The 57671-nt window shown below is 28.2% G+C and carries 57 protein-coding genes, 4 tRNA genes, 2 riboswitches and 1 other annotated feature (2 of these 64 only partly in view); of the genes, 48 read left to right on the forward strand and 13 right to left on the reverse strand.

Annotated features, from left to right (window positions below):
• From BEN51_RS01585 to BEN51_RS01625, 11 genes are all read left to right on the forward strand, one after another.
• Positions 1 to 193: the 3' portion of a hypothetical protein gene (locus BEN51_RS01585; protein ID WP_119864356.1), read on the forward strand. The gene continues 137 nt to the left of window position 1, outside the view; the window shows 193 of its 330 coding nt (coding positions 138-330); the start codon falls outside the window, past its left edge; it ends in the stop codon at positions 191 to 193.
• Positions 194 to 233: 40 nt separating this feature from the next.
• Positions 234 to 440 carry a hypothetical protein gene (locus tag BEN51_RS01590; protein ID WP_119864357.1) on the forward strand — a complete coding sequence of 69 codons (207 nt, stop codon included), beginning with the start codon at positions 234 to 236 and terminating at the stop codon, positions 438 to 440.
• 405 nt (positions 441 to 845) lie between these two features.
• A complete protein-coding gene (locus BEN51_RS13720; RefSeq protein WP_164704060.1) occupies positions 846 to 1007 on the forward strand; it encodes a hypothetical protein in 162 nt (53 codons plus the stop codon).
• A gap of 38 nt (positions 1008 to 1045) precedes the next feature.
• Positions 1046 to 1204 (forward strand): hypothetical protein, encoded by a 159-nt coding sequence (locus BEN51_RS13725; protein WP_164704061.1) that lies wholly within the window; start codon positions 1046 to 1048, stop codon positions 1202 to 1204.
• A 412-nt stretch (positions 1205 to 1616) separates the two neighbouring features.
• Positions 1617 to 2012 carry a hypothetical protein gene (locus tag BEN51_RS01595; RefSeq protein WP_119864358.1) on the forward strand — a complete coding sequence of 132 codons (396 nt, stop codon included), beginning with the start codon at positions 1617 to 1619 and terminating at the stop codon, positions 2010 to 2012.
• 89 nt (positions 2013 to 2101) lie between these two features.
• Complete coding sequence (locus tag BEN51_RS01600; protein ID WP_119864359.1) at positions 2102 to 2881, forward strand: hypothetical protein; 780 nt, start codon at positions 2102 to 2104, stop codon at positions 2879 to 2881.
• Positions 2882 to 3115: 234 nt separating this feature from the next.
• Entirely contained in the window at positions 3116 to 3766 is a 651-nt protein-coding gene (locus tag BEN51_RS01605; RefSeq protein ID WP_119864360.1) for a hypothetical protein, read from the forward strand.
• A 106-nt stretch (positions 3767 to 3872) separates the two neighbouring features.
• Positions 3873 to 4754, forward strand: coding sequence for a hypothetical protein (locus tag BEN51_RS01610; protein ID WP_119864361.1), 882 nt, complete (start codon positions 3873 to 3875; stop codon positions 4752 to 4754).
• Between the two features lie 97 nt (positions 4755 to 4851).
• Positions 4852 to 5274, forward strand: a complete 423-nt coding sequence (locus BEN51_RS01615) for a MarR family winged helix-turn-helix transcriptional regulator (protein WP_119864362.1) — start codon at positions 4852 to 4854, stop codon at positions 5272 to 5274.
• Between the two features lie 44 nt (positions 5275 to 5318).
• Positions 5319 to 5918, forward strand: coding sequence for a nitroreductase family protein (locus BEN51_RS01620; protein WP_119864363.1), 600 nt, complete (start codon positions 5319 to 5321; stop codon positions 5916 to 5918).
• A 124-nt stretch (positions 5919 to 6042) separates the two neighbouring features.
• Positions 6043 to 6588 (forward strand): GNAT family N-acetyltransferase, encoded by a 546-nt coding sequence (locus tag BEN51_RS01625; protein ID WP_119864364.1) that lies wholly within the window; start codon positions 6043 to 6045, stop codon positions 6586 to 6588.
• A gap of 20 nt (positions 6589 to 6608) precedes the next feature.
• Here the strand turns inward: BEN51_RS01625 and BEN51_RS01630 are convergent, their stop codons facing one another.
• On the reverse strand, positions 6609 to 7007 hold the full coding sequence (locus BEN51_RS01630) for a hypothetical protein (RefSeq protein WP_119864365.1): 399 nt from the start codon (positions 7005 to 7007) through the stop codon (positions 6609 to 6611).
• Between the two features lie 188 nt (positions 7008 to 7195).
• Between BEN51_RS01630 and BEN51_RS01635 the strand changes: the two genes are divergently transcribed.
• From BEN51_RS01635 to BEN51_RS13730, 6 genes are all read left to right on the forward strand, one after another.
• On the forward strand, positions 7196 to 8350 hold the full coding sequence (locus BEN51_RS01635) for an amidase domain-containing protein (protein ID WP_119864366.1): 1155 nt from the start codon (positions 7196 to 7198) through the stop codon (positions 8348 to 8350).
• A gap of 75 nt (positions 8351 to 8425) precedes the next feature.
• On the forward strand, positions 8426 to 8716 hold the full coding sequence (locus tag BEN51_RS01640) for a hypothetical protein (protein WP_119864367.1): 291 nt from the start codon (positions 8426 to 8428) through the stop codon (positions 8714 to 8716).
• A gap of 185 nt (positions 8717 to 8901) precedes the next feature.
• Complete coding sequence (locus tag BEN51_RS01645; protein WP_119864368.1) at positions 8902 to 9387, forward strand: hypothetical protein; 486 nt, start codon at positions 8902 to 8904, stop codon at positions 9385 to 9387.
• A gap of 549 nt (positions 9388 to 9936) precedes the next feature.
• Positions 9937 to 13467, forward strand: a complete 3531-nt coding sequence (gene nifJ, locus BEN51_RS01650) for a pyruvate:ferredoxin (flavodoxin) oxidoreductase (RefSeq protein WP_119864369.1) — start codon at positions 9937 to 9939, stop codon at positions 13465 to 13467.
• Positions 13468 to 13538: 71 nt separating this feature from the next.
• Positions 13539 to 14351 (forward strand): alpha/beta fold hydrolase, encoded by an 813-nt coding sequence (locus BEN51_RS01655; protein WP_119864370.1) that lies wholly within the window; start codon positions 13539 to 13541, stop codon positions 14349 to 14351.
• Between the two features lie 145 nt (positions 14352 to 14496).
• Positions 14497 to 14670 (forward strand): sporulation protein Cse60, encoded by a 174-nt coding sequence (locus tag BEN51_RS13730; protein ID WP_164704062.1) that lies wholly within the window; start codon positions 14497 to 14499, stop codon positions 14668 to 14670.
• 26 nt (positions 14671 to 14696) lie between these two features.
• Here the strand turns inward: BEN51_RS13730 and BEN51_RS01660 are convergent, their stop codons facing one another.
• A complete protein-coding gene (locus BEN51_RS01660; RefSeq protein WP_119864371.1) occupies positions 14697 to 16181 on the reverse strand; it encodes a PH domain-containing protein in 1485 nt (494 codons plus the stop codon).
• A gap of 2 nt (positions 16182 to 16183) precedes the next feature.
• Positions 16184 to 16720, reverse strand: a complete 537-nt coding sequence (locus BEN51_RS01665) for a PH domain-containing protein (RefSeq protein WP_119864372.1) — start codon at positions 16718 to 16720, stop codon at positions 16184 to 16186.
• A gap of 176 nt (positions 16721 to 16896) precedes the next feature.
• Between BEN51_RS01665 and BEN51_RS01670 the strand changes: the two genes are divergently transcribed.
• The 6 genes from BEN51_RS01670 to BEN51_RS01695 all read left to right on the forward strand — a co-directional run bounded on the left by BEN51_RS01670 (position 16897) and on the right by BEN51_RS01695 (position 22947).
• The gene (locus tag BEN51_RS01670) at positions 16897 to 17181 is read left to right on the forward strand and encodes an Asp-tRNA(Asn)/Glu-tRNA(Gln) amidotransferase subunit GatC (RefSeq protein WP_164704063.1); all 285 of its coding nucleotides are present in this window, start codon (positions 16897 to 16899) and stop codon (positions 17179 to 17181) included.
• Positions 17182 to 17194: 13 nt separating this feature from the next.
• Positions 17195 to 18637: an Asp-tRNA(Asn)/Glu-tRNA(Gln) amidotransferase subunit GatA gene (gene gatA, locus BEN51_RS01675; RefSeq protein ID WP_119864373.1), complete on the forward strand. Its 1443-nt coding sequence runs from the start codon at positions 17195 to 17197 to the stop codon at positions 18635 to 18637.
• Positions 18634 to 20073, forward strand: a complete 1440-nt coding sequence (gene gatB / locus BEN51_RS01680; RefSeq protein WP_119864374.1) for an Asp-tRNA(Asn)/Glu-tRNA(Gln) amidotransferase subunit GatB — start codon at positions 18634 to 18636, stop codon at positions 20071 to 20073. The genes gatA and gatB overlap by 4 nt, the downstream gene beginning before the upstream one ends.
• A 159-nt stretch (positions 20074 to 20232) precedes the next feature.
• Entirely contained in the window at positions 20233 to 20601 is a 369-nt protein-coding gene (locus BEN51_RS01685; RefSeq protein ID WP_119864375.1) for an ArsR/SmtB family transcription factor, read from the forward strand.
• 76 nt (positions 20602 to 20677) lie between these two features.
• The gene (locus BEN51_RS01690; protein WP_119864376.1) at positions 20678 to 20899 is read left to right on the forward strand and encodes a cation transporter; all 222 of its coding nucleotides are present in this window, start codon (positions 20678 to 20680) and stop codon (positions 20897 to 20899) included.
• A gap of 203 nt (positions 20900 to 21102) precedes the next feature.
• A complete protein-coding gene (locus BEN51_RS01695) occupies positions 21103 to 22947 on the forward strand; it encodes a heavy metal translocating P-type ATPase (protein WP_119864377.1) in 1845 nt (614 codons plus the stop codon).
• Positions 22948 to 23053: 106 nt separating this feature from the next.
• Here BEN51_RS01695 and BEN51_RS01700 read toward each other — a convergent pair whose 3' ends face one another.
• Positions 23054 to 23800, reverse strand: a complete 747-nt coding sequence (locus BEN51_RS01700) for an NAD-dependent protein deacylase (protein ID WP_119864378.1) — start codon at positions 23798 to 23800, stop codon at positions 23054 to 23056.
• Positions 23801 to 24014: 214 nt separating this feature from the next.
• On the opposite strand from BEN51_RS01700, the gene BEN51_RS01705 reads away from it, so the two are divergent.
• The 9 genes from BEN51_RS01705 (at position 24015) to BEN51_RS01745 (ending at position 32592) form a co-directional block, all read left to right on the forward strand.
• Positions 24015 to 24356: a PadR family transcriptional regulator gene (locus BEN51_RS01705; protein ID WP_119864379.1), complete on the forward strand. Its 342-nt coding sequence runs from the start codon at positions 24015 to 24017 to the stop codon at positions 24354 to 24356.
• 11 nt (positions 24357 to 24367) lie between these two features.
• Complete coding sequence (locus tag BEN51_RS01710; RefSeq protein ID WP_119864380.1) at positions 24368 to 25354, forward strand: HAAS signaling domain-containing protein; 987 nt, start codon at positions 24368 to 24370, stop codon at positions 25352 to 25354.
• Between the two features lie 295 nt (positions 25355 to 25649).
• Positions 25650 to 27305: a PTS transporter subunit EIIC gene (locus BEN51_RS01715; RefSeq protein WP_119864381.1), complete on the forward strand. Its 1656-nt coding sequence runs from the start codon at positions 25650 to 25652 to the stop codon at positions 27303 to 27305.
• Positions 27306 to 27406: 101 nt separating this feature from the next.
• Entirely contained in the window at positions 27407 to 28417 is a 1011-nt protein-coding gene (locus BEN51_RS01720; RefSeq protein WP_119864382.1) for a homoserine dehydrogenase, read from the forward strand.
• A gap of 42 nt (positions 28418 to 28459) precedes the next feature.
• Positions 28460 to 29449 (forward strand): DUF4003 family protein, encoded by a 990-nt coding sequence (locus BEN51_RS01725; RefSeq protein WP_119864383.1) that lies wholly within the window; start codon positions 28460 to 28462, stop codon positions 29447 to 29449.
• A gap of 95 nt (positions 29450 to 29544) precedes the next feature.
• Positions 29545 to 29724 carry a helix-turn-helix transcriptional regulator gene (locus BEN51_RS01730; RefSeq protein ID WP_119864384.1) on the forward strand — a complete coding sequence of 60 codons (180 nt, stop codon included), beginning with the start codon at positions 29545 to 29547 and terminating at the stop codon, positions 29722 to 29724.
• A 432-nt stretch (positions 29725 to 30156) separates the two neighbouring features.
• Positions 30157 to 30735 (forward strand): 5-formyltetrahydrofolate cyclo-ligase, encoded by a 579-nt coding sequence (locus BEN51_RS01735; RefSeq protein ID WP_119864385.1) that lies wholly within the window; start codon positions 30157 to 30159, stop codon positions 30733 to 30735.
• A gap of 75 nt (positions 30736 to 30810) precedes the next feature.
• A riboswitch (SAM riboswitch) is annotated at positions 30811 to 30917 on the forward strand.
• A gap of 108 nt (positions 30918 to 31025) precedes the next feature.
• Complete coding sequence (locus BEN51_RS01740) at positions 31026 to 32303, forward strand: O-acetylhomoserine aminocarboxypropyltransferase/cysteine synthase family protein (RefSeq protein WP_119864386.1); 1278 nt, start codon at positions 31026 to 31028, stop codon at positions 32301 to 32303.
• A gap of 109 nt (positions 32304 to 32412) precedes the next feature.
• On the forward strand, positions 32413 to 32592 hold the full coding sequence (locus tag BEN51_RS01745) for a hypothetical protein (RefSeq protein WP_119864387.1): 180 nt from the start codon (positions 32413 to 32415) through the stop codon (positions 32590 to 32592).
• A gap of 78 nt (positions 32593 to 32670) precedes the next feature.
• Here BEN51_RS01745 and thrS read toward each other — a convergent pair whose 3' ends face one another.
• Complete coding sequence (gene thrS / locus BEN51_RS01750; protein ID WP_119864388.1) at positions 32671 to 34608, reverse strand: threonine--tRNA ligase; 1938 nt, start codon at positions 34606 to 34608, stop codon at positions 32671 to 32673.
• Between the two features lie 124 nt (positions 34609 to 34732).
• Positions 34733 to 34944, reverse strand: a binding site (T-box leader).
• 152 nt (positions 34945 to 35096) lie between these two features.
• On the opposite strand from thrS, the gene BEN51_RS01755 reads away from it, so the two are divergent.
• A tRNA-Leu gene (locus BEN51_RS01755) sits at positions 35097 to 35180 on the forward strand.
• Positions 35181 to 35196: 16 nt separating this feature from the next.
• Positions 35197 to 35271 (forward strand) — tRNA-Gly (locus BEN51_RS01760).
• A gap of 188 nt (positions 35272 to 35459) precedes the next feature.
• Here BEN51_RS01760 and BEN51_RS01765 read toward each other — a convergent pair.
• Positions 35460 to 35870, reverse strand: a complete 411-nt coding sequence (locus BEN51_RS01765; protein WP_119864389.1) for an HNH endonuclease signature motif containing protein — start codon at positions 35868 to 35870, stop codon at positions 35460 to 35462.
• A gap of 215 nt (positions 35871 to 36085) precedes the next feature.
• On the opposite strand from BEN51_RS01765, the gene BEN51_RS01770 reads away from it, so the two are divergent.
• From BEN51_RS01770 to BEN51_RS01785, 4 genes are all read left to right on the forward strand, one after another.
• Positions 36086 to 36757, forward strand: a complete 672-nt coding sequence (locus BEN51_RS01770) for a hypothetical protein (protein WP_119864390.1) — start codon at positions 36086 to 36088, stop codon at positions 36755 to 36757.
• Between the two features lie 68 nt (positions 36758 to 36825).
• Positions 36826 to 36899: transfer RNA gene (locus BEN51_RS01775), tRNA-Gly, on the forward strand.
• 4 nt (positions 36900 to 36903) lie between these two features.
• Positions 36904 to 36979, forward strand: a tRNA-Lys gene (locus BEN51_RS01780).
• A gap of 207 nt (positions 36980 to 37186) precedes the next feature.
• A riboswitch (SAM riboswitch) is annotated at positions 37187 to 37292 on the forward strand.
• Between the two features lie 117 nt (positions 37293 to 37409).
• Complete coding sequence (locus BEN51_RS01785) at positions 37410 to 38690, forward strand: Na+/H+ antiporter NhaC family protein (protein ID WP_119864391.1); 1281 nt, start codon at positions 37410 to 37412, stop codon at positions 38688 to 38690.
• A 151-nt stretch (positions 38691 to 38841) separates the two neighbouring features.
• Here the strand turns inward: BEN51_RS01785 and ispF are convergent, their stop codons facing one another.
• Positions 38842 to 39321: a 2-C-methyl-D-erythritol 2,4-cyclodiphosphate synthase gene (gene ispF / locus BEN51_RS01790; protein WP_119864392.1), complete on the reverse strand. Its 480-nt coding sequence runs from the start codon at positions 39319 to 39321 to the stop codon at positions 38842 to 38844.
• Positions 39322 to 39681: 360 nt separating this feature from the next.
• Between ispF and BEN51_RS01795 the strand changes: the two genes are divergently transcribed.
• The 4 genes from BEN51_RS01795 to BEN51_RS01810 all read left to right on the forward strand — a co-directional run bounded on the left by BEN51_RS01795 (position 39682) and on the right by BEN51_RS01810 (position 43283).
• On the forward strand, positions 39682 to 40293 hold the full coding sequence (locus BEN51_RS01795; protein ID WP_119864393.1) for a class D sortase: 612 nt from the start codon (positions 39682 to 39684) through the stop codon (positions 40291 to 40293).
• Positions 40290 to 41282, forward strand: a complete 993-nt coding sequence (locus BEN51_RS01800; RefSeq protein WP_119864394.1) for an anti-sigma factor domain-containing protein — start codon at positions 40290 to 40292, stop codon at positions 41280 to 41282. The genes BEN51_RS01795 and BEN51_RS01800 overlap by 4 nt, the downstream gene beginning before the upstream one ends.
• 16 nt (positions 41283 to 41298) lie before the next feature.
• Positions 41299 to 42057: a 23S rRNA pseudouridine(2604) synthase RluF gene (rluF, locus tag BEN51_RS01805; protein WP_236906235.1), complete on the forward strand. Its 759-nt coding sequence runs from the start codon at positions 41299 to 41301 to the stop codon at positions 42055 to 42057.
• Positions 42058 to 42581: 524 nt separating this feature from the next.
• Positions 42582 to 43283 carry a DUF3298 and DUF4163 domain-containing protein gene (locus BEN51_RS01810; RefSeq protein WP_119864395.1) on the forward strand — a complete coding sequence of 234 codons (702 nt, stop codon included), beginning with the start codon at positions 42582 to 42584 and terminating at the stop codon, positions 43281 to 43283.
• Positions 43284 to 43504: 221 nt separating this feature from the next.
• Here the strand turns inward: BEN51_RS01810 and BEN51_RS01815 are convergent, their stop codons facing one another.
• Both BEN51_RS01815 and BEN51_RS01820 read right to left on the reverse strand, forming a co-directional pair.
• On the reverse strand, positions 43505 to 44323 hold the full coding sequence (locus tag BEN51_RS01815) for a CAP domain-containing protein (RefSeq protein ID WP_119864396.1): 819 nt from the start codon (positions 44321 to 44323) through the stop codon (positions 43505 to 43507).
• A gap of 418 nt (positions 44324 to 44741) precedes the next feature.
• Positions 44742 to 47405 (reverse strand): cation-translocating P-type ATPase, encoded by a 2664-nt coding sequence (locus BEN51_RS01820; protein ID WP_119864397.1) that lies wholly within the window; start codon positions 47403 to 47405, stop codon positions 44742 to 44744.
• A gap of 352 nt (positions 47406 to 47757) precedes the next feature.
• Between BEN51_RS01820 and BEN51_RS01825 the strand changes: the two genes are divergently transcribed.
• The 3 genes from BEN51_RS01825 (at position 47758) to BEN51_RS01835 (ending at position 51018) form a co-directional block, all read left to right on the forward strand.
• Complete coding sequence (locus BEN51_RS01825; RefSeq protein ID WP_119864398.1) at positions 47758 to 48828, forward strand: mannose-1-phosphate guanylyltransferase; 1071 nt, start codon at positions 47758 to 47760, stop codon at positions 48826 to 48828.
• Between the two features lie 121 nt (positions 48829 to 48949).
• Positions 48950 to 50023 (forward strand): sporulation integral membrane protein YtvI, encoded by a 1074-nt coding sequence (gene ytvI / locus BEN51_RS01830; protein WP_119864399.1) that lies wholly within the window; start codon positions 48950 to 48952, stop codon positions 50021 to 50023.
• A gap of 362 nt (positions 50024 to 50385) precedes the next feature.
• Positions 50386 to 51018 carry a redox-sensing transcriptional repressor Rex gene (locus BEN51_RS01835; RefSeq protein WP_119864400.1) on the forward strand — a complete coding sequence of 211 codons (633 nt, stop codon included), beginning with the start codon at positions 50386 to 50388 and terminating at the stop codon, positions 51016 to 51018.
• Positions 51019 to 51159: 141 nt separating this feature from the next.
• Here the strand turns inward: BEN51_RS01835 and BEN51_RS01840 are convergent, their stop codons facing one another.
• Entirely contained in the window at positions 51160 to 51957 is a 798-nt protein-coding gene (locus BEN51_RS01840) for a DUF92 domain-containing protein (protein WP_119864401.1), read from the reverse strand.
• Positions 51958 to 52319: 362 nt separating this feature from the next.
• Between BEN51_RS01840 and BEN51_RS01845 the strand changes: the two genes are divergently transcribed.
• Together BEN51_RS01845 and BEN51_RS01850 are read left to right on the forward strand one after the other, a co-directional pair.
• Positions 52320 to 53261: a DNA-3-methyladenine glycosylase family protein gene (locus BEN51_RS01845; protein WP_119864402.1), complete on the forward strand. Its 942-nt coding sequence runs from the start codon at positions 52320 to 52322 to the stop codon at positions 53259 to 53261.
• Between the two features lie 226 nt (positions 53262 to 53487).
• Positions 53488 to 54441 carry an N-acetylglucosamine kinase gene (locus tag BEN51_RS01850; protein WP_119864403.1) on the forward strand — a complete coding sequence of 318 codons (954 nt, stop codon included), beginning with the start codon at positions 53488 to 53490 and terminating at the stop codon, positions 54439 to 54441.
• A gap of 106 nt (positions 54442 to 54547) precedes the next feature.
• Here the strand turns inward: BEN51_RS01850 and BEN51_RS01855 are convergent, their stop codons facing one another.
• From BEN51_RS01855 to agaV, 3 genes are read right to left on the reverse strand one after another with little or no spacing between them, the layout of a single operon-like run.
• A complete protein-coding gene (locus tag BEN51_RS01855) occupies positions 54548 to 55372 on the reverse strand; it encodes a PTS system mannose/fructose/sorbose family transporter subunit IID (protein ID WP_119866549.1) in 825 nt (274 codons plus the stop codon).
• The gene (locus tag BEN51_RS01860; protein WP_119864404.1) at positions 55362 to 56174 is read right to left on the reverse strand and encodes a PTS mannose/fructose/sorbose/N-acetylgalactosamine transporter subunit IIC; all 813 of its coding nucleotides are present in this window, start codon (positions 56172 to 56174) and stop codon (positions 55362 to 55364) included. The genes BEN51_RS01855 and BEN51_RS01860 overlap by 11 nt, the downstream gene beginning before the upstream one ends.
• Before the next feature lie 26 nt (positions 56175 to 56200).
• Positions 56201 to 56677 carry a PTS N-acetylgalactosamine transporter subunit IIB gene (gene agaV, locus BEN51_RS01865; RefSeq protein WP_119864405.1) on the reverse strand — a complete coding sequence of 159 codons (477 nt, stop codon included), beginning with the start codon at positions 56675 to 56677 and terminating at the stop codon, positions 56201 to 56203.
• A gap of 440 nt (positions 56678 to 57117) precedes the next feature.
• On the opposite strand from agaV, the gene BEN51_RS01870 reads away from it, so the two are divergent.
• Positions 57118 to 57671, forward strand: partial view of a helix-turn-helix transcriptional regulator gene (locus BEN51_RS01870; protein ID WP_119864406.1) — the 5' end (the start) only. Its footprint extends 616 nt past the window's final position; only the first 554 of its 1170 coding nucleotides appear in the window; it begins with the start codon at positions 57118 to 57120; the stop codon falls past the right edge of the window.

The raw sequence follows: 57671 nt of genomic DNA on the forward strand, positions 1-57671 counted from the left end.
TGCAAGAGGATTAGTTGTGCAAGCAACTAGTACTTTACTAAGGAAAGTTGGCTTATCAGCAGCAGTTTTTTTAGCAAGTAGTATAGTATCTGGATTAGAATTGTTTTTAAATCTTTCGTTGGGGCAAGGAATTGCAATGGTTCTAGATAGAATAGATAAGGTAAGATATAGTGGTGCAATAGAGTTGTGGTAGTTTATATTTGAATAATAAGCATTTTGGAAGGATGAGAAGTATGTGGATAATTGCAAGCCTTTATATTTCTTGTATCATTATATCTATAATAGTATATTTTGTAGGTTGTAATAAAATATCTAGATATGAGATTAATAAAAAGGAATTAGAATATTCAAATGCTATAAAATTATTTAAAACTTCGTTAGGAATTCTAATTATAGGATTCAGTTTATTGACATTAGGATTGATAATAAGAATTATTTAGCGAATAAATATTATGAATTTAAAAAAGTCTAATTAAATTAATAAGCTTTAAAGGAATTATAGTAATAATGATTCTTTTAAAGCTTCTTATTATACAATAAAAGAAATGGCGAGACATAGTAGTTAAGAATATGAATTTCTTTGAAATAAATATTTAATTTTTTAATTTGTAAGGGAAGTATAGAAATTAATTAAAAATATAAAAACGGAGGAGTAAAGATTAAAAAAATAATGTGGACTTGTATATAGTAATCTATTATTTGCTTTTTCGATTATAAAAGAAAAAGAGAAATATTAAAAATAGTGTTATGTAATTTAAATTTAATGTATAACATCATAAATAATATATAGTTTAGGAGAATTATATTTAATATTTCTAGGAGGAGCCCTATCTATTGCTACTACTATGAATATGGAAGGAACTGAGGAAAGAGGTTTTATACCAGTAATATTATCAGTAGCAGTAGCCGTATGGTTTGTTAAAAAGAATTATGAAAACTATATGAGCTTTTACTTAGATAAAAAGTATGCAAAAAAATATTTTTTAAAAATTCAATGTTCGCCTTAACAGGATGTTTAATTTCTCTTATCTTATCTTTTGTTAATATGAGAAGAGAATTATATGATTATATCATTTTTGTGGGAATAGTATTTACAATACCAGCTATAGCTACTATGAGAAAAATGTTCTTAAGGTTAAAAGAGATAAAAGTAATTTCAATAATTATAGGAAATTTAAATCTAGTTTTTATGCCAAATAGCTAATAGTGCTATATTAAATACAACTCTTACAAATCAATTCTTTTCGAAATTAGGCTTGAAAAGCCTAACGCATCAATATATTAAAATTTATTAAACTTAAAGAACCGCCGTGTACCAGACCGGTACGCACGGTGGTGTGAGAGGACGGAAAATAAAATAATTATTTTCCTCCTACTCGATTTTAAGTACAATAAAGAGAAAGCGGTCTTACTAAAATATCTATTAAAATAATGATACAGAAAGTGAATTTTATAATAGATTATCAAAAGCTTATATAGATATAAATGAATTGTACTTAAAAGAAAATTAGAAAGATAAATTTTAGCATACATAGCGCGCGAATTAATTAAGTGTGTGTTAAATACTTACAAATTTCTAATATTCTTTTAAAATATATAAGTAATGGAGGAGAATTATGAGCGCTTTTGTATTAGGCAGAGAATACGAATTACAATTGCCAAATAGCTATGTAGATGTTGACAGGGATGAAATGGAGTATTTAGACGGGGGGCAGTTTTATTCTAAAAATGATTGTCGCCTAGCTTTAGCTGCATTAGCAATAAATCCTTCCACATACCTTAATATTGCAATGTCATATACTTTAGCAAAATTGCTTATTAATAAAGTATCAGCTATGTTTGGAGGCGTGGCTGGATGGGCAGTGGGAGTAGTTCTGACATATGCAGGATCTCAAATAATTACTTTTGGAGCAGCGTTATGCAGAGGGGCAATAAATAGAGGAGTAGATATTTCATGGAATTGGAATATCTTTAAGGACAGTTTAGGAGTTGTATATTCTGTAAGATATTAAACAATTATTTATTTAACTAATATTTATTATAATCATAAATACAATATTTTATTACGAGTATTTAAGAATATATAAAGTAGGTGGATTAAATGAAACAACAAAATATTAATGTGATATATTTCTTATCTAATATTAGTTTTTATTTTTGTATTAGTTATATGATAATAATGGACTACTTGAATTATAATGATTATTTATGGGGAGTAGCAACTTTGGGGTTAGTTCTATCTTTTCTATTTTCATTAATTCCAGATATGTTTATTAATTTAGGTTATAAAATTAATGAGAAAGCAGTTAAGGTTAGTATTTCTAGTAAGGCAATATGCTTAATACTTTTTTTGGGGTTTTGGTCTTATTTAGTTGATTTATATAAATACTTAGCATTAATTTTATTTGCTATTGCTTTTTTATGTGATTCTTACTTCTCTATTAGAATTAGTAGGGAAATAAGCAATTCGGATATTACGTTTAACTCTATAATTAAAAAATTAAAGGAAGTAGATATTGAAAATAAAAGCTCTATCTATAATTTGCTATATAAAAGTTCTGTGGGATTAGTAATTTATATATCATTTCCGAGGGTTGAATTAATATTGAATATAATAGCAAGTATATTAATATTAATTTTTGAATTAAATATTATAAGGAAAATGAAAGTAGAGATAAATAAAGCTTATCCTCAAAAAAATAAAGAGGTAAATAAGTTATTGTGCATTATTATGATTAATATTTTCATAATAATAGCATTAAATATGAGTGGAATAAAAATATTTTTTAACTGCATAATTATAGGTTTGAATTGGGTTATTGTATCAGATAATATTTTTCCCAAAACCACATCTTTTAAACTTTTTAAATTTTTTAACTAGTTAATATTGTGTAGATGTATGGATTTTTATAAATAGTTTCAAAAAGAAAGAGTTTTAAATGAAATTATAAATTCATTTAAAGCTTATTTTTTTATATTTAAATTTATTTTATAAAAATAAATAACATTTTGTGGTATAATTAGTAAAATTGGTAATGAATATATGAGTGAGATTTGTGATTATATAACAATATTATATTTTTTATATATAAATTACAAAGAGAGGTGAAATAGGTTGTCAAATAATTTTAAAATAACTATAGTAAATAAAACTAAAATACTTGAAGATTATGATGGAATAAAGATTTTTATTGATGGTTTTGAAATTAAGCCTGGAAAAAAGTCTTATAATTATACAACATATGAAGGAAAACATACTATAAGAATAGAGCAAAAAAAATTTTATAAAAATAGGTATTTTTATCTTATTGCTCCTTTGTTGATATTTGATATATCTGCTTTAGAGAAAACACCTCTTTATGCAGTATATGAAGCAGAATTCTTCCTAGATAAGGATATAAATATAGATGTAATACTTAAAAAAGGCTTTATAAAGCCTAGGAAGTTTATAAAGACAATAAATTATTATTTTAATGTTACTTTTGATAAAGATGTAAAAGTAAATCTAGTAAATAATGATTTTATTGCAACAGATAAAGAAAGAAAACGTTGGTTATGGTTAAGTGTTACTGCTATAACATTTCCTACAACTTTATTAATGCTCTTGTTTGGAATTCTAGCTATTAAATTATTTGAACAAAAAGCTTCTACAAGTATGCAAATATTTTTTACTTCTTTAAGTGTAATCTTTGGTATAACTTATATATTTTTATTAAGCAATTATTATGCAAATTATAAGAATAAAGGATATAAGATAATGAAATAAAATTTAGATATATAAATATTTATCCATTATAATTAGGAATTACTTTTAAGAGTAAATAGACAATTTTCCTAAGAGTAGTAATAAAAGGAAAGGCTAGTAGGGAATTATGAATAAGAATATAAAATTATTAAGCAGATTAAATGTTTTAAGTTATACAGTAATGTTATTTATGTATGCTTTAGTAAAAAGTAATAGTTTAGATAATTTAAATAATTTAACTAAATTTTTTATAGGAAGCAGTCCATTATTATTTATGATAATAACAAGTTTTATATTAGCAAGTGATGCGAATAAGGAATTTAAAGCAATAAAATATGCAGCTAGATTAGACTGGGGAGTTAGATTAGCAGCTTTTGTAATAATTTTATTTGAAATTTCCTATGGTTTTAACAATATGTACTTATCATTAGGAATAATTTTAATTTTATTTATAATAAATTGTATTCTTGAAAATATAATGAACAGAAAATTACAGGAATATGAAAAGTATTTAGTTAATAAGGAAGATAAGAAAAAAGAAAAAATATCATATTTAGAAAAATCTAATTTAAGAAATATGGTTAAAGCAGCTAATTCCTCTTTGTTTTCTTATTTTATATTTGTAGGAATATCACTATCTATTGCTAACACTAAGAATATGGAAGGAACTGAGGAAAGATATTTAATCCCAGTAATATTATCAATAGCAGTGGCAGTGTGGTTTGCTAAAAAGAATTATGAGAACTATATGAATTTTTATTTAGATAAAGAGTATGCGAAAAAAATATTTATAAGAAATTTCATATTTGCTTTAGCAGGATACTTAATTTCTCTTATCTTGTCTTTTATCAATATGAAAAGGGAATTATATGATTATATAATTTTTATTGGTATAATCTTTACAATACCAGTTATAGTTACTATGAGAAGGATGTTCCTAAGGTTAAAAGAAATAAAAGATGCTATAGGTAAAGAAGATTATAATTATTTTATTTTAAAGAAGGATTAGCTCCTTCTTTTTTATTTTATAAATATATCTTGAAATCAAGATATATTTATTGTATAATTATCTTGAAATCGAGATAATATAACTGTAAGGTGATTGCATGAAGGACATAAATTTAAACATAGTATTAGCTATGGTTAGGACTTATAATGGTCTTATTTCTAAAATTGAAAAAAATGTTCAGGAAAATGGACTAAATTTAAGTGAGTTTGGTGTTTTAGAATTTATTTATAATCAAGGTCCTCAGCCAGTTCAAAAAATAGCAGATAAGATATTGGTTACAAGCGGAACTATAACTTATGTAATAAATAAATTAGAAAGCAAAAATTTAGTTATAAGAAAAAAATGCGAAAAAGACAAGAGAATATTTTATGTTTCCTTAACTAAGGAAGGAGAAGAACTTATATCAAGGGTTTTTAAAAAGCATAAAGAATTTTTAAATGACCTTTTATCAGAGATGGATGAAGAGAGTAAAAGAAGTTTGCTTACTAATTTGATTAAAATGAGAAAAATATTGAAATAATAAGTTTGAAACTTTTTTAAGAACAATGAAAAGGAGAGATAATTATGAGTAAGGATTTTTTTACAGCGGTAGAGGAAAGAAGAAGTATATATTCAATAGGTAAGAATGTAGATTTAGCAGAGGATAATATAAGAGGTATTGTGGAACATGCAATAATACATGCACCAACAGCTTTTAATTCTCAGAGCGGAAGAGTATTACTTTTGTTAGGTAAGTCTCATGATAAGCTATGGGATATTACAATGGAAGCTTTAAGAAAAGTAGTTCCAGCAGAGAATTTTTCATCAACAGAAGCTAAGATAAATTCTTTTAAGGCAGGTTATGGTACAGTTGTATTTTTCGAAGATCAAAATGTAATAAAAACTTTACAAGGAAAATTTGAATTATATAAAAATAACTTCCCAATTTGGTCAGAGCAAGCAACAGGAATACTTCAATATTTAGTGTGGACAGGATTTTCAGTAGAAGGAATAGGAGCTTCTCTTCAACATTATACAGAACTTATAGAAGAAGAAGTTAAAAAGCAATTTGATATTCCAACTAATTGGAAGATGACAGCTCAAATGCCATTTGGAAGCATAGAAGCAGCAGCTGGGGAAAAAGATTATATGGATCTTTCAAACAGATTATTAATTAAGAAATAAAATATAAATACTAAGATGGCTATGATTTATTTAAATCATGGCTTTTCTTTTTATATTATCAATCTATTTACAAAAATTCCCTTATAAAATATAATTAAATAAATTAAAGCTTAGGAGGGATTAAATGAATTTTTTAAAAGAAGTAAAATTAAAAAATGGAAAAACATTAATACTTAGAAGACCAAATGAGGAAGATGCTCCTAATATGATAGAGTATTTAAATATTATAGGTGGAGAAAGTGATAATTTACTTTTTGGAGAAAATGAATTTAGACTTACAGTTGAAGAAGAGAAGGAATATATTAAAAGTATAAATAAAGATAATAATTCCCTTATGTTAGTTGGAATAATTGATGAAAAGATAATTAGTGTTTCACAAATAAGTTCCTTTAATAGAAAAAGAATAATTCATAATGCAGATATATCTATTTCAGTTAAGAAGGAGTACTGGGGACAAGGTATTGGCAGTGTAGTTATGGCAGAATTAATTGAATTTGCAAAAAATACTGGAGTTATAAAAAATATATTTCTTGGAGTTAGAGAGGGCAATATTAACGCAATTAGATTATATGAAAAACATGGTTTTAAAAAAGTAGGTTTTCATAAAAACTTCTTTAATATAAATGGTAAATATTATGATGAAATACTAATGGATTTATATTTAGAATAGATAATAGTAGAATTAAAAAACTATAAATAATTTTTTAATTCTATTATTAATTTACTCATTATTAATGCAGATTTGCTTTCGCTTTCATTATTGCAAATAAAGCAAATTTTATCTTTCTTAGTTGAAATATTAATTGATGTTTTATTATTATTTTTTTCTATTTCAAAGGAAAGTATATCCCTAATAGAAAAGGCTTTAATATTCTGTTTTTCAGAGAATTCATTTAATTTTGAGCAGTCAATTGCTTTTATATATAGGTGTTCATCAGTAAGGATTAATTTATAGTTATTTTTTATTTTATTACCAGTTACACCAGAAAATAATTTAGTAATAAAATTAGCCGCTATTTTTGAAGCTTTTATTTCTTTGTATGTTATTACACTACATAATGCGGGTTTAATTTCATAAATATTATTCATATTATGATGAACCTCCTATAAAAAAGTTATAGTTATATTATACCTTATTTTACAAATATTTCTATAAGGTATTTTCTTTTTATACAATAATTTTGAAATTATAAAGGAAAAAATGGAGATATATAATATGATTTTTTGCACATACTTTTAAATAGATATACAAGATTTATTTAAAAGAGGTATCAAAAATGAAGAAAAGAATTATTGTTAGTTTAGCATTAGTGTTATTAACAATTTTATTATCTGGCAGAATAATGATTAAGGTGAGTGCTTCTACAAATATGTTCATCTTATCTAATAACAGTTTACTATTTGAAAGAAAAAACATAAAAAATACAACAGAGGATTTTTTAAAGAAATGTGATGATGCAATTTTAAAAGGAGAGGAAGTTGATATATCAAATTATGTAGCAGATGAAAGCTTTAAGCAGTTTATATCTAAAAAGATATATATTATTAATAGACGATATGATAAGTTTGATTTATATGTAGATGATTATAAGCATAAATATGCTTATTTAAATATTGATATTAACGGAAATAAGGCCAATGTTGATTTAAGAGTTGAAAAGGAATATAAATATAAGTTTTTAGATGAGGAAACAAATGAAATTATAGATTATTCAGTAGAGTTAGAAAAGGTAAATAATGATTGGTTAATAAAGGATTGTATTTCCAATGATATTTGGGATTTTGCAATTAATAATGAAAATAATAGAAATGAAGCTATAAATATTGATGAATTTATAAAAAGAGAAGAAAAAGCAATAGATCAGGATAGCAGCAGTTTAAATGGAAATCCGGATAATATAATTTCAGTATATAATTCCAAAAAAGCTGAGCTTAGGGCTTATGATTTTAATAGGACTGCAATGAGGGAATATGCCTTTAAACATTATAATAATCCTAATAAGGCCTTCTATGATTTTACAAATCTAGGAGGAGATTGTACTAATTTTACATCACAAGTAATTCATGCTGGTGGTGCTCCTATGGATAGTGAAGGTAAGTATCAATGGTATTACTATAGTTTAAATAATCGTTCCCCTTCTTGGACTGGAGTTATGTTTTTATATGATTATTTAATTAATAATGATGGCTTAGGACCTCATGGGGTAGATAGTGATTTTTTTAATGTTACAATTGGAGATGTAATACAGATAGATTTTAATGATGATGGTATATTTACTCATTCGCCAGTAGTAGTACAGCCTTACATAAAAGGTTCAGGTGATTTATATACTCTTACAGTGGCAGCACGAAGTTATGATGTTTTTAATAGACCAATATTGACCTATCCAGGAGTTAAGAGATACATCCATTTAACTCAATATTTTAAATAGAAAAAGAGTGATATATGGCAATAGCTTATTTGATACATAAAATAATATTAAAACAATGATTATGGAGAGAGCATATTGGAAAGTAATTTTAATATAAAAGAAGAACTTATTTATTTAGTTCTTTCTATTTTGATATTTATATTGGGCATCTATTTACGTTTTACTAAACATCAATATGGTCCTAAAAATCTATCTAATTGGTATGTAATATTTAGTGTTATTATTATTAATATTATGAATTTTATAAGTAATATAAGAAAGAAAAGAAGATACGCTATTATTGCATCATCAATTTTACTTTTATTCTGCTTAATATTTTTGCTAATTCCACAGATAAAGCTTTTATTAATGCGAATATATATATAATAAGTAATTGATAAGGTTTTTTGAGTGAAAATTTACTAAAATAAATAATTTTATTTAAATTTAGTTTACCCCTTAATTTTAGATTATTAATTAATTTGTTATATAAAATAGAGCATTAATATGATAAAATATAGTAAATTAGTAATAATAGGCTGATTTAAAAAGGGGTTAAGGAGGAAATTTACATGAAAAGAATTAATAAACTTATGAATTCATTAAATTTAGGTATGATAGGAAAAAGAATTGCAAGTATACTTGTTATACTATTAGTTATAGGAATAAGTGTTTCATGTGGAAGTAAACAAAATGAGAATTCTAGTGAAACTAATCAAAATGGAGTAAAAAATGAAGTATCATCTAACGATAAAGATGAAAATGAAAAATTAGAGGAATTGGTAAGCATAAAGAAACAAATATTAGCTTTAGATAAAGAATTTGATACTCAATATACAGAAGGCAATATTGATAAAGATTTAGAATATTATAAAAATAAATTGAAAGAATTAGAGGAAAAAAATGAAAAAGAAGATGAAAATGCTAAGTTAGAAGAACTTATTAGCATAAAAAAACAAATTAAGGCATTAGATAAGGATTTTGATACTGAATATACAGAAGGTAGTGTAGATAAAGACTTAGAATATTACAAAAATAAATTAGAAGAAATTCAATAAAAAAAAGCAGTTTCACAATTTAATTGAGAAACTGCTTTTTCTATACTTTTATCTGTTACTTCATTTGCTACTTGTTACTTTTATCTATTACTTTTTCTTCTTATCTGCTTCCTATGCCTGATAAAATTATCTGTAAAATTTTTGTGTTGCATAGTAAGTGTTACCTAGCTTGTAAACTCCAACACCTATTTTAGTAAAGTTAGTTTATAATATGTTAGCTCTAGGGTTGATGAATTCATCTAGTTGTTCATAAACTGTTCAGTTAGAGAAGAATTTTTTTGTTTCATAGGGTGAACTTATAGTAACACAGATAGGGAGTGACCCAATATGGGATGACTAGTAATTAATAAATATTGTGTTATGGCTAGAAAATCTCGTTCTATAAAGGTATAAATGGTAAGTTCTTCGAAAACTTACTATAAAAGAATTTTGAAATTAATTATCATTTGATGTATATTTTAATGTATATAATATTTGCACAATAAAAGCTATTAAAGTTATAGACTTATGGATAAAATAAAAAATATCACTAAAGGAGTTAAGTTACTTATGAGAAGAATTAAAACTATAGATGGAAATACTGCAGCAGCATATATTTCTTATGCTTTTACAGAAGTAAGTACAATTTACCCAATTACTCCTTCATCACCAATGTCAGAGAAAATAGATGAATGGGTATCAAAGGGTAGGAAAAATATATTTAATGAAAGAGTTAAAATTGTAGAAATGCAGTCAGAAGCAGGGGCAGCAGCTGCCATGCATGGTTCTCTTCAAGCAGGAGCATTAACATCCACTTATACATCATCTCAAGGCTTATTATTAATGATACCTAATATGTATAAAATGGCAGGAGAAAGGCTTCCAGCAGTTATTCATGTAGCATCAAGATCAGTAGCGAGTTCTTCCTTAAGCATTTTTGGAGATCATCAGGATGTTATGGCTGCAAGACAAACAGGTTTTGCAATGCTATGTGAAGCTTCACCACAGGAAGTTATGGATTTAGCTCCAGTCGCTCATTTAACAGCGATTAAGACTAGAATGCCCTTTATTAATTTCTTTGATGGATTTAGAGTATCTCATGAAATTCAAAAGGTTGAACTTTTAGAATATGAGGAACTAAAAAATCTTATAGATGAAGAAGCTTTAAAAAACTTTAGGGAAAATGCTTTAAATCCAGATCATCCTGTAGTTAGAGGAACATCACAAAATCCTGATATCTACTTTCAAATGGCAGAAGCTTTAAATAAATACTATGAAGATATTCCTGCAATTGTTGAAGAATATATGGATAAAATAAAAGAACTAACAGGAAGGGAATATCACTGCTTTGATTATTATGGAGATAAAGAGGCAGATAGAATTATAGTTTCAATGGGATCCTCAGTAGAGGTTATTGAAGAAGCTATAGATTATTTAAGGGCTAAGGGAGAAAAGGTTGGATTAATTAAGGTTAGACTTTATAGACCTTTTTCTATAGAAAGAATGTTAAAGGTAATGCCAAAGACAGTGCGAAAAATTGCTGTTTTAGATAGGACAAAAGAGCATGGATCTATTGGAGAGCCTTTATATCTAGATGTGTTAAGAGCAGTTTCTGAACTTGATGATAGTCCAAAGGTCTATGGAGGAAGATATGGATTAAGCTCAAAGGATATCTATCCAAGAGATGTTATAGCTGTATTTGAAAATTTAAAGAAAGAAAATCCTCAAAATAATTTTACTATTGGAATAGAAGATGACGTAACAAATCTTTCTTTAAAAATAGATGAAGATATAGATATAGAGCAAGAAGGAACTATTGCATGTAAATTTTACGGATTAGGCTCTGATGGAACAGTGGGAGCTAATAAAAGTGCTATAAAAATAATAGGTAATTATACAGATAAATATGTACAGGGATATTTTGCTTATGATTCAAAAAAATCAGGAGGAATTACAGTATCCCACTTAAGATTTGGAGATAAGCCTATAAAGTCTCATTATGAAATAAAAAAGGCAGATTTTATAGCCTGCCATAATCAATCCTATGTAAATAAATATGATATATTAAAGGATTTAAAGCCAAATGGAATCTTTATTTTAAATACCCTTTGGAGTGAAGAAGAATTAGAAGAAAAATTAAATCCAAAGGTGAAAAGATATATAGCAGAAAATAATATTCAATTTTATATTATTGATGCCATAAATATCGCAAAGGAAATTGGCTTAGGTGGAAAAATTAATATGATAATGCAGGCTGCTTTCTTCAAATTAAGCAATATTATAAAGCTTGAAGATGCTGTTGAATATTTAAAGAAAGAAGTAATTGAAGCCTATGGAAGAAAAGGCGAAAAAGTAGTCAATATGAATTTTGAGGCTATAGATAGGGGAATAAGTTCAATTAAAAAAGTAGAAGTAAAGGAAGCTTGGAAAAAGTGTGAAGATATAGATGAAGAAGATAGATCTTATTTACCTTCCTTTATAAAGGAAATTAGTGATCCTATTAATAAATTAGAAGGAAATAGTATAAAAGTTTCAACTATTATTAAAGAAGGAATAGAGGATGGAAGCTTTATGTCTGGAACAACTCAATATGAAAAAAGAGGAATTGCAATTAATGTTCCAGAATGGCAGCCAGATAAATGTGTTCAATGTAATCAGTGTGCTTTTGTTTGCCCTCATGCAGTTATAAGACCATTTTTAGCTACTTCAAAGGAAGTGAAGAGTGCACCTAAGGGATACAAGAGTGTCAAGGCCAATGGTGTAGATAAAAATGGGCCTCAATATCATTATACAATTGGAATTACTCCATTAGACTGTACTGGCTGCGGAAGTTGTGTAGAAATTTGTCCAGCTCCAGGAAAAGCTTTAATTATGAAGGCCTTTGAAAGTCAGAAGGATCAAATTAAAGCTTGGGATTATGCTGTAAGAAGGTTAAAGCCTAAGAAAAATATTTCTGCTAAAACGACAGTTAAGGGAAGTCAGTTTGAAGAACCATTGCTAGAGTTTTCAGGAGCTTGTGCAGGTTGTGGAGAAACTCCATATGCAAAACTTGTTACTCAGTTATTTGGTGATAGACTGATGATTGCTAATGCAACAGGATGTTCTACAATATGGGCAGCTTCAGGAGGTTCAACTGCTTATAAGAAAAATAAGGATGGTCATGGTCCTGCCTGGGCAAATTCCTTATTTGAAGATAATGCAGAATATGGTTATGGGATGTATCTTGGAGTAAAAGCTATAAGGGAAAGAATTGCTAATAATATAAGCTTAGCATTGGAAGAGGAGATTCCTGAAGAATATAAGAAAGTTTTAAAGGACTGGTTAGATAATAGAGAAGTAGGAGAAGGTTCAAGAGAAAGAGCTAATAAGCTCATAGAAGTATTAGAGAAAATTGATTTAGATGTTGCAAAAGAAATATTAAAGGATAAGGAATTCTTTATAAAGAGATCCCAATGGATATTTGGTGGAGACGGCTGGGCTTATGATATTGGATTTGGTGGTTTAGATCATATTTTAGCTTCCAGGGAAAATGTTAATATCTTAATTTTTGATACTGAAATATATTCAAATACTGGAGGTCAATCATCAAAAGCAACTCCACAGGCAGCAGTAGCTAAGTTTGCTTCTAAAGGAAAGAATACAAAGAAGAAGGATTTAGCTTTAATGGCAATGACCTATGGAAATGTATATGTTGCTCAAATTGCTATGGGAGCAAATATGAATCAGACTATTAAGGCTATAGTAGAGGCAGAAAATTATGATGGACCATCTTTAATAATTGCATATGCAACCTGTATAGATCATGGAATAAAGCTTGGTATGGGAAATACTCCATATGAAGAGAAGAGAGCTGTGGATTCTGGATATTGGACACTTTATAGATATAATCCAGAACTTAAGAAGGAAGGAAAGAATCCATTTATCTTAGATTCAAAGTCACCAACTATAAAATTAAGAGATTTCCTAATGGGCGAGCTTAGATATTCTGTTTTAATGAAGACTAATCCAGAAGCAGCGGAAGAAATGTTTAATGAGTTAGAAAAAGAAGCCAAAGAAAGATATAACAGATATAAGCTGTTATCAGAAAATATAATATTCTAATCTTATTTCACAAAGATATAAGGAATTGAATAATATATTTCAGGATTTAATATATTATTGGAGGATAATAAGTGGGATATTATGTAATGGCAGAACCAAATGTAAAGATCTATGTAGAGGATATTAATCCTGATGGAGATAAAACCATTCTATTTTTACATGGCTGGCCTGGTGACCATACTTTATTTGAGTATCAATTTAATGAACTTCCTAAAAGGGGCTATAGGTGCATAGGAATAGATACAAGGGGGTTTGGTATGTCTGATAAGCCTTGGCATGGCTATGATTATAACAGATTAGCAGATGATGTTAAGGCTGTTGTTGATGTACTAAAGTTAAGAGATTTTACTCTAGCAGGTCATTCTACTGGCGGAGCAATGGCTATAAGGTATATGAGTCGTCATAATGGCTATGGAGTATCAAAACTTGTACTTATTGCAGCAGCAGCACCTAGCCTTGTTAAACGTCCTGACTTTGAGCATGGAGTAGATGAGGAAGTAGTACTAAATATCATTAGAGGTACCTATAGTGATAGGCCGCGAATGTTAAGAGATTTTGGTAATAGGTTTTTCTTCCAGCATACAAGTGAAGCCTTTTCTGATTGGTTTTTTCAAATAGGCTTAAAGGCAGCAAGTTGGGCTACAGCAGCAGTTGCTAATACATGGTTAAAAGAAGTTTTATTCTCTGATTTAGAAAAAATAGAAGTTCCTACATTAATTATTCAGGGTATTCATGACAAGATAGTTCCATACTGTTTAAGTGAAGCACAGAATAAAGCAATAAAAAATTCAAGACTTGTACAATTTAAATATAGTGGACATGGAACTTTCTATGATGAAAAGGATAATTTCAATAAAGTTTTAATGGAGTTTGTTGAAGAATAGAATTAAATAAAAATACTTTCTTAAATAAAAGATAAATTTATTTTAAGGAAGTATTTTTATTATACAAACAATTACTTACAATTATATGGATGTATAGTATAATTATGTTAAACTATATAATGATTTAAAGAAGGAGATGAGTAATTTGAAGCAAATAAAAATTTTTACAGATTCAAGTTATAATTTTTTAATGGATGAGGTTAATGAATTTTTAAAGGAGAATTCAGAAAAGGTCGTTGATATAAAATTTAGTTCATCTGGAAATGGAGATGCATATTCAACTTTATATTCAGTAATGATTATTATTGAGGAAGAGTAAAAGATTGCTAAAAGTGCAAAGCACTTTTAGCCTTTATAAATTACTGCATCAATTTTATCTGCAAAATCTTTTTTAATATTTTCAATAGCAATTAGGCTTCCTCTTGCTAAGCCTATACCTAAATCAAGGTAAAGGGAATAATGTTTGTATTTTTTCTTTATAGGTCCTTGTTTTAGATTTATATATTCAATAGATTTAGTTGGAATGATAAATATATTTTTATTTATTAAATCCTTACAATAAACAATAGTATTTTTATTAATAATAAGTTTATATCTCTTATATTGCATATAAGTAATAAAACAAACTATTAAAGATAATAATATTAAAGCTAAGAATATCATTAAGGAAATTTTAAATTCAATAAGTTTAAATATAGAGAAGACTAATAAAGATATTAAGGCAATTGCTAACATTATAATAAAACTATAGATTATTGAAATTTTATTAAATTCCTTTCCTTCTTTTAAATTTAATTCTTTTTCCTCAAACTTAAAGCTAGGAAGAAGTCTAAATAATGTTTCCTCTATAAAAGCTTTATCGCATATAGGAAATAAAATAGCTATTTCATTTTTTTCATCCCCATAGCCCATGTTTCTAATTTCAACCCTATAATAACCAAAAAGCTTTTGAAAAAAACTTTGTTTTAAAATAACAGCTTTAATCTTATTTATTGGTATTGTGTATTCTTTTAAGGTGATAAAGCCATAGGATATTTTTATATTTTCTTTGTTGGCACTAAGAGTAAAACTGCTATATCTTATTAAGGAAATTATAATATCTAGAATAAAATTAAAAATCAGTATAGCAATAGTACCCAATAAAATAGCAGTCCATAATTCTAATTGAGCCATGTATTTATTAAATATGCTTTCAAGCTGAATAAAGATATTAGAATTAAAGGTTTCTAATATTTCGCCTATATTAAAGAAGAAAGTGCTTACGATTATTAAGGTTCCTAGATTAGGTCTTAGAAGAGCACTTAATATAAGCTCCTTAGTTGTTATTTTTCTTATTTGATAATTAGTGTCCTTAGGCTTTTTATCATCTTTCAATGGTTCATTGATATTATCAATTATATTAGTATTATTTTTTCTGCTTTCAACTACTTCTACAAAATTATTTATCTTATCTTCGCCCAGTATAATAGATATTTCAGCCTTACCTAGTTCTGTACTTCCATTATCTATTTTGAGTTCGACAACATCAAAAAGCCTGCAAAAAAGATCTTTTTTGACATCCATAGTATGAATTTTATCATAAAAAATTTCTGTTTTTTTCTTATAAAAAGCTCCCTGGTCAATTATAAATCTATCTTCTAAAATAGAAATATAATAGTTTTTCCATACAATAAAGCTCTTAATTAGTATGACACTTAAAATAGCTAAAATAATTAATAGATCATAAAATTCCATATCAATCAGTGTTGCTAGGAAAATAAAGAAAGTATTTTTTAAAGTTTTTAAGGCATCTTTTATTATAAAGACTTTAGAATTTCTAATTCTATTCATGATTATTCACCTGTTTCATTTAAGTTAATGATATTTTCTTTGGAGTTTATCTCTTCTAAAATTTCCTTATTAACCTTTTCTTTTATTTTCTTTGATAAAAACTCTGATATTTTTAAAGCTTCACTTTCTTCTAAGTTAGGAATTTTATGAGATATATTAGAGGTACTTATAATAACATCATATAGATTTAACTTCTTATTTATAGGGCCTTGATTTAGCCTAATTTCCTGCAATCTTATAATAGGAATTATAAAATTTTTAGTAAAAAATATACCTTCAGAAAATCTAATATCATCTTCACTAATCATATACTTCCATTGCTTGTATTCATACCAAGGGTAGATAAGAGCATTAAGAAGTAATAAAATTAATAATACAGCAGATATAATTAAACTTATTTTTAAAAAAGAGGAAGATATTTTGTTTTTAAAGAAAAAATAAGAAGTTATTGTAATAATAAAAAGGCTTAAAGTGGAAATTATTCTGGCAATAAACCAAGAAGTTTTTGCTTTGGGACTAAGTTTTTTATATTCTTCCATCAGTTTCATCCTTTCAAATAAATAATAAATTTAGTGCAGAATATTGTAGAAATTAGTTGATGGTTTGGAAAAAATAGTAATTAAATTCTACTATAAATAAATATCATAAGCAATAGGATAAGTTAAAAATTAACATGAAAAGAATTATATTCTAAAAGATTTTAGGGGTGTGAGAAATGAAGATAACAATAGATGAAATTAAAAAAATATCAAGTTGTGCAAAATTAATCTTTAAGGAAGATGAACTTGAAAAAATGACTAGGGATTTTGAAAAGATATTAAATAATTTTGATACAAATGATAGTTTAAATTTAGAAGATATAAATTTAGATAATTTTGATAGAGTTAATAGTGAATTTAGAAAAGATGAAATAGAAGTCTTTAAGGATAAGAAGAAGCTCTTTAGAAATACAAAATCTATGAGAGAAGAAAATATTGAAGTTCCAAAGCTTATAGAGTAAGGAGGGAGATATAGTGGAAATAGAAAAATTAACTGCGCTTGAGATAAGAGAAGGAATAATAAGGGGAGACTTTAGTTGTGAAGAACTAGTTAAAAAATTATATAAGAGAATAAAGGTAGTAGATAAGGATATCAATGCCTATTTGACTTTATGTGAAGAAAGGGCCCTTGAAGATGCTAGAAAAGTAGATGAAAAAGTTAAAAATAAAAAAATTTTAGGAAAGCTGGCAGGAGTACCTATAGCTATAAAAGATAATATATGTACAGATGAAATTAAAACAACTTGTGCTTCAAAAATGTTGGAAGATTTTATTCCTCCTTATAATGCAAGTGTTATAAAAAAATTAAAAGAAGAAGATGCAATAATAATAGGAAAAACAAATATGGATGAATTTTCAATGGGGGGGTCTACAGAAAATTCCGCCTTTAAGATAACAAAGAATCCTCATGATTTAGAGAGAGTTCCAGGAGGTTCTTCAGGGGGATCAGCTGCAGCAGTTGCATCAGGAATTGCAGTATTAAGCTTAGGGTCAGATACTGGAGGTTCTATAAGACAGCCAGCAGCCTTTTGTGGGGTTATAGGCTTAAAACCGACTTATGGATTAGTTTCAAGGTTTGGCCTTGTATCTTTTGCTTCTTCCTTAGATCAAATAGGACCAATTACAAAAAGCGTAAAAGACTGTGCTTTATGTTTAGATGTTATTGCAGGTTATGATCCTAAAGATAATACCAGCTCTAAAAGTCAGGAAACAATTAGTTATTTAGAAGGAATAGATGCAGGAGTAAGGGGAATGAAATTAGCCCTTCCAGAAGAATTATTAAGTCAAGATATAAATGTTGAAATAAAAAATGCCATAGAAGAAAGTGCTAAAAAGTTTAAGGAATTAGGGGCAGAGGTAGAATACATACCATTATCAGTTTTTAATAGGGGACTTTCATCCTATTATATTATTTCTTCAGCAGAAGCAAGCTCTAATTTAGGAAGATATGATGGAATAAGATATGGTTATAGAACTAAAGAATTTAAAGATGTCTATGAACTTATGGTGAAGAGTAGAAGTGAAGCCTTTGGAGAGGAAGTAAAAAGAAGAATAATGTTTGGTACTCTTGTTCTTTCTTCAAGTTACTATGAAGATTATTATAAAAAGGCCTTAAAGTTTAGGGAAAATTTAAGCAGGGAATTTAAAAAGGTTTTTGAAGGATATGATTTAATATTAAGTCCAGTTACTTTAGATTTTCCTTCTAAAATAGGAGAGAAAAAATCAAATTCATTAGAGATGAATTTTGGAGATGTCTATACGAGTAATGTTAATTTAGCAGGTTTGCCAGCAATTTCAATACCTTGTGGTAAGAGTACTAATGGCTTGCCTATTGGAATTCAAATAATAGGAGATCATTTTAGTGAAAGAAAAATATTAAGAGCAGCAGAAGCATTTTTGGGAGGTGCTAAAGTATGAAATATGAAACTATAGTTGGTCTTGAAATTCATGCGGAGCTTAAAACAAAAACAAAAATTTTTTGTAGCTGCTCAACAAAATTTGGTTCAAGACCAAACGAAAATACTTGTCCAGTGTGTTTAGGCCTTCCAGGAACTTTACCTGTAGTAAATGAAGAAGTAATTAATTTAGCAGTAAAAGCAGGAATAGCTTTAAAATGTAAAATAAATCAAATAAGTAAAATGGATAGGAAAAATTATTTTTATCCAGATTTACCTAAGGCTTATCAAATTTCTCAGTTTAATCTGCCTATATGCAAAGATGGTTATATAGAAATAAACAGTAAGGAGAAAATAAAGAAAGTAAGATTAAATAGAATTCATATAGAAGAAGATGCTGGTAAGTTAATTCATTCAGAAAATGAAGCTTATAGTTTAATAGATTATAATAGGGCAGGAATTCCTTTAATTGAAATAGTTACTGAGCCGGACTTAAGATCTGCTGAAGAAGCTGTGGCCTTTTTAAAAGCCTTAAAGGAAATTTTAGAGTATTGTGATATATCAGATTGTAAAATGGAGGAAGGATCTTTAAGGTGTGATGTGAATATTTCTTTAAGGGAAAAAGGTAGTAGTAAATTAAATACTAAGGTAGAAATAAAAAACTTAAATTCCTTTAAGGAGCTTCAAAGAGCAATAGAGCAGGAAGAGGAAAGACAAAGAAAATTATATGCTTTAGGAGAAGGCCATAAGATAATTCAAGAAACTAGAAGATTTGATAGCTCTAAGGGAGAAACTGTATCTATGAGAACTAAGGAAGACATAAATGATTATAGATACTTTAAGGAACCAGACCTTCTGCCTATCCTTATAAGGAATGAAATTATAGAAAAAGCCAAAGAAAGTATTCCTGAATTACCTAATGAAAAGAGGGAAAGATTTAAAAATATCTATAAATTAAATGAAAAGGAAATAGAAATTATAGTTGGAGATAGGAGTCTTGCTAAGTATTATGAAGAGTTAGTTAATAAAGGAGTTAATGCTAAAATAGCATCAAATTGGCTGCTTTCAGATATCTCAAGATTAATAAATGAAAATAAGCTTACTATAGATAAATTTCCAGTAAGGCCAGATAGAATGTCTAAGCTTCTTAAATTTGTTGAAAGCGGAAAAATAAATAATAGTGCTGCAAAAGAAGTATTAGAAGAAATGGTAAATAATTTATCGGATGAAAATCCAGAAGAAATAATTAAGAAAAGGGGATTAATTCAAGAAAATTCTGTTGAAAAAATTAAACCTATTGTGGAAAAAGTCTTAAAGGAAAATGAAAAGGTAGTTGAAGAATATAAAAATGGAAAGAAACAGGTTAAAGGCTTTTTAGTAGGAATGATAATAAAGGCTACAGAAAAAAAGGCAAATCCAAGGGTAATAAATGAAATTTTAGATGAAATTCTAATGTAATGGGGTCTGACCCCGCTACATTTTTTTACAGAAGTTATCTAGATAAATGAACGATTGCTTATATAACTGTTGACATTTTAGGAGACTAGCATATAATGAAAGTATAACATATGAATGAATACTCAAATGTTCATGTAAGTATGAAAAAGAGGTGATAAAGTGAGTAAAAATTTGACACCTATTGAAAAGTGTAATTGTGATATAATTCATGAGGATGTTGTTAAAGATGTAAGAGGAAAAATGCCGGAGGAAGAAACTCTTTATGATTTAGCTGAATTATTTAAAGTATTTGGAGATTCAACTAGAATTAAAATATTATGTGCCTTATTTGAAGCTGAGATGTGTGTTTGTGATATTGCAGCCCTATTGGATATGACACAGTCAGCAATTTCGCATCAGCTAAGAGTTTTAAAGCAAGCTAAATTAGTAAAGAATAGAAGAGATGGTAAGGTAGTATATTATTCTTTAGATGACGACCATGTAAAGAGTATATTTGACCAAGGGTTAAATCATATAAATGAAAAGTAATAAATAAGTTAGAGGATTTAATTTAGAAACATAAAATAAATTATAATTTTAAAGAGATAATTTGGAGGCTGAGATTATGAAAAAGAAATTTAGATTGGAAGGTTTAGAATGTGCAAATTGTGCAGCAAAAATGGAAGCTGCTATTAATAAGCTTGATGGAGTAAAGGAAGCCACAGTTAATTTTATGACAACTAAGCTTGTAATTGAAGCTGAAGATGAAAAAATGCCTGAAATAATAAAAGCTGCAGAGAAAATAATCAGAGATCTTGAACCAGATACTGTTATGAAAAAGGCTTAATTAGCATTTATAAAAAAATAAAATAAAAAAATAAATCATATATATTTTTTAGCAAAATACATGAATGAATATTCAATTGTTCATATTAGTATAAATATAAAGTTTATAGAATAATTAAGAAAAATTATGACTTATATAAATTAAGATAATTATGGTTACTTTGTATTAAATGCTATTAGTGCATTATATAAGGAGGGATTATTTTGAAAAAGCGACTTAGGAAAATAATAATAGCTGCTATCTTATATATATTTGCAGCAGTTATAAATTTAAATAATGAATGGTTAAATTTTGCTTTGTATTTAATAACCTATATTATTGTAGGTGGAGATGTTCTTAAAAAAGCTTTTAAAAATATTGGAAAAGGAAAGGTTTTTGATGAAAGTTTCTTAATGGGGCTTGCTACTATAGGGGCCTTTCTAATTGGAGAATATCCTGAAGGTGTTGCAGTTATGCTTTTCTACCAAATTGGTGAATATTTTCAAAGCTATGCTGTTAATAAATCAAGAAAGTCAATTGCAGACCTTATGGATATAAGACCTGACTATGCAAATGTAAAAAGAGGAGAAGAACTTATAAAAGTAGATCCAGATGAAGTAGAAGTTGGAGATATTATTGTAATTAAGGCAGGAGAAAGAGTTCCTCTTGATGGAAAGGTCATTGATGGAAATTCAATGGTTGATACATCAGCCCTTACTGGAGAATCTGTTCCTCGTGAAATAGGAGTAGGAAGTGAAATATTAAGCGGATGCATTAATATAAATGGAGTTATTACAGTAGAAGTTACAAAGGAATATGATGAATCTACAGTTAGTAAGATTCTTGATTTAGTTGAAAATGCAAGCAGCAAAAAGTCTAATTCAGAAAAATTTATAACTAAATTCGCAAAATATTATACACCAATAGTTGTAATTGTTGCAGTTCTTTTAGCTTTTGTACCAGCTCTTCTTATTAAGGGTGCAAGTTTTTCAGATTGGTTATATAGGGCTTTATCCTTTTTAGTAGTATCCTGTCCTTGTGCTTTAGTAATATCTATTCCATTAACCTTCTTTGGTGGAATAGGAGGGGCTTCAAAAAGAGGTGTTTTAGTTAAGGGAAGTAACTATTTAGAGGCATTAGCAGAAACAGAAATAGTAGTCTTTGATAAAACAGGAACCTTAACTAAAGGGGTATTTAATGTTCAGGAAATACATTCAGAAGGAATATCGAAAGATGAGCTATTAGAATTGACTGTTCATGCAGAAAGTTATTCTAACCATCCTATATCACAATCATTAAAAAGAGCTTATGCTAAAGAAATAGATAATAGTATTATTTCTGATATTGAAGAAATACCAGGTCATGGTGTTACTGCTTTAGTTAATGGAAAAAGGGTTGCAGCTGGAAATATTAAGCTTATGAAAAAAATGAATATTCCTTATTATGAAGGAGAAGTAATTGGAACTGTTGTACATGTTGCAGTTGATGATAAATATGCTGGATACATTGTTATTTCGGATGAAATTAAGGAAGATTCAGTTAAAGCAATTAAAGAATTAAAGGCATCTAATATTAAAGAAACAATAATGTTAACTGGAGACAGTAAAAGTGTCGCAGTAAAGGTTGCTAAGGATCTTGGATTAGATAAGGTATATTCAGAATTATTACCAGGAGATAAGGTTGATAAGTTAGAAGAGTTATTCTCAAAAAAATCTGAAAAGGGTAAATTAGCTTTTGTTGGGGATGGAATTAATGATGCTCCAGTATTAGCCAGGGCAGATATTGGAATAGCAATGGGGGCTTTAGGTTCAGATGCAGCAATAGAAGCAGCAGATATAGTAATAATGACAGATGAACCATCTAAAATTGCTACTGCTATAAGGATTTCTAAGAAGACTAAAAATATAGCATATCAAAATATAGCTTTTGCAATTGGAATAAAGGTATTAGTTCTTATATTAAGTGCCTTTGGACTAGCTACAATGTGGGCAGCAATTTTTGCAGATGTAGGAGTAACAATTTTGGCAATATTAAATTCTTTTAGAGCATTAAATGTTAAGAAGTTATAATTTGAGAGATAAAAAACTAATAGCTAATAGACCATTAATAAAGAATTATGGTCTATTAGCATTTTATTATCCAAACTGAATTTAATCCGAAAACTGCACTTCCTATTTACTTGTTATTTGTTAAGTCTGCCATAACTTCTGAAAGAACTTTACCAATAGAATCATGTATTACTATATCAGCTTCGCTGTCAAATTGAGTTTTAGATTTGTTGATTAAAATTAAATTCTTACCTCTAAAGTATCTAACAAATCCAGCTGCTGGATATACAACAAGGGAAGTTCCTCCAATAATTAAAGTATCGCAGCTTGAGATTAATTTAATGCTTTCATTAATTATATTATCATCAAGGCCTTCTTCGTATAAAACAACATCTGGTTTAACTATAGCCCCACATTTCTTACATTTTGGAATAGGGCCTTCTAGGTCTAAAAATCCCTCTAAGTCATAGAATTCCCTGCATGATGTACAGTAATTTCTATGAATTGATCCATGAAGTTCTAATACTTTTTTGCTTCCAGCCATCTGATGAAGACCATCAATATTCTGGGTAATAACTCCTTTAAGCTTTCCCATTTCTTCTAGTTTTGCTAAAGCATAATGTGCATTATTTGGTTCTGCCTCTCTATAAATTAATTTTTCCTTGTAAAATTTAAAAAACTCTTCAGGATTTCTATAAAAGAAGCTATGGGAAACTATTTCTTCTGGAGAAAAATTTTTATTTAATTTTTCATTAAAAATACCTTTTGCACTTCTGAAGTCAGGAATACCAGATTCAGTACTAACTCCAGCCCCTCCAAAGAATACAATATTATTACTATTATCTATTATTTCATATAATTTTTTATAATTCATTATAAGCCCCTCCAAGCTATATTAACTAAACTGCGCCTATATAGGTTATTTTATATCTATTATTACATAATTTATCAGATATAAAAATATGTCTATAAAATATTATTCCTAAGGCAGCACAAAATATTAATATCTAAATATTATAGAATGTATAATGTTTTATTATTGACAATATTGTGCGGTATACAGTATATTTATTTTAGGAGGTGGAAAGATGGAAAAAAATAAGGAAGAACAGTTATTGGAAGGTTTAATTCAAGAACTTAGAAGAGGAACCATAGTACTAGCTGTTTTAAGTCAATTAAAATCTCCGCAGTACGGTTATTCACTAATAGTTTTAATGAAAGAAAAGGGATTAGATCTAGAAGCAAATACCTTATATCCACTATTAAGAAGACTTGAGAAACAGGGGATATTAGAAAGCCTTTGGGATACAGATGGAACTAAACCAAGAAAATATTACAAGTTAAGTGTCCTAGGGGAAACTGTATATTTAAAGCTATGTGAAGCTTGGAAAGATATAAATAATGTTGTTAATAATTTGATTGAGAATTAGGAGGAATAAAAATGATAGATAGATATATCTATGCTGTTACAAGGAAATTACCTGAAAAATCACGAGAAGAAATTGCTAATGAAATTAGAGAATTAATATTAGATATGATTGAAGATATTGAAGATACAGTTTCTGAGGAAGAAAAGATAGAAAAAGTTTTAAAAATATTAGGAGATCCAGAAAAGTTAGCAAGTCAGTATAGAGGTAAAGAAAGATATCTGATTGGTCCAAACTACATTGATAAATATATATTTGTTATGAAGATAGTTTCACTATCCATATTTATAGGGATATCTATAGCATTAGGTATAGGGGGAGTATTTTCAGCAGGAGGTATTATAGATTTCATAGGAAGTTATATTGATGCTTTAATTTCATCTCTATTACAAGGAGCAGCTTGGGTAACTGGAATCTTTGCATTTTTAGAATATAAGGAAATATCATTAGATGAAGCAGCAGAAAATAAAGAATGGGATCCTTCAAAACTTCCAGATATACCTCATAAAAAAGCTATAATATCTAGGGGAGAATCTATTTTCAGTATAATATTTACAACTATTTTTACAGCTATATTTTTCTTTTCGCCAGAATATGTAGGTATATATTATAAAGTAGGAAATGATTTAAGATTTATTCAAGTTCTTAACTTAGATGCTTATGAGTCCTTTAGGTTTATAATATTAATAATATTTACTATTTCTATAATTAAGGAATTAATTAAAATAATAGAAGGTAAGTGGACGATAAGGTTAGCTATTATAGATACAATATTAAATATTATTTCTTCAATATTATCAATAAATATAATTTCAAATAGTTCAATTTGGAACAGCGATATAGTTCAAAATATAGAGAAGTATATTCGAATATCTTTTGATAGAATTTTATTTATTGTTATAGCATCAATAGTAATAATAACAATTTCTGAATCATTAGCAGCTTTATATAAAGGCTTTAAATATGGAATACAAAAGGGTTTGAGTAATATAATTAAATAAGGAGAAATAAAAAAATAAAAAATATCAAAAAAATATTTAAAAAAAACCTTTACAAAGGGAACAAGCTATGATAATATTAAATCAACAAATAAATAAGTAGTGTGTTACTGGTAATGCAGGCAAGGACTAAAAGAATTATAGATAGTACTAGAGTACTAAGGACTCGAGCTATACTATCTATAGGTTTTAGTTCTTTTTTTTATTTTTTTACGATATTATTCATACTAAATCATAAAATGAGCAAACTAGTAACGGACTACAAAATTAATATAAATATTTTAGGGAGGTATTATTAATGCTACAAATGTTACAAAAAATTGGTAAAGCCATCATGCTTCCAATAGCAGCTTTACCTATCGCAGGTATTTTACTAGGAGTAGGTGGTGCTTTACTTGGTATTGCAGGCTTAGAAAATGCACCAGCAGTTTATCAACCATTAATGGCTTTTGTTAATATTCCATTTGTTACAGCACTTTTAACTATAATGAAAGACGTTGGGGATATAATATTTGGTAACTTACCAATATTATTCGCAGTAGGTGTTGCAGTAGGTTTAGCTAATAAAGATAAGGGAACAGCAGCACTTGCATCAGTATTTGGTTTCATAGTAATGAACAAAGTTATTTCTACAATGCTTGTTTTAGGATTAACTCAATTAGGCGTTGTAACTCCAGATAACGTTGGAGATTATGCTACTTATGTTACTACAAATGTTGGTATATTCACATTAAATATGTCAGTATTTGGTGGTATTATAACAGGTATTATAACAGGTATATTACACAATAAATATCATACAATTCAATTACCACCAGCTTTAGGTTTCTTTGCAGGTTCAAGATTTGTACCAATAGTTACTTCATTAGCAATGGCAGTAGTTGGAGCTATATTAGCATTCGTATGGCCAGTAGTACAAAACGGTATTTCAGCACTTTCTGAAGTTGTTAAAAATGCTGGTCCAGCAGGAACATTCTTATTCGGAGTAATAGAAAGAGCATTAATTCCATTTGGATTACACCACGTATTCTATACACCATTCTGGTATGGTTCATTCGTTAATGCAGACGTATTAGTAAATGGCGCATGGGAAACAATTGCAGGAGCTAACACAGCATACTTCACTCAATTATCTAACATGACTAGCCTAGTTGGAGCAGATGCAGAAACAATGTCAAGAATAGTTTCAGGAACAACTAGATTTATGACAGGTAAATTCCCATTCATGATGTTTGGTTTACCAGCTGCAGCATATGCAATGTACAAGCAAGCTAAACCAAGCAAGAAAAAGGTTGTTGGATCATTACTAGCATCAGCAGCATTTACAGCAGCTTTAACTGGTATTACTGAACCAATTGAATTTACATTCTTATTCGTTGCACCAGCATTATATGGAGTTCACTGCTTACTAGCAGGTTTATCATTCATGTTAATGGATTTACTAAATGTATTCATTGGTATGACATTCTCTGGTGGGGTTATTGACTTCGCATTATTCGGTTTACTACCAGCAGGAGCAGGAGTTCCAACTAACTGGTTAAGACTAATATTAGTTGGTCTAGTATATGCAGTAGTTTACTACTTCTTATTCTCATTCTTAATCAAGAAGTTCAACTTAAAGACTCCAGGTAGAGAAGAAGATGAAGCTGAAACTAAGTTATATACTAAAGCTGATTACAATGCTAAAAAAGAAGCAGGTAAATCAGATGAAATTAAGGAAAATGCTCCAGAAGTATTAGCTGCTTTAGGTGGAGCAGACAATATAGTAAGTGTTGATGCTTGCATAACAAGATTAAGAGTTGAAGTTAAAGACAAGGGAATTGTTGATAAGGCTAAACTTAAAGCTTTAGGAGCATCAGGAGTTGTTGAAGTTGGTAACGGAGTTCAAGCGATCTTTGGTGCAAAAGCAGATGCTTACAAGAACGAAATTAAAGGAATATTAGGAATTGACTAGTATATTAATAAAAGGCGGATTCAAGTTTTGAATCCGTCTTTTTTTTATTATGATATAATAAAAATAATATTATAAAATTAAATTAGATTGAGGTAATTTTAATGGATATTGGGTTAATAGGATATGGCGGAGTTGCTAAGGAATTTATAAGTTTATTATTAGATAAAGAAAATTATTTAGAAAAGCTTGGTTTTAAAATAAAAGTAAAATATATAATAAGAAGCAGTGGCGGAATATATGTAGAGGAAGGAATAAATTTAAAAGAAATTATAAGCATTGGTGACAAGCTTAATTATCATAGTAAATTTAGAGAAGGTATCAATATTGAAACTATAATTAAAAATAAAGATGTAGATACCTTGGTTGAGCTAACCAATACAAATTTAGAAAATGGAGAGCCTGGTCTAAGTCATATAAAAAAAGCTTTAGAAAATAAAATAAATATAGTTACAGGAAATAAAGGCCCTATTGTTTTAAAATATAAGGAATTGAAGGAAATAGCTTATAAAAATAATGTAAAACTTTTAATTGGATGTACAACAGGCGGAGCTTTGCCAACTTTAAATGCTGGGACATATGACATTGCAGGAGCAGAAGTATTAAAAATTGAAGGAATTTTAAATGGAACAAGCAATTATATTCTTACAGAAATGTATGAAAATAATTTAAATTATAAAATAGCTTTAGAGAAAGCAATAGAAGAAAAAATAGTAGAGAAAAATTATAGTTATGATGTTGAAGGCTATGATACAGCTTCAAAAATGTTAATAATCTCAAATGCTCTATTAGATACAAATTTAACTTTAGAAGATATAGAAATAGAAGGAATAACTAAGCTTACTAGAGAAAGGATACTAGAAGAAAAATTAAAAGGAAATAGGCCTAAATTAATAGGGACAATAATTAAGAAAAATAATAAGATAGAAGCTAAGGTTAAATTAGAATTTATAGATAAAAATCATAAATTATATTTTATAGATGGTAAAGATAAAGGAATATGTTATTATACAGATACCTTAGGAGAAATACTAATAGCTGGAGGAGCTTCTGGAACAAGAAATGCAGCTGCTTCAGTATTAAGAGATATTGTAAATATGGGTATTATTAGATAATAAATTTATCAATACTATTTTATTAATAAAAGGGGAAATTTTATGAGAGAGTTACTAAGCAACAGAATTCAGCTATTTATAAGAAATAGAGAAATTATGAAGAAAAATTTTAAACTTGAGTATAGCATGATCTATTATTTATGCTCTTATATTTATACTGAAAATAATAAAATTTTAGATCCAGATAAAATAAAGGAAGCTAAAAGGATAATTAATAAAAATACAGGTATTTTTTCTTATTTTAAGGGAGTGGCAAAACTTGCAGAGTCAACTAAACTTTCATTGAAGAATGATATGGAAGGAGAATTTTTAGAAGTATTAAAAACCTATAAATTATTAAAAAAGGAGTTTCGCAGCAGTGAATACTTACCTTCTGTTGCTTGTTTTATTTCAGAAAATAGACATACACTAGATGTAGAAAACTTAATTAAGAAATCAGTAGAAGTTTATAAATTAATGAAAAACAATCATCCATTCTTAACAAGTAGTGAGGATGTTATGCTTGCAACACTCATAGCAATGACTAAGGAAAACATTGATGAAACGATAAGATCCATGGAATATGCCTATAAAAAATTAAAAAAGCATTTTATATCAAGTAATTCAGTACAATCAGTAAGCCATGTGCTAACTTTAACAGAAGGTGACATTGATTTAAAAATAAATAAGTTATTAAATATATTCAATAAATTAAGAGAAAATAATTTAAAATACGGAAAAACAAATGAACTTGCAATTTTAGCAATACTAGCCTTATCAGAAAAAACTGTTGAAGAAATTACGAGAGATATAATAGATATTTTTAATGTGTTAAAGAAAGAAAAACTAGTCGGTTTCTTTTCTGCTACAAAAGCTCAAGGTTTAATGTTTGCAGCTCTTCTATTGATTATAGATTACACAAAAGAAAGCAATCAAAATGCTTTTAAAGAAATTGCTGTAAAAAGCGTAATATCAATAATTATAGAAGAAATTGCTCTTATGAGTACTGTGGCCATAACATCTGCAGCAGCAGCTTCAAGTGCATCATCCTAGTGTTTACAAGGATGAAACTGCCAGTTGACAAATTGCAAGTGCTGGTTGGTTTTAATTTTTTATATATCTTTTAGAATATACTTGAGGTGATAAATATGAATTTTTCAGAAAAGCTGCAGATATTAAGAAAAGAAAAAAGGCTTTCTCAAGAAGGCCTTGCTGAGAAGTTAAATGTATCAAGACAAGCTGTTTCAAAGTGGAAATCAGGACAAAGCTTTCCTGAGTTAGATAAGATTATTATTTTATCAGATATATTTAGAGTTACAGTAGATTAACTTGTTAAAGATAATATAGAATTTAGAATAAATATAGAAGATAAAAAAACAGAAGAAAAGAAAAATGATGAGCAAGAAAATACCATAAATAAAGTTTGTGAAGAAGAGTATGAAAAACAAGGATTCTATAAGAAAAATATAAATAAATTCAGAATTGGTAATAAAGAAGATAATAAAGATAGTGATATAAAAAAAGATGACGCTGATATCCTTGGAGAAGATGATGATATTGATGAAGAAGATGATGAAGATATTGTTGAGAATAGCGGTTACACTGGTGAATTTATTATTATAGGTACTATTATAGGTATGATTATTTATTTTATTACAAAAAATAGTTCGTATATTATAATAATAGGACCATTATTAGGATTTGTTTTGGATAGTGTTTATGAGTTATATTTACGAATAAAGAGGAAGGAATAAAGAAATATGAACACAAGGGAATACAAAAGAAATATTAGAAAAGAAGTACTAATGAAAAGATCGGAAATGAAGGTAGAAGAAAAAGAGCTTAAAGACAATATTATTTTAGAAAAATTATTTCAAACTGATTTATATAAAAATGCAAGAAATATTTTTACCTATATAAGCTTTGGAGATGAAATAAATACAATAAAGCTTATTAAAAGAGCTTTTAAAGATAAAAAAAATATAGCAGTTCCCAAAACTTATAGAGAAACAAAAACAATGCATGCAATATTTATTCATAGTCTTAGAGAATTAAAGGAAAATTATATGGGTATCCTCGAACCAATTGATGATAGTATTGTTGTAAAAAAAGAAGATATTGATTTAATAATTGTTCCAGGAACAGTTTTTGATAGAGAATTTAATAGAATAGGCTATGGTGGAGGATATTATGATAGATACTTAGAGGATATTGCATATAAAAATAATAAAGTTGTATTAGCCTATGATTTTCAAATTATAGATAAAATAGAAAGTGAAGAACATGATATAAAGATGGATCTTATAATAACAGATAAGGATGTTATAAGTAGAATATAAAAAAGTATAAAAATATTATTGCACATTTAGAAGTTTTAGTATATTATATAAAATAAATAATTAAATAGAAAGAAGGCTTTATTAAGAATGGTGGAGGGACTGGCCCTGTGAAACCTGGCAACCTACTAACAGCTTTAGTGTGGTGCTAAATCCAGCAGATTATTAGATCTGAAAGATAAAGTATATTAGTTTTATACAGTGATTTTGTTATTTATAGGTTGTTTCTTATTAAGAAGCAACCTTTTTTATTTATAAATTTAGCAATGAGTATATAAAAAGGAGGCATTAAAATGAGTAACAATTTTAAAAAGGGAACAATATGTGTTCAAGGAGGGTATAGCCCAAAGGCAGGGGAACCAAGGGTGTTACCAATTTATCAAAGTGTAACATATAAGTTTGATGATCCTAGTAATTTAGAGGATTTATTTAGTTTGCAAGCTGTGGGACATTTATATAGTAGAATTTCTAACCCAACAGTTGCAGGATTTGAAGAAAGGTTTGCCCAATTACAAGGTGGCATTGGGGCAGTTGCCACATCATCAGGGCAGGCAGCTATTCTTTATTCAATAATTAATATATGTAAATCAGGAGATCATATTATAGCATCTTCAAGTTTATATGGTGGAACAGTGAATTTATTTAAAGTTCATTTAAAGAACTTAGGAATTGAAGTGTCCTTTGTGAGTCCAGAGGCTTCTAAAGAAGAGATATTATCAGCAGCCAAGGAAAATACTAAAGCTATATATGGAGAAACCATCGGTAATCCAGAATTAAATATTTTAGACTTTGAAAAATTTGCAGAAACTGCAAAAATTCTTAAGGTACCATTTATAGTTGATAATACAGTAGCTTCTCCATATCTTTGTAATCCCTTTGAACATGGGGCTAATATTGTTATACATTCAACAACAAAATATGCTGATGGACATGCTCAAAGTATTGGGGGAATAGTTGTAGATGGAGGAAATTTTGACTGGAGTAATGGAAAGTTTGAAGATTTTACAACACCAGATCCAAGTTATCATGGATTAGTTTATACAGAGGCATTTAAAGAAGCTGCCTATATTACTAAGCTTAGAGTGACTATAGCAAGAGATTTTGGAGCATGTTTAAGTCCATTTAATGCGTATATAACAAATTTAGGATTAGAAACTCTTCATTTAAGAATAGAAAGACATTCACAAAATGCTTTATCCTTGGCAAAGTGGCTAGAAAAACATCCAAAAGTTAAGTGGGTTAACTATCCATATTTAGAAACAAGTAAGGAATATGAAAAAGCTAAAAAATATTTAAATGGCGGGGGAAGCGGTCTTCTTACCTTTGGATTAGATACTGATATAGAGGGAACTAAGAGATTTCAAAGGGCATTAAAATTAATTTCCCTAGCAGTTACCTTAGGAGATACAAGAAGTTGTATATTACATCCTGCAACAACAACTCATAGTCAGCTTTCAGAAAAGGAATTAGAAGGAGCTGGTGTAACAACAGACTTATTAAGAATATCAATAGGAATTGAAGACATTGAAGATATAATTAAGGATGTAGAGCAAGCTTTAGAAGCAGTTTAAGATTATAGGAATATAAATCTATATTGATAACTTCAACCCTCTTTGTTATAATAATTTGCAGCAAAATTGAATTATAAGTGCTTAGCACTTTTTATAAGGGGGGGTTAACTTGTTTAATAAGGAAGAATTAGAAATATTAAATGAAGCCTTAAAAATATATGAAGAAAAGGTTACTAGGGATTTAGAAGCTAGTGTTAATAATAAAAATAAAATGGTTGCTAATAATAGAAAGCAAAAAAAGGTATGGCTTCTTCAAAACAAGCTTGCCAAACTTCTTAAGGAAGTTTAATTAATGAGAAATGTATAAGAAGAATGAATAGAAGTATAATAAATAGAAAAGGATTTGCTTAAGCAAATCCTTTAATTTCTACATTTCTTTATTAGCAATTTCTAAAATAATTCTATTTTTAAGTTTAGTTACATCAACTGCTCCTTCTTCACCATTCTTTCTGCTTCTTACAGCAACTGAATTGCTAGCAGCTTCTTTTTCACCAACAACTAGGATATAAGGAATTCTTTCTAATCTAGCTTCTCTTATTTTATATCCTATTTTTTCAGCTCTATAGTCCCCAGTAATTCTTATACCAGCATTTCTAAATTCTTTAACTATAGCATCTGCATAGTCATTATATTTATCAGAAATAGGTAGAACTATAGCTTGAGTAGGAGAAAGCCATGTTGGGAATGAACCATTATACTTTTCAATTAACATAGCTAAAGTTCTTTCATAACATCCAATTGATGATCTATGGATTATAAATGGACGCTTCTTGTTACCATCTTTGTCAACATAAGTCATATCAAATCTTTCGGCTAAAGCAAAGTCAATTTGGATAGTTATTATAGTATCTTCTTTTCCATGAACATTTTTAAATTGAATATCAAGTTTTGGTCCATAGAAAGCAGCTTCACCTTCAGCTTCAACATAATTAATTCCTAAGTGGTTTAATATTTCTCTCATTGTATTTTGAGTTTTTTCCCAAGCTTCTGGATTGTTAATATACTTTTCAGTATTGTTTGGATCCCACTTAGAGAATCTATAAGTTATATCATTTGCAATTCCTAAAGTTGTCATAATATGATCAATTAATTCAACACAACCCTTGAATTCCTCTTCTACTTGTTCAGGTGTACAAACAATATGACCATCTGCTAAAGTAAATTGTCTAACTCTTATTAAACCATGCATTTCTCCTGAAGCTTCATTCCTGAAAAGAGTAGAAGTTTCAGCATATCTTAAAGGTAATTCTCTATAACTGTGTTGTTCTGAGTTATAAATAGTATATTGGAATGGACATGTCATAGGTCTAAGAGCAACTACTTCGTCATCTTTTTCTTCATCTCCTAATACGAACATTCCATCTTTATAGTGATCCCAGTGGCCAGATACTTTATATAAATCGTTCTTAGCCATAAGTGGAGTTTTAGTTAATAAATATCCTCTCTTTTCTTCTTCGTCTTCAACCCATCTTTGTAAAAGCTGAATTATTTTAGCTCCCTTTGGCATTAATAAAGGAAGTCCTTGACCGATTTTTTCATCAGTAGTAAATAATTTAAGTTCTCTACCAAGTTTATTATGATCTCTTAGTTTTGCTTCCTCTAAAGCTTGTAAGTGAGCATCTAAGTCTGATTTCTTTAAGAAAGCAGTACCATAGATTCTTGAAAGCATTTTGTTCTTTTCATCGCCTCTCCAGTAAGCACCAGCAGCTCTAAGAAGTTTAATAGCTTTTACTGGTTTTAATGACATTAAATGAGGCCCAGCACATAGGTCAGTAAAGTCACCCATTTTATAGAAGGATATAACAGTATCTTCTGCTAAATCATTTATTAATTCAACCTTGTAAGGTTCATTAGCATCCTCCATAAGTTTTATAGCTTCAGCTCTTGGTAATTCAAATCTTTCAATTGAAGGATTTTCTTTTATTATTTTTCTCATTTCATCTTCTATTTTTTCAAGATGAGTAGAGTTGAAAGCTGGTTCTATGTCAAAATCATAGTAGAAGCCATCATTTATTGCTGGTCCTATTGCTAGTTTTGCTTCAGGGTATAATCTTTTTACAGCATAAGCTAAAACATGAGATACACTATGTCTTAATGCATCTTTTCCTTCTTGAGAATCAAAAGTACATATAGCAACTTCGCTATCTTTTTCAACAACAAAACGTAAGTCAACTACTTCTCCATTAACTATTCCACAACAAGCATTTCTTGCTAAACCTTCACTTATAGATTTAGCAATATCAAATACAGAAATACTTGATTCAAATTCTTTTACTGATCCATCTTTTAAAGTGATCTTAATCATATTTATCTTCCTTTCTAATTAATTCTATTTAGATTGTAAGTTTCTAGATACTTATAAGTTAAACTATTTTAGTAGAAATATTTATTTTAATAAAATAAAAAACTCCCGTCTCTTTCTATAAATAGAAAGGGACGAGAGTAGTAAATTCAAATTTCCCGCGGTTCCACCCTTAATTGCCTAAAATAGGCCGCTTAAGATATCGTAACGTGATATAAACGGACTTTATTAGAGTCACTCAGAGGTGGTTTTCAACTAAAATCAAGTAAGATAATTGCACCAAATTTATCTCTCTCTGCAAAATGATTAATAGTCTACTGTCCTCGTCATAGTGTTGATATATTTCTATATGTATTATTTTTTATTATAAATATAAAAAGTTTCAATGTCAACAAAGAGAAATAAAATAATTTACTAAAACTGCGAAAAATGTCATAATAAAAATATTGAAAAATTAAAAAAGGTTATATATAATATTATATGTAGTAGATGCAGATGTGGCGGAATTGGCAGACGCACTAGACTTAGGATCTAGCGCCTTTGGCGTGGGGGTTCGACTCCCTTCATCTGCACCAGTTTTAAATAAACTTTGCGGAAGTGGCTCAATGGTAGAGCGTCACCTTGCCAAGGTGAACGTTGCGGGTTCGAGTCCCGTCTTTCGCTCCAAAATAAAGACTTCTAAAGTCTAATTAATTAGATTTTAGAAGTTTTTTATATATAAAATTACATATTGTTTTATTATGAATAATATTTCTGAAAAATAAAATACTATTAATAATAGAAGAATTCACATATTATAATGTGAATTCTTTTTTATGCAAATCTATATTAATATTTAAATTGTTTAGTCTAAATTAACCAATATTTATATTGTGAAAAAGGCGCTCTAATTCTAATTCTTGAAGCATACTTTTGGAATATAGTTTGCCTCCCATTAATTTTGTTATTAGTTCAATTTTTGAGTAGCCTTCTTTATACATCTTAAGGTCTTTAACTATTTTTTTTAAAGTAGACTTTGGTATTTCTAAAATAATAGAAAGTTCCTTAAATGTATAGTAATCTTTTGGTAAAAGGCTGAAAAGTTTTTCTTGAAGCTCTAGCTTATATTTTAAATCTGTTTCTAAAGAGTTGTGGGGGCCTAGTTTTCCTCTATGGTGGTAATTACAAAGATATTTATAATTTAGTTTAATATCATAACCACCTTCATGTTTATGAACTATATGATGAATATCAGCCTTTGATCCACAAATTTCACAGTGGTGCAAATTCACGCCTCCCTTATATATATCCTTAATATTATTATAAAATAAACCTTTATTTTATTCAAATAGAGGATTATGGTTAAAATAATAATATTAAGAAAATTTAGAAAATAAATTTTTATTAATATCTTGAAAACGATTGTTACATGGTGTAATAAACTATATAATATAAATATAGATAATATATTATATTATGGTAATGAAGAAAGGGTGATAGAGTGAGGCATAATTACGATTCCTTCGATTATTGGGAAGAACTGATAGATAAAAACAAAACTTTGAGAGGTCATATGTTTATGGATTCGTTACCAAATAAGGATACAATTTATATTCATACCCTAGTTTTTGGAAAAAACAACGGAATTGATAATACATGGAGCTACTTTCCTGATATAAAGACTTTATTAGGATATATACAATATTCATTTTTACAAGAAGCCTTTTATAAGTGGATATATGGAAAGGAAAAATTAATTGTTAATGTACCTAATATAAGAGTAGAAAAAATAATTTCTGATGCAGAAAAGAATAAAAAGCTGACAAAAGAAGAAGCAGATAATATGAGAAGAGAAATAAATATGATAAAATCTTGCTGGTCTTTACCAAAAAATAAAATCTTTGCAAGGTTAAAAAAATTTAGTCGAGATTTTAATAAAACCTGGGTTGGAGATAATAGAGAGTTTTTATATTTAAAGATATTTAATAGTCCTATCGAATTAGGAGATTTCGTGATAAACTCCAATTATATAATTAGAGGAAATGAATTTGAAAAAGTAGTTGGGGTTACTATTGATGAATGGAAGGAAATATGTAGAAAAGCAGAAACTGATAAAACTTACGGCGAGAAATTTAGAAATATTTTAGCAAAATCTCTTACAGATGTAGTATAAAAATATAGAAATTTCTTATTGACAGAATTATTTTTCTAGTATTATAATAATATTTGTCAATAAGATTTGCGGGTGTAGCTCAATGGTAGAGCCCTTGCCTTCCAAGCAAGTTACGTGAGTTCGATTCTCATCACCCGCTCCATTTTGTGCCATTAGCTCAGTTGGTAGAGCACCTGACTCTTAATCAGGGTGTCCAGGGTTCGACCCCCTGATGGCGCACCAGATTAAAAAAGAGAGATTAACCTAGGTTAATCTCTCTTTTTAGTTTGTACTAAAGAATTCGTAATTCATATTTAAGCATTAAACTACTGAGTAATAGCCACCAAACTGTGTATTATTTACTGTGTATTGTGAATTGAAAGGTGCTGTATACTTTTCCTTATTGACATTATAAGTCTAAGTTGATACTATATTAATGCAAAATTTAAGAACTTATCAAGAGCGGTGGAGGGACTGGCCCTGAGAAACCCAGCAACCGAGAATCTTAATGATTCTTAAGGTGCTAAATCCTGCAGGAGATCCTGGAAGATAAGGAGTTTATTATAACTTTTTATAAGGAAATGAGCTTCTGTATTCTTGCAGAAGTTTTTTTGTTTTTTAATAACTTTAAGTAATTGGGGCTATATATTATTTTGAAGGAGAGGAAGAAGCCTTGGAAAATAAGAGTAATGGGTTTGCGTTAGTGCCATTAGGAGTATTTATAGTAATTTATTTAGGAATATCTATAGTAGCAAAAAGTTTTTATGCTGTATCAGTAATTATTCCTTTTTTAGCAGCAGCATTAACTGCTTTATTAATGAATAGGAAGGAAAAGCTTGATAAAAAAATAGAGATCTTCTGCAAAGGGGCAGGAGATATAAATATTTTATTAATGATATTAATATTTATATTAGCAGGTGCCTTTGCCCAGGTAGCCAAAGATATGGGAGCAGTAGATTCTACTGTTAATTTAGGTCTTTATTTACTTCCAAGCAGTTTATTAATACCAGGGATATTTATTATTGGGTGTTTTATTTCCTTATCTATAGGGACTTCAATGGGAACAATAGTTGCTTTAGTACCAATAGCAATTGGAATAGCCGATAAAACTGGAATATCAACATCTTTATCTGTGGGGGCAGTAGTCTGTGGGGCTATGTTTGGTGACAATCTTTCCGTAATATCTGATACAACTATTGCTGCAACTAAGACTCAAGGTTGTGAGATGAAGGATAAATTTAAAATGAACTTTTTAATAGTTCTTCCAGCTGCAATAATTACTACAATTATATTTATAATTTTAACAAGAAATACAGCAGTAATAAATTTAGATTCTTTGGAGTTTAATATATTTAAAATATTACCATATATTGTAGTAATAATAACATCCTTAATAGGATTAAACGTAATAATAGTTTTGTTGCTTGGATTAGGACTTTCAGGATTAATGGGTATTATAGTTGGAAGTTTTGATATAATAGGTCTTTTTAATTCAATATCTAATGGGATATCATCAATGAGTGAGCTTATTATAATTTCATTACTTATTTCAGGAACTATAGAAATAATAAAGTTTAATGGTGGAATAGATTTTATTCTTAATAAGGGACTAAGAAATTTTAAAAGCAAAAGAGGAGCAGAATATGGAATTGCAGTTTTGACGGGCTTGGTAGATATTTGTACTGCAAATAATACAATTGCAATAGTAACAGTAGGACCGATAGCTAAAGATATTTCAAATGAATTTGACTTAGATGCAAAAAGAGTTGCAGGTATTATGGATATCTTTTCTTGTGGCTTTCAGGGAGTTATACCATATGGAGCCCAATTGTTATCAGCAGCAGGTCTTGCGGCAATATCACCCTTTGAAATAATGCGGTTTTTATTTTATCCATATTTAATGCTGGTTAGTGCAATTATATTTATATATTTTCATTGGAAAAATAAAAAATAATCTTGTACATAATTAATAATGTAAATCTTAAAATAGAGGAAAACTACCTTAAAGTAGTTTTAAGAAATGCAAAAAAGGAGCTGTTGAAGGTCAATATCATTAAGATATTAATCTGCGACACTCCTTTAATTTTAATATAGATTTTCAATTATTAATTGTCAATTGAAAAAAGCATGGCAATGCTATTTGCCGCAATTCCTTCTCCACTTCCTGTAAAGCCAAGGCCTTCTTCAGTTGTAGCTTTAACATTTATCTGATCTATATCTATTTCAAGAGTTCTTGCTATGTTTTTCCTCATGGTTTCAATATAAGGAAGCATTTTAGGTTTTTGAGCAATTATAGTTGCATCTATATTACCAATTTTATAACCTTTGTTTTTTATTAATATTCCAACTTCTTTTAAAAGAGTAAGGCTAGAGATACCTTTAAATCTTTCATCAGTATCAGGAAAATGTTTGCCTATGTCTCTAAGAGCTGCAGCGCCTAATAAAGAATCGCATATTGCATGTAATAATACATCTGCATCAGAATGACCAAGTAGTCCTTTTTCATAAGGAATATTTACACCACCAATAATAAGCTCTCTATTATCTACTAATTTATGGACATCATATCCTAAACCTATTCGCATATTACCACCTCTAAAATTTTATTTAGGACTATTTTACCATAAATTAATATATAATATTAGACTTTAGTGATGTTATATTATTTTTTTAAAAAAGGATTCGTTGTTATAAAAGTCTCTTTCCTTTCTGCTGAGTATTTTATCTTTTATAATTTTTAATAAATATTGCATTCTATATATATAATACATAGGCTTAGATTTTATTCTTTTGCGTTTAAAAAGGAAATCAACATAAATTATTTTTTTATTCATAAAATACTCCTAAATATTAATAGTCTAAAATATCCAAACTTATTAAAATACAAAATCCTTTATGATATAATATATGTTAAAATAGCCTAAAAGTTTATTGGAGGTAAAGGATTGAGGGAAGGAATTAGAAGAGCAATCGGGGTTATTTTAATAATTATAGGTATAACCATAATTGTATCCATTATTTATAGGAAAATTGAAACAGCAAAAAAGCAGGAAGAGCTTAAAAATATTTTAGAAGAAGTAATAAATGAAGGCATAGCTTCATCAGAGAATGAGGATGCTAGTTTTACTGTAGGTGAAGGGTACAAGCCAATAGGGTTATTAGAAATACCTAGTATAAATTTATCTCAAGGAATAGTTGAAGGAATAACAGATGATATTCTTTTGTATTATTTAGGGCATTTTGAGGGTTCTGCAATGCCTGGAGAAAGAGGAAATTTTGCAGTTGCAGGACATAGAGTTTCAGATTATTCAGAGGCCTTTGTTAATTTGTATAAAACAAAAGCTGGAGATGAAATAATAGTAAAGGCAAAAGGTAAAAAATATATCTATGAAGTGACGGATAATTTTATTGTTCAACCAGATAGAGTTGAAGTATTAGATGATACCAAAGATGCAACAATAACATTAATAACATGCACAGTTGGTGCTAAAGAAAGAGTTGTAGTTAAAGGAAAGTTAATTGAAACTAAGGAACTAAATAGCGGAGGAGAACAATGACCTTTCAACAATATAAATATAAATTTTCAACCAAGGCTCCTATAAATGTAGTATCAGAAGATATAACAGAAAAAAGAGAAGAGGAAATTAATAGATTAAAAGAAGACTTAATAGAATATAAAATACTTATTAAGGATTTAGTTTATGATAAACCTTCTTATGATATTAGAAATAAAATATTAAATATTAGTTATTTTATTATAGAAAATATAGAAATTTATGATTATTTAATAAAAAATAAAGAATTTCCTTTAAAATTACTTTTAGAAAATACTCCTTTAGAAAGAACTTTCCTTGAGCAGTGGAAAGAATTTATTATTACATACTCTATTATTTTATCAGATCCAACTTATCATTATTTACAAGATTATCTTCAGATTGTTGAGGCAATTCAAGTATTAGGCTCTGAAGAGATATTTGAAAATAAAGAAGTAGAGGAGCATAGAGGACTTCTTCTTCACAAGGGAAAATTTTCATCAGTAATTCTTAGCTCAAAGGGAGAATTTATAAAAGTAAAATCAAATAAGGAAGAAAAAATAGGTGAAGAAATTTTAGCAAAAGAAAGTATTTCTTTAAAAAAATATAAGACACAAATAGCGATATTTTTTAGTTTAATAGGGTTTATATTTTTAATTGCTTCCTATAAATATAATAATATAGATAAAACTTTAGTAATAGAAATAACTTCTACTATAACCTTAGAATTAAATTCTTCCAATAAAGTTGTTAATTATTCTAGTAATTCAGAAGAAATTAAAGAAATACTTAAAGAATTAAAAATAAAAAACAATCATGTGGATTCAGTTTTAATAAATATATTGGATTATGTTAGTAACAACGAAATGATTCCGAGCACTGGTATAGTTCTTAAAGTGACTGGAGAAGCTTTAGAAGATAGAGATATAAAAAATACAGAAGAATATATAGCAGAAAATAAACTTGAAGTTAAATTTAATAACTCAGGAGATGAAAATAAGGTTTCTGAATAAATACAAAGGTGATAAAATGGGAAATATTATAGTTCATAAAGATAGGGGAGATAAAATAAGGCTAAATAAATTTATAAGTGAAACAGGCTTCTGTTCAAGAAGAGAGGCTGATAAGCTTATAGAGGCAGGAAGGGTAACGGTAGATGGTATAATAGCAGAAATGGGCACTAAGGTATCCGAAAATGCTAATGTTAAAATAGATGGAAAACCAATAAAAAGAGTTGAGGAGCTTGTTTATATAGCCTTAAATAAACCAGTAGGAATAACATGTACTACAGAAAAGAAAGTAAAAGGAAATATAGTTGATTTTGTTAATCATGAAAAAAGAATCTTTCCAATAGGAAGGTTAGATAAGGATTCGCAAGGATTAATTCTTCTTACTAATGATGGTGACATAGTAAATAAAATATTAAGGGCAGGAAATAATCACGAAAAGGAATATATAGTCACAGTAGATAAGCCCATAAATGAAAAATTTATAAAGGACATGTCAAATGGAGTAAGAATTTTAGGAACGATAACTAAGAAGTGTAAGGTTAGAAAAATAAATGAAAGTACCTTTAATATTATATTAACTCAAGGTATGAACAGGCAGATTAGAAGAATGTGTGAAGCCTTAGGTTATAATGTAATTAAGTTAAAAAGAATAAGGATAATGAATATAAAACTAGGAAATTTAAAAATAGGTCAGTGGAGAAACTTAACTAAGGAGGAATTAGTTAAGTTAAATTCTCTAATAAATAATTCAATAAAAACTGAAGATACAGATTTATAATATTATATTAAAAGGACATTATTGAATTCTTATTTGAATTTGATAATGTCCTTTTTTGTTATTTAAAATATATTTAAGCTTCAATTAGGTTATAGTTATTCCTGCACTAGCATAGCCAGTTATTGATCCTATCAATCCTGAGCTTGTAGCTGAAAATACTAATAAATATTTATTACCTGGTCATAAGTACATTTATTTTTAAGTTTTATTTTTTTCATTTTATATCACTTTGAAGTTCATTCTTATTTCTATGTAATTACATATTATTCAAATAAAATTAAAAGTTTACTAATAGAAATTATCAATAATTTTAAAGAGCATTTTATAATGCTGTATTATTTTTATTAGTAAGATGCGAAAACATGTTTTTTTTGCACATTATCCACATTAACCTGTTAATAAGTTGTTAAGATTATGTTGACATAAATATTAATAAATATAAACAAATTGTAGATAATATTAAGGATATATTTTATTAATATTTCAAAAATTGTGGCTATTTATAAGGATGGGAGAATTACTATATGATAAAAAGAATAATGTTATTAGGAATAGTAGTAGGAATTAATTGTTTTAGTATTATTTATCCACAAGATATGTTAATTAATATTAACAAGGGAATAATAGAAAAAAATTTAATTGTGGATAAGTCATTTGAAGAAAGTTCAGAGTATTTAAAAGTTAGTGTTAAAATTCCACAAATCATAGGTCTCAATAATAAGGAAAGAGAGAGGGAAATTAATAATGAAATAATTGAATTTACCAATAATTTTGTAGAAGAAAACAGAATTGCTAGTGAAGCAAATAGACCTGGAGTTCCTTATGAAAGTTTTGTAACTTATAGAGTAACCAATGAAGAAAAGATTCTAAGCTTTTATATTGACTATTATCAATATAGTGGTGGGGCCCATGGGATAACAATCAGGAAAACATATAATATTGATATAACTACAGGCCAAAATGTAGAACTTAAAGATTTATTTAAGGAAGGATTTGATTATAAAGAATATATAAATAAAGAAATACAGAGTCAGATAAGTATAAATAAAGAAGATTATTTTCCTGGCAAAGAAGGTTTTACAGGAATAAAGGATAATCAGGCTTTTTATATAGAAAATGGATATATAGTAATTCATTTTGCTTATTATGAAATTGCACCTTATGTTGCAGGGATGCCTCAGTTTAAAATTCCTTACAATGCTTTAGAAAATTACAAAGATGTATAAATAATGTTGATATTAAGTATTAAAAAAGTTAAATAATGATATTTTCAATAAATTTAAAACATAACCTAAAATAAAAAGGAAGCTGGCTCAAAATGATTTTAATAATCATTTTGAGCCAGCTCCTCTTTATTAAGCCCTATAAGAGCTTATTCAACTACACTACTAACTCCATAACTCCGCACTACTAACTCCAAACTTCAAACTCCACACTCCAAACTGTATTATCTGTAGAATTCTTGAGTTGCATAGTAAGTGTTACCTACCTTGTAAACTCCAACTCCAATGCTTGTAAAGTTAGTTGATAAGATGTTAGCTCTATGGCCTGATGAATTCATCCAGTTGTTCATAAATTGTTCAGCTAGAGCAGCATTTCCAGATCTACCTGAAATATATGCTATATTTTCACCCCAAGATCTATAGCTTACCCCGTCTGCCTGCATTTGTGAAGTTATTAATTGACCTTCTGGATTTCTATGATCAAAGTATCTTCTATCACCCATATCTTGTGATTTTAATCTTGCATAGTGTTCCATTGTATCATTGTATTGTAATGCTGGAAGACCAGCTGCAGCTCTTTCCTTGTTAACTCTTGTAAAGATAGCTTGTTCGATTTCTGCTATAAATTTATCTGAAGCTTCTTTTTGAGTGTTGTCTTCAGAATTATTATTTTCCTTACCTGTATTTGTTTCTTCAGGAGCTGCTGGTGTTTCTTCTTTAGCAGTATCTTCTTTTTTATCTTCTTCTTTTATAGGAGCCTCATTGCTTGTCCCATTGTCTTCCTTAGAATTATTATCTTCTTTGTTTGTATTTTCATTAGAATTGCTGCCAGTGTTGTTTTCGGCTGTATTTTCCTCTAGTTGTTTATTTTCATCTTCAATAATTACATTTGAATTATCTTTTGATGTATTGCAAATTTGTTCAATAATCTTTATTTGATCTGTTATTTTTATATTATTAAGGCATGAAGGTAAAGTTCCTGCTCCAATACCTGTTGTTAGACATCCTGATAATAAAAGTGACATTAATTTTAATTTAATCATATGTTAATTCCTCCTCAGAAATTTTTTGTTTCATCCGATGAACTTATAATAACACAGATAGGGGGGCTGCCCAATATGAGATGACTAGCAATTGAAGCATAAAGTAGAAGGAATAACAAAAATAGTGACTAACAACTTATATTTTCCAATAAAGTTGTTATGTGTATAGATTATTAATAAGAAAGAAAGAGTAAAAATCACTTTTATTAAAAATAAATTTTAAAAAAAATTTTATATCATAATATGAAAGAATTTATATATTTAGGAATTAAAATTAAATAATAAAGGTAGCTTGTCTAAAACAAACTACCTTTTCTATATTTTTTAATTAAGCGATAATATTAATTAAATCCATACAATTTTTAGATTTTCAGCTCATTGAAAGTTGAAAACTAAAATCTGAAAACTTAAAATTGTACTACGCTGCTTTTTCTACATTTTCAGAAGAATTTGATTCTGCAGCTTTTTCCTTTTTATCTGTTGTAAAATCTATAATTACTTTAGCAATTTGAATTATTACAGTTGGAAGGAATGCGTATAAATAAATATATCCAATTTGCTTTCCTGTTAATACTGCAACTTCAAATAAGTTTCTTAAAGCTGGTATAAATAAAACTGAGTTTAAGAAAATTAATCCTGCAATAAATGCTAACCAGCTAAATTTATTTCCAAATAAGCCTAATGAAAACACTGATTTATTTCCTCTACAGTTAAAGCCGTGGAATAATCTAGCTAAACATAATGTAGCAAAAGCCATAGATGAAGCAACTGCAGCATTATTATCACTGCCAAGCCCCTTATAGAAAGCTAACATTGTAAATATTGCAATAATTAAACCTTCAAAAGCTAATTCTAAAACAAATTTCTTATCTAAAATTCCAGCATCTCTAGATCTAGGTTTTTCTTTTAATAAATCTCCTTGAGCTGGTTCCATACCAATAGCAATAGCAGGTAAACTATCTGTTAGTAGGTTAATAAATAGTAAGTGAACTGCCTTAAATGGCATTGGTAATGCTAAAAGTGAAGTATAAAGTACTGAAAGAATACCTGATGCATTACCAGATAATAAGAACTTAATTGAGTTCTTAATATTTCTGTAAATATTTCTTCCGTTAGCAACAGACTTAACTATTGTAGCAAAGTTATCATCAGTTAATATAACTGAAGCAGCATCTTTTGAAACTTCTGTACCAGTTATGCCCATTGCAATACCTATATCAGCTTGCTTTAAAGCAGGAGCGTCATTAACTCCATCCCCTGTCATAGCAACGATTTGATTTTTATCTTGCCATGCTCTAACTATTCTAATCTTATGTTCTGGAGAAACTCTAGCATAAACAGATATATTTTCTACATTGTTTCTTAATTCTTCATCAGACATCTTATCTAATTCTATACCTTCAATAGCTCTATCTCCATCTCTTAAAATACCAATTTGTTTAGCAATAGCTGACGCGGTAATCTTATGGTCTCCAGTAATCATAACTGGTTTAATACCAGCAGATATACAGTTTGCAACAGCAGCTGCAGATTCTTTTCTTGGTGGGTCAATCATTGATATAAGCCCTATAAAAGTAAAGTTTTCTTCGTCTTCTATGCTTATATTTTTATTTTCAGGGAATTCTCTGTAAGCAAAAGCTAAAACTCTTAAGCCATTTTCAGATAATTCTCTATTGGCATTTAATATGTTTTGTTTATCCTCATAACTTATGTTTCTAACACCATCAGGAGTTTTTATGAATTTAGTTCTATCTAAAATAACATCCAATGCACCTTTTGTGAACATTATATATTTGTTATCAAAGAAGTGAAGAGTACTCATAAGCTTTCTATCAGAGTCAAATGGAACTTCCGATAATCTTTCATAAGCCTTTCTAAGCTCTAATTCACATAGTGAAAATTTTTGACCTAAGTTAACAAAAGCAACTTCAGTTGGGTCTCCAATTTCTTTTCCTTCTTTACATGTAGAGTCATTACATAGGATTGAACTCTTTAGCAAATAATTTTCAACAGGATCTTCTATATTTAATTCTTCGCCATCAATAAATCTATTATTAACAAAGACTTTTTTTACTGTCATCTTATTTTGAGTAAGGGTTCCAGTCTTATCAGAACATATAACAGATACTGATCCTAAACCTTCAACTGCTCTTAGTTTTTTAACAATAGCATTTTCCTTGGCCATTTTTTGAGTTCCAATAGCTAGTACAATTGTAACTATTGAGCTAAGGGCTTCAGGAATAGCAGCAACAGCTAAAGCAACAGCAAACATAAGAGAATCTAGCATGTTATTAGTTCTAAGACTTAGGAAGAATACAATAACACAAACTCCTAAAATACCAATAGCTAATTTTTTACTAAAGTCATCTAAGCTGACTTGTAGTGGTGTTGCTTTTTCTTGAGTTTCTTCCATTAGGTTAGCAATTTTACCTATCTCAGTACTCATTCCTGTAGAAGTAACAACTACTAAAGCTCTACCATAAGTAACTAAGGAACCTGAGAATACCATGTTTTTTTGATCACCTAAAGCAACTTCCTCACTTTCAATTACTTCAGCAAATTTATTAACACTTTCAGATTCACCAGTTAAGGAACTTTCATTAACTTGAAGGGAGAAGTTTTCAATGATTCTACCATCAGCTGCAACCATATCTCCTGCTTCAAGTAATAAAATATCTCCTGGAACTACTTCTTTAGAAGGAATTTCAACCTTTTTTCCATCTCTAATAACTTTAGCTGTTGGGGAAGATAAAGCTTTTAAACTATCTAAAGATTGTTCAGCCTTAAAGTGTTGTACAGTTCCTAAAACTGCATTTAAAGTAATAACTGCGATAATAACTAAAGTGCTTTCTGCATCTCCAGTTAGCATTGATATTAAAGCTGCAATAATTAGGATTATTACAAGCAAGTCTTTAAATTGACTAAAGAATACTTCCCAAACAGTAGCTTTTTCCTTTTGGGTAAGTTCATTATAGCCATACTTGTCCAAATTTTCTTTTGCTTGCTTTTCACTAAGACCAGATTTTGAAACGTTAAATTCTTTCAACGTCTCCTCATAGCTTTTAGAAAAGTACTTCTTCATATAAAATCCTCCAAACTAAATATAAAATTATAATTTCATTAATAACTTGTGGGTCTAGAGAAATAAAAAAGAGACCCTTAATACAATTTTTAAGAAATAAAAACTGTATTAAAAGTCTCGTAACCATTAAGGTATATAACACCAGGCCTTAGCCGCGTATGTTGATGCTATATTTTTTACTACTCCCTTTTAACTTAGAAGTTATTAAATTTTAATTACAGTATTAATAATAAAGATATAAGAAAAAATTGTCAAGCATAAAAATAAAAATTTTTATCATATTTTAGCAAATCACAAATTAAAAATGGAAAGCATATTATAATACATAAGTACTACGTGGAGTTGAAAGTTATTGATATACGGGCTGATACTAGCAGGGGGAAAAGGAACTAGACTTTATCCCTTATCAAGATCAAACAATCCGAAACAGTTTTTAAAAATTATAAATAATAAAAGCTTTCTTCAAAATACAGTAGATAGGATAATTCCTTTAATCAATAAAGAAAATATTTATGTTGTTACTAATAAAGAATATAAAGAAAAAATAAAAAGTGAATTAGAAAATATAGATCCTAATAATATTTTTTCTGAACCACAAAACAAAGAAACAGCCACCTGTATTGGATTATCAGCTGTTAAATTATTAAAAAAAGACAAGGATGCAGTAATGGTCGTTTTGCCATCAGATCATCATATAGAGCGTGAAAAGGTATATTTGGAAACCTTAAATCAAGCAGTAGAAATAGCCAATAAAAGAAGGGGAATAGTAACCCTTGGAATTACTCCAACGAGAGCAGAAACAGGTTATGGCTATATTGAAATGGGACCAAGAATCCAATCATCGACTATACCAACTTTTAAGGTTACCAGATTTACCGAAAAGCCTAATGTTGAAGTGGCAAAGGATTTTATCTTAAAGGGAACTTATTTATGGAATTCAGGAATGTTTGTTTTTAGAGCAGATGTTATTTTAAGAGAAATAGAAAAGTATTTGCCGGATCTTTATAAAGCTCTAATGGAAATTTATAAAAGTGTTGGTGAAGAAAATGAAGAGTCTGTTATAGAGGAACAGTATTCAAGAATAGATGGAATATCTATAGATTTTGGAATTATGCAAAAAACAAGAAAGGGTTTTGTTATAAAAAGCGATTTTATTTGGGATGACATTGGAAGTTTTTCAGCATTAAGCAGGTATATGGAGGAAATTGGAAATAATAAAGTGAGCAGTAAGGTATATTTACAGGATAGTGAAAATTGTTCTATATTTGGAAATAGGAATTTAATTATAGGTCTTGGGATAAAGGATTTAGTTGTAGTAGATTCAGGAGATGTTATATTAATAATGGATAAGAATAAAGATCAAGAAATAAAACATCTCTTAAACGAACTAAATGAAAGACCAGAATTTGAAGATTATCTTTAATATGTTTGATTAACATTTGCTGAAAATAGGGTTGCTAAAAATTTGAAATTTAGCGACCTTATTTTTATTTAAAAAAGATTTCTTATATTGTATAATTAAATTAAGTAAAGGAGTTGTAAAGATGAGTATTGAGAAAAAGAAGAATTTTATTATCAATGTAATATATATAATAGCATTAGTATCAATAGTATATGGTATTTTTAAATATGCAATTCCATGGCTTATGCCTTTTGTTATTGGATTTTCCGTAGCCTTTATACTTAAACCAGTAATAACACTGGTATCAGACAAATATAAAATTAGTAGAAAACTAACTGCAGGAATTCTTGTTACCTTATTTTATTTAATAGTTGGCGCTTTAATTACTTTATTAATTATAAAGTTGTCAATGTCTATTAAAGATTTATTTTTAGCATTACCTAGTTTATATATGACAAAGGTGGAACCTGCAGTTTATGAAATAACCTATAATATAGAAAATTTAATTTCAAAGTTAGATCCAGAATTAGTAAAGACTATTACAGATATTCTTTTATCTTTAGTAAATTCACTAGGAAGCTTAATTTCTAATTTATCTACTACAATTGTTAAAGTAATTTCATCAGCAGTTTCAGCAGTTCCAGGATTTTTTATTATAGTATTATTTTCAATTATTTCATCTTACTTTTTTGCATTGGATTATAAGGTAATAACAGGATTTATTGAAAAGCAGTTACCTGAAAAAACAGCAAATATATTATTTCAAGCTAAAGAAGGTTTGGGTAAAACTATATTAAAGTTTATAAAATCTTATTCTATTATAATTACCATAACTTTCTTCGAATTATTTGTGGGATTAATGTTATTAAGAGTAGAAAAAGCAGCAACAATAGCTTTTATTATTGCAATATTTGATATACTTCCTATTCTTGGTGCAGGTGGAATTCTTATACCTTGGGCAATTATTGAATTAATAAAAGGAGAAATTTTCTTAGGAATTGGAATATTCTTAATGTATATTCTTATAACAGTAATAAGAAATATAATTGAACCAAAGATAGTGGGAAAAGAAGTAGGGCTGCATCCAATTATTATGCTTATATGTATCTATCTAGGAATAAATTTATTTGGTTTTATAGGAATTTTTGTTTTACCAATAACAATGACTGTGCTGATTAACTTAAATAGATCTGGAAAGATAAAGTTATTTAAATAAATAGCTGGAAATATATTTACCCTTATTGACAAATTTCTACGAATTAAATATAATAAATGAGGTTGAAAATTTCAGGCATAGGGAAGCATACGATACTTTATATTAATTACAGAGTTTTATAAAGCTTTGTGCGGATTTAAAGACTTATTTATAACTAACTGCTAAGTTATATGTAAGTCTTATTTTTTATATTTAATTAATTAAATTTAATAAATATTAGATATTTATTGAAAAATATATTATAGATATAATAATGAAAAGATAAGTAAAATTTAAAGTGTATTAATATAAGCGTTTTAAAAAAGCAAGAAAAGTGATAAAATAAAATATAATAGCGAATAATAAATAGGAGAGTAGAGAATATGGATAAAAAGAAAAATATATCAATGGCTGTAATAAAAAGACTTCCTAAATATTATAGATATCTAAAAGAACTACTTAAAAATGATGTGGAAAGAATATCATCAAAAGAATTAGGAGAAAAGATAGGTTTTACAGCTTCGCAAATACGTCAAGATTTAAATAATTTTGGTGACTTTGGTCAACAAGGTTATGGATATAATGTTAAAGATTTGTATAATCAAATAGGCCTAATTTTAGGATTAGATAGAGAATATACTGCTGTCTTAATTGGAGCAGGTAATATAGGTCAGGCAATAGCCAATTATAGATTTAATGAAAATGGCTTAAATATTGCGGCTATTTTTGATGCTAATCCTAAGTTAATAGGAATAAAAATAAGAGATGTAGAAATAAAAGATATTGATTATCTAGATAGTTTCTTGGCTGAAAATAATATTGATATGGGAATAATATGTGTTCCAAGAAATAATGCGCAAGCTGTTTGTGATAAACTAGTAAAAGGTGGAGTAAAGGGAATATGGAATTTTGCTCCTGTTGATTTAGTAATTCCAGAAGACGTAATGGTAGAAAACGTACATTTATCAGAAAGTTTATTAACATTAATATACTTATTACACGATCAAGAAAACTAATACAGCACACAAAAATTGTGTGAAATTCACAATTCAAATATAAAGTGCAGAATTTATGTATTTTTTCAGTCCACTGATAAGCTGAATGATATATTTAAAATAGAGCTGTCCTGCTAAATATATTAGTAGGACAGTTATTTTTTAGATTATAAGAAATGTAAACAGGCTTGAAATTATATTGCTGCTTAAATTTACTATATCATTATTGATAAAGGATATTCCTTTAATAAGTTTATTAGTTTTTCCTTTATAAACTCTTTTCTCTGTTATAGTATCTAATTCATCACAATAATATTGAGCTTGAAGGGATGCTCCCAGCAAACTATCTATTATTGCCCCAAAAAATCCTAATAAGAAACAGTAGCTGGAATAGATCAAGCCTTCTTTAAGATCCTTATAAATAAATATATTTAATATAAAATGTATTGAAGCAATGAAGGAAGAGCCTAATAGGGCAAAGCTTGTTCCTAAAAGACTAATTCCACCAGACATTCCTGTTTCTAAGGGTTTTAGGGTTAATATATCTATAGGCTTTCTTTTGCTTAACACTCCAATTTCTGAAGCCCAGGTGTCCGCTGTAGAAACGGCAAAGGATACTCCATAGGCTAATAAATATATAGAACTTTGATTAAAATAATATATAATTGCCACGATAAGTCCAACTCCGCCATTTGCAATTACCTGCATAAAGTCACGATTTTCACCCTTTTCATTTATCTTTTCTAATTTATCTTTGTTTATCTTTTTAAACTTTGATAATAGGCTAGAGGAAACAAAGAAGGCAATCATTATGATAGAAAAGAATAATCCTCCAAAGAAGTATATTCCAGTTCCAAGAATTATAGCAGCTATTAATCCACTTTTGCTAAGAGAAGAGTTTTTATAAGCTATAAAGGATATTAAAAATGAACAAGTTAATCCTATGAAAAAATCTAACATCTAATCACTTCCTAAAATAATATTTTATATATAAGGAAAAGAAATAAAAAATATACTTAATAATAATTGTATTTGTAAAAATAGTTATATCAAGAGTAAAAAGAGCAAAAAATTATAAGTATTTTTAAGAAGGCTATTTGGAATTATATATAAATAGAAGGATTTTAATAACTTGACAAATTATAAAAACTAGCAGTAAAGTATTAAATAAGAATAATTATTAGTAGAATTAATATTTAAAAGTTTATTTAAAATAAATTATAGATAAAATCAATTAACTACTTAGAGTGTTTTATCATTATAAACTAATAGTATAAATTTATTTTAATTGATAAGTGAGAAAGGTAAGGCAGGTTATAAATATGGATTTTAAAAGTGTTAAATTTATAGAAGACAAAGCTATTTTAGAAGAGGTAAAAAACTTTGATATTAAGCAAATATTAGAATGTGGCCAATGTTTTAGATGGGACAAAATAAGTGATACTGATTATATAGTAGTTGCCTTTGGAAGAGTAATAGAAATAACTCAAAAGGGAAATGAAGTAACAATACATAATACTAATGAAGAAGACTTTAATAATATATGGTTACATTATTTTGACTTAGAAACAAATTATGATGAAATAAAAGATAATCTTTCTAAAGATGAAATTCTTAGAGAAAGCATAAAATACGGATATGGTATAAGAATATTAAATCAAGATCCTTTTGAAATGCTAATAAGTTTTATAATATCTGCTAGAAATAGTATTCCTTCAATTAAGAAAACAGTAAAGAAAATATGCGAAAAGTGGGGAGATAAGATAGTATATAAAGGTAATGAATATTATACTTTCCCAACCCCAGAACAAATAAGTTCAGCCACTTTAGAAGAAATTCAAGAAACAGGTGCTTCCTTTAGAAGTAAATATATTGTAGATACTATTAAAAAGGTAAATGAAGCCTTAGAAGTAAAGAAGGATTATGAAGCAAATAAAGAAAATTATGATGAAAGACCTGAAATATTAGATTATGACTTAGAATACATAAAGAATCTAAATGATGATGAATGTCATATTGCCCTACAAAAGTTTATGGGGGTTGGAGCCAAGGTAGCGGACTGTATAATGTTGTTTTCTATGAAGAAAAAATCAGCCTTTCCAGTTGATGTTTGGGTAAAGAGAGCTATGATACATTTTTATGTTGCACCAGATGTATCTTTAAATAAAATGAGAATCTTTGCAAGAGATAAGTTTGGAAAATTCTCAGGAATGGCTCAACAATATCTTTTCTATTATGCTAGAGAAAATAAGATAGAAGTGTAAACTCAGTTTGGAGTGCTTAACTCAGTTAGGAGTGTGGAGCGTGTAGTGTGGAGTGATTAACTCAGTTAGGAGTGTGTAGTTAGTAGTTAGGAGGGATTAACTTAGTTTGGAGTAGGGCGTAAGCCCTTATTTTTTTGTTTAGATTATATAAAATGTAGTGAAAAAGTTATATAATGATATTGATTACATAAGTTATGTAAAAACTATTTAATGAAGGAGAGGTTGTATGTATTACTTAGGTATTGATGGTGGAGGAACTAAGACAAAGTACACTGTAGTTGATGATAATTTAAAGAAGCTATTGGAATTAGAAGGTGGAACAATTCATATTCACCAAGTAGGAGTGGAAGGAATAAAAAAAGAAATAACTGAAAACCTTGAAAAAATATTTTCTACTTTAAATATAAAAGCAAAGGATATTGCCTTTACTTTTGCAGGAGTACCTGGTTATGGAGAAAGTTTAGAAGATAAGAAACAAATTGATAAAACATTTAAGGAACTTTTAGATATGCCTTATAAGATTGAAAATGATGCAGTAAATGGCTGGGCAGCAGGAACAGCTTGTAGTCCAGGAATAAATATTGTTGCAGGAACAGGAAGTATAGCCTTTGGAATGAATGAAGAAGGAAAAATAGCAAGATGTGGTGGTTTTGGCCCAGGAATTGGTGATGATGCAAGTGCCTATTGGATAGGATTAAAAACTATAAATGAATATACTAAGCAAAAGGATGGAAGATCTGAAAAAACAATATTATTAGATATATTAGAAGAAAAATATAAAATTTCTTATCAATATGAAATTGTTGATATAGTATTTAATAGACTTAAATTTAATAGAACTGAAATTGCTAAATTTTCAATGATATGCGCTGAAGCTGCTAATAAGGGATGCGCCGCTTCTAGGAAAATATTTAATGAAGCAGCTAGTGAAATATTTGCTCATTTAAGTGTTTTAGCTAAGAAGTTAGATTTAAAGGATAATTTTATAGTATCTTATACTGGAGGAGTATTTAAAGCAGGAGATTTAATATTGAAGCCCTTAAAGGATTTAATAAATAAATCTAATTTAAAATGTAAACTTCAAGAACCACAGTTAGAGCCATGGGATGGGTCAGTATTATTGGCTTATAAGCTAGCTGGAAATATTATTCCTGATAATGTAGAAGAATTATTTAATTAATAAAAAGGCAGCTTGTATAAAATCAAGCTGCCTTTTTATATTTTATTAAGGTTGGAATTATTTATGCTAATACTACAAAATTAATTTATGGATAGCATTTTCTTTATTATGCCCAAATGTTAAATACTCCACCAACAATACCTATTATAAGTAGTAATAATATACATTTAACAGGTGTCCATTGTTTCTTTTTAATTAAGAAGAATAACAATAATGTCATTGCTAGTGGTATCATTTGAGGAAGAACGCCATCTAATATACTTTGAATATTAATTGGAGATTCTCCGTTTTCAATTATAATATTTAAACTTGTTGCACCATAGTTTGAAGTAAGTGCTCCAACTATAAATACACCTAGCATAGAAGCTGAACGAGTAAATTCTTTTGCATTTTGAGTTAATATATCAATTGCTTTTGAACCTAAGTTATAAGACCAATGCATTAACCAATATCTAATACCAAATTGAACAGCGTTAAATATTAATAAGAATAGTATTGGACCAGCTAAAGATTTGTTGATAGCCATATTAGCAGTTATACCAGCAGCGATTGGAACTAATGTGAACCAGAAAATAGCATCTCCAATTCCACCTAAAGGTCCCATAGCAGCAACACGGACAGCACGAATAGTATTAGTATCAGCTTTTTGTTGCTCTAATGATAAGATTATACCCATAACAAAAGTTACAAGGAATGGATGAGTATTAAAGAATTCTAAGTTGTGTTTCATTGACTTTGAAAGATCTTCTTTATCAGTGTGAATTTTTTCTAGTCCAGGTAATATTCCATATAACCATCCAGCAGCTTGCATTCTTTCATAGTTAAATGAAGCTTGCAAGAATAATGAACGCCAAACCATTTTATTTAATACTTTTTTGTCAAGTTGTTTGGCAGGAGTTAAATCTTTATATAAAGTGTTATTATATTCCATCTTCATCATCTCCCCCTATTCCTACATTTGCTGTAGCAGATTTCATTTTTACATTGATTTGGAAATCATATAGGCAAACTGCGATACCAATAAGAGCAATTATTAATAATGCAGATCCTGATAATCCTTCTATTTTACCTATAATAGTTGCAAGAGCAAATCCTGCAAAGTAAATTCCCCATAAGTCGTTTGATAACATAATACGTAATAAAGTTGCAAAACCAACGTAACGCATCATTTTACCAGCAGCACTAAGTCCGTTCATAAACCAAGCATATTTTTCTGATGTAGCTGATAACCATTCACCAGCAGCGCTTCCACCGATTAAACCTATAACAACTACAAGTGCGAAGAAAGCACCTAAAGCAGCCATTGCTAAATAGTTAATTCTTTCGATACCTTTTGGATTTGCTTCATCAGCATATTTATCGGCCTTTGCCATTAATGGAGACATGATAGTGAATAATAAAGTAACACAATATTGTCCTATTAATGCGAATGGAACTGCTAATCCAACTGCTGCAGCTGGATCTAATTTAGAAGAGATGGCAAATACTACTGCCATTATTCCTCCGATAACAGCGTTTGGAGGTTGTGCTCCCCCAACAGGCATATTTCCTATTGTCATTAATTGATAAGTACCACCTACAATAAGTCCAGTTTGTAAATCACCAAGTATTGCACCAATAACAGCTCCAGATACGATTGGTTGATATAATGACTCTAAGAAACTAAATTGGTCGATAGCTGCAATAAAAGCAAATACTGCAACTAATAGAATTTGTACAATATTAAAATCCATTTTTATTCCCTCCCCATATAATTCCGTTATTTAAATAGTTTATCAATGCTTTCAGCAGGTTCAGTAGGAACTCTTCTTATTTCAAGTTCTACTCCTAATTCCTTTAATTTTCTAAATGCTTCAACATCTTTGTCATCTACTGCTACAGAACCAGCAACTTGTCTTTTGCCTTCAGCCATATGCATATTTCCAATATTAACTTTCTTTATTGGTACGCCGCCTTCAACAAGTTTTAGTACGTCAGTAGGGGTTTCGCAAACTATAAAAATAAGTTGTTTAGGGCTTGCTTTATGAATAGTAGTTATAGTTTTTTCAAGTGTCCAATAACGAGTTGAAGCATAAGATGGTGCAGCCATATCCATTAGGCCTTGTCTTAGTTTGTCTCCAGCAACTACATCATTTGCAACTAAAATTAAGTTTGCTCCTATAGAACCACACCATTGAGTTGCAACTTGTCCGTGAATTAATCTGTTATCTATTCTTGTTAACACAATATTTGGCATATTTTCACCTCCTTTTTTTGAAAACCTTTAGTTTTCTGTGGTATGTGAACATTATACAATTAATATTTAGAATAATCTTTATACTTTTTAGTATTTGATTTATTGTTTTTAACAACGTTTACATAAAAGCTGTTTTTCTATCTAGAAAAATAATTTTTATGATATTGCTTTGAAAAAAAATATTTTAATGGTATTATTTGAGATATAACAATAATTTTAATTTAATAATAGTTAGTATTCATATTTTTAGTTATTTAAAGTCCTTAGAATTATAGATAGATATAGTTAATATATTAATTAATGTAATAATAATTTTATTTTGTAAACAAAATAAAATTAATTTCTATATTAATTAGTATCAATATATTTGTAGAAATTATTTATGTAAAATAGATAAATTATAGAAAAGTTATATTCATGATATTGAGAGGTGATTTATTATGTATGATAAGACAACAAGTGCTGAGTTTAGAAAGTATGGATCTGTTTACGATGAATCAATAGATGTGGAAAAGAATGATTTAATAATAAAGCAAATTGTAACTAGTGATAAAGTTATTTCTAGTTTATATTATTTTTTGGAGCCAACATATATAGAAGTTGTTGAAGGGATGGCTGCTATATTAATAAGTGATTCTAGCAATAGCAATTTTAAACTTTTTGCAATTCATAGAAAATTAGAAATAAAACCTAATATGTATTTTAATATTATTTCTATGACAGACCAAATCACCTACAACTTAATAATACCATCAAGATATAATCTTAAAATTGAATTTTTAAATCCACCTTATGTTTATAATAGAATATTGCCTACTATAAGCATACCAGAAATAATTGCTTATTATTATACAATTAAAAGTCCTAAATATAAATTTAAGGGAGAAAGACATAATTTATATGAGCTAACTTTTGTAGATAATGGAACTTTAGATACAACAGTAGATGGAGTTAATTATATTTTAAATTCATCTGATTTGATAATATATGGTAA

Source organism: Clostridium isatidis, assembly GCF_002285495.1.
In the GTDB taxonomy this organism is placed as follows: domain Bacteria; phylum Bacillota; class Clostridia; order Clostridiales; family Clostridiaceae; genus Clostridium; species Clostridium isatidis.

Bases quoted from the DNA above. Each gene is read 5' to 3' on its own strand.
- ispF (WP_119864392.1), bottom strand. From the start codon at position 39,321: ATGCGAATAGGTTTAGGATATGATGTCCATAAATTAGTAGATAATAGA.
- nifJ (WP_119864369.1), top strand. From the start codon at position 9,937: ATGAGAAGAATTAAAACTATAGATGGAAATACTGCAGCAGCATATATT.
- ytvI (WP_119864399.1), top strand. From the start codon at position 48,950: ATGAGTATTGAGAAAAAGAAGAATTTTATTATCAATGTAATATATATA.
- BEN51_RS01730 (WP_119864384.1), top strand. From the start codon at position 29,545: ATGAATTTTTCAGAAAAGCTGCAGATATTAAGAAAAGAAAAAAGGCTT.
- BEN51_RS13725 (WP_164704061.1), top strand. From the start codon at position 1,046: ATGAGAAGAGAATTATATGATTATATCATTTTTGTGGGAATAGTATTT.
- BEN51_RS01835 (WP_119864400.1), top strand. From the start codon at position 50,386: ATGGATAAAAAGAAAAATATATCAATGGCTGTAATAAAAAGACTTCCT.
- BEN51_RS01720 (WP_119864382.1), top strand. From the start codon at position 27,407: ATGGATATTGGGTTAATAGGATATGGCGGAGTTGCTAAGGAATTTATA.
- BEN51_RS01630 (WP_119864365.1), bottom strand. From the start codon at position 7,007: ATGAATAATATTTATGAAATTAAACCCGCATTATGTAGTGTAATAACA.
- BEN51_RS01590 (WP_119864357.1), top strand. From the start codon at position 234: ATGTGGATAATTGCAAGCCTTTATATTTCTTGTATCATTATATCTATA.
- BEN51_RS01735 (WP_119864385.1), top strand. From the start codon at position 30,157: ATGAACACAAGGGAATACAAAAGAAATATTAGAAAAGAAGTACTAATG.
- BEN51_RS01665 (WP_119864372.1), bottom strand. From the start codon at position 16,720: ATGGAAGAATATAAAAAACTTAGTCCCAAAGCAAAAACTTCTTGGTTT.
- BEN51_RS01600 (WP_119864359.1), top strand. From the start codon at position 2,102: ATGAAACAACAAAATATTAATGTGATATATTTCTTATCTAATATTAGT.
- BEN51_RS01610 (WP_119864361.1), top strand. From the start codon at position 3,873: ATGAATAAGAATATAAAATTATTAAGCAGATTAAATGTTTTAAGTTAT.
- BEN51_RS01860 (WP_119864404.1), bottom strand. From the start codon at position 56,174: ATGGATTTTAATATTGTACAAATTCTATTAGTTGCAGTATTTGCTTTT.
- BEN51_RS13720 (WP_164704060.1), top strand. From the start codon at position 846: ATGAATATGGAAGGAACTGAGGAAAGAGGTTTTATACCAGTAATATTA.
- thrS (WP_119864388.1), bottom strand. From the start codon at position 34,608: ATGATTAAGATCACTTTAAAAGATGGATCAGTAAAAGAATTTGAATCA.
- BEN51_RS01845 (WP_119864402.1), top strand. From the start codon at position 52,320: ATGGATTTTAAAAGTGTTAAATTTATAGAAGACAAAGCTATTTTAGAA.
- BEN51_RS01725 (WP_119864383.1), top strand. From the start codon at position 28,460: ATGAGAGAGTTACTAAGCAACAGAATTCAGCTATTTATAAGAAATAGA.
- BEN51_RS01620 (WP_119864363.1), top strand. From the start codon at position 5,319: ATGAGTAAGGATTTTTTTACAGCGGTAGAGGAAAGAAGAAGTATATAT.
- BEN51_RS01715 (WP_119864381.1), top strand. From the start codon at position 25,650: ATGCTACAAATGTTACAAAAAATTGGTAAAGCCATCATGCTTCCAATA.
- BEN51_RS01810 (WP_119864395.1), top strand. From the start codon at position 42,582: ATGATAAAAAGAATAATGTTATTAGGAATAGTAGTAGGAATTAATTGT.
- BEN51_RS01710 (WP_119864380.1), top strand. From the start codon at position 24,368: ATGATAGATAGATATATCTATGCTGTTACAAGGAAATTACCTGAAAAA.
- gatB (WP_119864374.1), top strand. From the start codon at position 18,634: ATGAAATATGAAACTATAGTTGGTCTTGAAATTCATGCGGAGCTTAAA.
- BEN51_RS01670 (WP_164704063.1), top strand. From the start codon at position 16,897: ATGAAGATAACAATAGATGAAATTAAAAAAATATCAAGTTGTGCAAAA.
- BEN51_RS01690 (WP_119864376.1), top strand. From the start codon at position 20,678: ATGAAAAAGAAATTTAGATTGGAAGGTTTAGAATGTGCAAATTGTGCA.
- BEN51_RS01660 (WP_119864371.1), bottom strand. From the start codon at position 16,181: ATGAATAGAATTAGAAATTCTAAAGTCTTTATAATAAAAGATGCCTTA.
- BEN51_RS01855 (WP_119866549.1), bottom strand. From the start codon at position 55,372: ATGGAATATAATAACACTTTATATAAAGATTTAACTCCTGCCAAACAA.
- BEN51_RS01595 (WP_119864358.1), top strand. From the start codon at position 1,617: ATGAGCGCTTTTGTATTAGGCAGAGAATACGAATTACAATTGCCAAAT.
- BEN51_RS01700 (WP_119864378.1), bottom strand. From the start codon at position 23,800: ATGAATTATAAAAAATTATATGAAATAATAGATAATAGTAATAATATT.
- BEN51_RS01840 (WP_119864401.1), bottom strand. From the start codon at position 51,957: ATGTTAGATTTTTTCATAGGATTAACTTGTTCATTTTTAATATCCTTT.
- BEN51_RS01635 (WP_119864366.1), top strand. From the start codon at position 7,196: ATGAAGAAAAGAATTATTGTTAGTTTAGCATTAGTGTTATTAACAATT.
- BEN51_RS01615 (WP_119864362.1), top strand. From the start codon at position 4,852: ATGAAGGACATAAATTTAAACATAGTATTAGCTATGGTTAGGACTTAT.
- BEN51_RS01625 (WP_119864364.1), top strand. From the start codon at position 6,043: ATGAATTTTTTAAAAGAAGTAAAATTAAAAAATGGAAAAACATTAATA.
- BEN51_RS01645 (WP_119864368.1), top strand. From the start codon at position 8,902: ATGAAAAGAATTAATAAACTTATGAATTCATTAAATTTAGGTATGATA.
- BEN51_RS01815 (WP_119864396.1), bottom strand. From the start codon at position 44,323: ATGATTAAATTAAAATTAATGTCACTTTTATTATCAGGATGTCTAACA.
- BEN51_RS01800 (WP_119864394.1), top strand. From the start codon at position 40,290: ATGACCTTTCAACAATATAAATATAAATTTTCAACCAAGGCTCCTATA.
- rluF (WP_236906235.1), top strand. From the start codon at position 41,299: ATGGGAAATATTATAGTTCATAAAGATAGGGGAGATAAAATAAGGCTA.
- BEN51_RS01820 (WP_119864397.1), bottom strand. From the start codon at position 47,405: ATGAAGAAGTACTTTTCTAAAAGCTATGAGGAGACGTTGAAAGAATTT.
- agaV (WP_119864405.1), bottom strand. From the start codon at position 56,677: ATGCCAAATATTGTGTTAACAAGAATAGATAACAGATTAATTCACGGA.
- BEN51_RS01705 (WP_119864379.1), top strand. From the start codon at position 24,015: ATGGAAAAAAATAAGGAAGAACAGTTATTGGAAGGTTTAATTCAAGAA.
- BEN51_RS01850 (WP_119864403.1), top strand. From the start codon at position 53,488: ATGTATTACTTAGGTATTGATGGTGGAGGAACTAAGACAAAGTACACT.
- BEN51_RS01740 (WP_119864386.1), top strand. From the start codon at position 31,026: ATGAGTAACAATTTTAAAAAGGGAACAATATGTGTTCAAGGAGGGTAT.